At 56.4% G+C, this 57,364-nt stretch carries 52 protein-coding genes and 1 other RNA gene (1 of these 53 cut by a window edge); 43 read left to right on the plus strand and 10 right to left on the minus strand.

Annotation, left to right across the window (positions count from 1 at the left end; translation table 11 throughout):
• Positions 1-111: 111 nt before the first annotated feature.
• The 3 genes from ltrA to NH344_RS11860 all read left to right on the plus strand — a co-directional run bounded on the left by ltrA (position 112) and on the right by NH344_RS11860 (position 2,848).
• Positions 112-1,500 carry a group II intron reverse transcriptase/maturase gene (gene ltrA / locus NH344_RS11850; RefSeq protein ID WP_213262529.1) on the plus strand — a complete coding sequence of 463 codons (1,389 nt, stop codon included), beginning with the start codon at positions 112-114 and terminating at the stop codon, positions 1,498-1,500.
• Between the two features lie 162 nt (positions 1,501-1,662).
• Entirely contained in the window at positions 1,663-2,289 is a 627-nt protein-coding gene (sspA, locus tag NH344_RS11855) for a stringent starvation protein SspA (RefSeq protein ID WP_044629174.1), read from the plus strand.
• 61 nt (positions 2,290-2,350) lie between these two features.
• Positions 2,351-2,848 (plus strand): ClpXP protease specificity-enhancing factor, encoded by a 498-nt coding sequence (locus NH344_RS11860; protein WP_044629175.1) that lies wholly within the window; start codon positions 2,351-2,353, stop codon positions 2,846-2,848.
• Between the two features lie 82 nt (positions 2,849-2,930).
• Here NH344_RS11860 and NH344_RS11865 read toward each other — a convergent pair whose 3' ends face one another.
• Genes NH344_RS11865 through NH344_RS11880 form a run of 4 tightly spaced genes read right to left on the minus strand, consistent with a single transcriptional unit; the run spans position 2,931 to position 6,033 of the window.
• Positions 2,931-3,503, minus strand: coding sequence for a BON domain-containing protein (locus tag NH344_RS11865; protein WP_054641050.1), 573 nt, complete (start codon positions 3,501-3,503; stop codon positions 2,931-2,933).
• A gap of 44 nt (positions 3,504-3,547) precedes the next feature.
• Positions 3,548-4,141 carry a phosphoheptose isomerase gene (locus NH344_RS11870; RefSeq protein WP_054641051.1) on the minus strand — a complete coding sequence of 198 codons (594 nt, stop codon included), beginning with the start codon at positions 4,139-4,141 and terminating at the stop codon, positions 3,548-3,550.
• Positions 4,142-4,163: 22 nt separating this feature from the next.
• Positions 4,164-4,535 carry a YraN family protein gene (locus tag NH344_RS11875; RefSeq protein WP_044629178.1) on the minus strand — a complete coding sequence of 124 codons (372 nt, stop codon included), beginning with the start codon at positions 4,533-4,535 and terminating at the stop codon, positions 4,164-4,166.
• Positions 4,525-6,033, minus strand: a complete 1,509-nt coding sequence (locus NH344_RS11880) for a penicillin-binding protein activator (RefSeq protein ID WP_058577878.1) — start codon at positions 6,031-6,033, stop codon at positions 4,525-4,527. The genes NH344_RS11875 and NH344_RS11880 overlap by 11 nt, the downstream gene beginning before the upstream one ends.
• Positions 6,034-6,145: 112 nt before the next feature.
• Here NH344_RS11880 and rsmI point away from each other — a divergent pair, with 112 nt between their 5' ends.
• From rsmI to lpxC, 17 genes are all read left to right on the plus strand, one after another.
• Positions 6,146-7,003, plus strand: coding sequence for a 16S rRNA (cytidine(1402)-2'-O)-methyltransferase (rsmI, locus tag NH344_RS11885; protein WP_054641052.1), 858 nt, complete (start codon positions 6,146-6,148; stop codon positions 7,001-7,003).
• Between the two features lie 32 nt (positions 7,004-7,035).
• Positions 7,036-7,407, plus strand: an RNA gene (gene rnpB, locus NH344_RS11890) — RNase P RNA component class A.
• A 52-nt stretch (positions 7,408-7,459) separates the two neighbouring features.
• Positions 7,460-8,413: a 16S rRNA (cytosine(1402)-N(4))-methyltransferase RsmH gene (rsmH, locus tag NH344_RS11895; protein ID WP_054641060.1), complete on the plus strand. Its 954-nt coding sequence runs from the start codon at positions 7,460-7,462 to the stop codon at positions 8,411-8,413.
• Positions 8,414-8,415: 2 nt separating this feature from the next.
• Complete coding sequence (gene ftsL / locus NH344_RS11900; protein ID WP_213261911.1) at positions 8,416-8,751, plus strand: cell division protein FtsL; 336 nt, start codon at positions 8,416-8,418, stop codon at positions 8,749-8,751.
• Positions 8,748-10,454, plus strand: coding sequence for a penicillin-binding transpeptidase domain-containing protein (locus NH344_RS11905; protein ID WP_062373406.1), 1,707 nt, complete (start codon positions 8,748-8,750; stop codon positions 10,452-10,454). Before ftsL ends, NH344_RS11905 begins: the two co-directional genes overlap by 4 nt.
• 16 nt (positions 10,455-10,470) lie before the next feature.
• Positions 10,471-11,961 (plus strand): UDP-N-acetylmuramoyl-L-alanyl-D-glutamate--2,6-diaminopimelate ligase, encoded by a 1,491-nt coding sequence (locus tag NH344_RS11910; protein ID WP_228219228.1) that lies wholly within the window; start codon positions 10,471-10,473, stop codon positions 11,959-11,961.
• On the plus strand, positions 11,958-13,316 hold the full coding sequence (gene murF, locus NH344_RS11915; RefSeq protein ID WP_253027959.1) for a UDP-N-acetylmuramoyl-tripeptide--D-alanyl-D-alanine ligase: 1,359 nt from the start codon (positions 11,958-11,960) through the stop codon (positions 13,314-13,316). The genes NH344_RS11910 and murF overlap by 4 nt, the downstream gene beginning before the upstream one ends.
• A gap of 9 nt (positions 13,317-13,325) precedes the next feature.
• The gene (gene mraY, locus NH344_RS11920; protein ID WP_044629186.1) at positions 13,326-14,408 is read left to right on the plus strand and encodes a phospho-N-acetylmuramoyl-pentapeptide-transferase; all 1,083 of its coding nucleotides are present in this window, start codon (positions 13,326-13,328) and stop codon (positions 14,406-14,408) included.
• 57 nt (positions 14,409-14,465) lie between these two features.
• Complete coding sequence (gene murD / locus NH344_RS11925; protein WP_044629187.1) at positions 14,466-15,845, plus strand: UDP-N-acetylmuramoyl-L-alanine--D-glutamate ligase; 1,380 nt, start codon at positions 14,466-14,468, stop codon at positions 15,843-15,845.
• Positions 15,842-17,038, plus strand: coding sequence for a putative lipid II flippase FtsW (gene ftsW / locus NH344_RS11930; RefSeq protein ID WP_044629188.1), 1,197 nt, complete (start codon positions 15,842-15,844; stop codon positions 17,036-17,038). The genes murD and ftsW overlap by 4 nt, the downstream gene beginning before the upstream one ends.
• 18 nt (positions 17,039-17,056) lie before the next feature.
• The gene (murG, locus tag NH344_RS11935) at positions 17,057-18,154 is read left to right on the plus strand and encodes an undecaprenyldiphospho-muramoylpentapeptide beta-N-acetylglucosaminyltransferase (protein ID WP_089674974.1); all 1,098 of its coding nucleotides are present in this window, start codon (positions 17,057-17,059) and stop codon (positions 18,152-18,154) included.
• A gap of 17 nt (positions 18,155-18,171) precedes the next feature.
• Positions 18,172-19,620 carry a UDP-N-acetylmuramate--L-alanine ligase gene (murC, locus tag NH344_RS11940; RefSeq protein ID WP_213262078.1) on the plus strand — a complete coding sequence of 483 codons (1,449 nt, stop codon included), beginning with the start codon at positions 18,172-18,174 and terminating at the stop codon, positions 19,618-19,620.
• Positions 19,617-20,552, plus strand: a complete 936-nt coding sequence (locus NH344_RS11945; protein WP_074210470.1) for a D-alanine--D-alanine ligase — start codon at positions 19,617-19,619, stop codon at positions 20,550-20,552. The genes murC and NH344_RS11945 overlap by 4 nt, the downstream gene beginning before the upstream one ends.
• 25 nt (positions 20,553-20,577) lie before the next feature.
• Positions 20,578-21,306 (plus strand): cell division protein FtsQ/DivIB, encoded by a 729-nt coding sequence (locus NH344_RS11950; RefSeq protein ID WP_062360042.1) that lies wholly within the window; start codon positions 20,578-20,580, stop codon positions 21,304-21,306.
• 310 nt (positions 21,307-21,616) lie between these two features.
• Positions 21,617-22,906 (plus strand): cell division protein FtsA, encoded by a 1,290-nt coding sequence (gene ftsA, locus NH344_RS11955; RefSeq protein WP_062360043.1) that lies wholly within the window; start codon positions 21,617-21,619, stop codon positions 22,904-22,906.
• A 34-nt stretch (positions 22,907-22,940) separates the two neighbouring features.
• Positions 22,941-24,122, plus strand: a complete 1,182-nt coding sequence (ftsZ, locus tag NH344_RS11960; RefSeq protein WP_044629193.1) for a cell division protein FtsZ — start codon at positions 22,941-22,943, stop codon at positions 24,120-24,122.
• Between the two features lie 157 nt (positions 24,123-24,279).
• Positions 24,280-25,191, plus strand: coding sequence for a UDP-3-O-acyl-N-acetylglucosamine deacetylase (gene lpxC, locus NH344_RS11965; protein WP_054641053.1), 912 nt, complete (start codon positions 24,280-24,282; stop codon positions 25,189-25,191).
• 109 nt (positions 25,192-25,300) lie between these two features.
• Here lpxC and NH344_RS11970 read toward each other — a convergent pair whose 3' ends face one another.
• The gene (locus NH344_RS11970; protein ID WP_044629195.1) at positions 25,301-25,777 is read right to left on the minus strand and encodes a DciA family protein; all 477 of its coding nucleotides are present in this window, start codon (positions 25,775-25,777) and stop codon (positions 25,301-25,303) included.
• Between the two features lie 547 nt (positions 25,778-26,324).
• Here NH344_RS11970 and secA point away from each other — a divergent pair.
• The 3 genes from secA (at position 26,325) to NH344_RS11985 (ending at position 31,348) form a co-directional block, all read left to right on the plus strand.
• On the plus strand, positions 26,325-29,048 hold the full coding sequence (gene secA / locus NH344_RS11975; RefSeq protein WP_253027955.1) for a preprotein translocase subunit SecA: 2,724 nt from the start codon (positions 26,325-26,327) through the stop codon (positions 29,046-29,048).
• Between the two features lie 36 nt (positions 29,049-29,084).
• Positions 29,085-30,314 carry a bifunctional glutamate N-acetyltransferase/amino-acid acetyltransferase ArgJ gene (argJ, locus tag NH344_RS11980; protein ID WP_253027956.1) on the plus strand — a complete coding sequence of 410 codons (1,230 nt, stop codon included), beginning with the start codon at positions 29,085-29,087 and terminating at the stop codon, positions 30,312-30,314.
• A 77-nt stretch (positions 30,315-30,391) separates the two neighbouring features.
• Entirely contained in the window at positions 30,392-31,348 is a 957-nt protein-coding gene (locus NH344_RS11985; protein ID WP_253027957.1) for a Nudix family hydrolase, read from the plus strand.
• Positions 31,349-31,459: 111 nt separating this feature from the next.
• Here the strand turns inward: NH344_RS11985 and NH344_RS11990 are convergent, their stop codons facing one another.
• Together NH344_RS11990 and NH344_RS11995 are read right to left on the minus strand one after the other, a co-directional pair.
• Positions 31,460-32,362, minus strand: coding sequence for a carbon-nitrogen hydrolase (locus NH344_RS11990; RefSeq protein WP_044629199.1), 903 nt, complete (start codon positions 32,360-32,362; stop codon positions 31,460-31,462).
• Between the two features lie 10 nt (positions 32,363-32,372).
• Positions 32,373-33,437, minus strand: a complete 1,065-nt coding sequence (locus tag NH344_RS11995; RefSeq protein WP_172514586.1) for an agmatine deiminase family protein — start codon at positions 33,435-33,437, stop codon at positions 32,373-32,375.
• A 204-nt stretch (positions 33,438-33,641) separates the two neighbouring features.
• On the opposite strand from NH344_RS11995, the gene NH344_RS12000 reads away from it, so the two are divergent.
• Entirely contained in the window at positions 33,642-34,883 is a 1,242-nt protein-coding gene (locus NH344_RS12000) for a lipoprotein-releasing ABC transporter permease subunit (RefSeq protein WP_044629201.1), read from the plus strand.
• A 10-nt stretch (positions 34,884-34,893) separates the two neighbouring features.
• Positions 34,894-35,592 (plus strand): ATP-binding cassette domain-containing protein, encoded by a 699-nt coding sequence (locus NH344_RS12005; protein WP_232068246.1) that lies wholly within the window; start codon positions 34,894-34,896, stop codon positions 35,590-35,592.
• A 12-nt stretch (positions 35,593-35,604) separates the two neighbouring features.
• Here NH344_RS12005 and NH344_RS12010 read toward each other — a convergent pair whose 3' ends face one another.
• The gene (locus NH344_RS12010; RefSeq protein ID WP_058577888.1) at positions 35,605-36,156 is read right to left on the minus strand and encodes a DUF2062 domain-containing protein; all 552 of its coding nucleotides are present in this window, start codon (positions 36,154-36,156) and stop codon (positions 35,605-35,607) included.
• A gap of 97 nt (positions 36,157-36,253) precedes the next feature.
• Here NH344_RS12010 and NH344_RS12015 point away from each other — a divergent pair, with 97 nt between their 5' ends.
• From NH344_RS12015 to murB, 7 genes are read left to right on the plus strand one after another with little or no spacing between them, the layout of a single operon-like run.
• Positions 36,254-38,524, plus strand: a complete 2,271-nt coding sequence (locus NH344_RS12015) for a DNA internalization-related competence protein ComEC/Rec2 (RefSeq protein WP_062373433.1) — start codon at positions 36,254-36,256, stop codon at positions 38,522-38,524.
• A 56-nt stretch (positions 38,525-38,580) separates the two neighbouring features.
• Positions 38,581-40,317: a lipid A export permease/ATP-binding protein MsbA gene (msbA, locus tag NH344_RS12020; protein WP_172514584.1), complete on the plus strand. Its 1,737-nt coding sequence runs from the start codon at positions 38,581-38,583 to the stop codon at positions 40,315-40,317.
• Positions 40,314-41,330, plus strand: coding sequence for a tetraacyldisaccharide 4'-kinase (gene lpxK, locus NH344_RS12025; RefSeq protein WP_074210476.1), 1,017 nt, complete (start codon positions 40,314-40,316; stop codon positions 41,328-41,330). The genes msbA and lpxK overlap by 4 nt, the downstream gene beginning before the upstream one ends.
• Positions 41,323-41,532, plus strand: a complete 210-nt coding sequence (locus NH344_RS12030; RefSeq protein WP_054641055.1) for a Trm112 family protein — start codon at positions 41,323-41,325, stop codon at positions 41,530-41,532. Before lpxK ends, NH344_RS12030 begins: the two co-directional genes overlap by 8 nt.
• Complete coding sequence (gene kdsB / locus NH344_RS12035; protein WP_044629208.1) at positions 41,532-42,323, plus strand: 3-deoxy-manno-octulosonate cytidylyltransferase; 792 nt, start codon at positions 41,532-41,534, stop codon at positions 42,321-42,323. The genes NH344_RS12030 and kdsB overlap by 1 nt, the downstream gene beginning before the upstream one ends.
• On the plus strand, positions 42,320-42,787 hold the full coding sequence (locus NH344_RS12040) for a low molecular weight protein-tyrosine-phosphatase (RefSeq protein WP_044629209.1): 468 nt from the start codon (positions 42,320-42,322) through the stop codon (positions 42,785-42,787). Before kdsB ends, NH344_RS12040 begins: the two co-directional genes overlap by 4 nt.
• Positions 42,788-42,812: 25 nt before the next feature.
• On the plus strand, positions 42,813-43,796 hold the full coding sequence (gene murB, locus NH344_RS12045) for a UDP-N-acetylmuramate dehydrogenase (protein WP_228219230.1): 984 nt from the start codon (positions 42,813-42,815) through the stop codon (positions 43,794-43,796).
• Positions 43,797-43,859: 63 nt separating this feature from the next.
• On the opposite strand, the gene rne is transcribed toward murB, so the two are convergent.
• A complete protein-coding gene (gene rne, locus NH344_RS12050; protein ID WP_172514583.1) occupies positions 43,860-47,111 on the minus strand; it encodes a ribonuclease E in 3,252 nt (1,083 codons plus the stop codon).
• A 690-nt stretch (positions 47,112-47,801) separates the two neighbouring features.
• Here rne and NH344_RS12055 point away from each other — a divergent pair.
• The 3 genes from NH344_RS12055 to sppA are packed head-to-tail and all read left to right on the plus strand — an operon-like array spanning position 47,802 to position 50,557.
• A complete protein-coding gene (locus tag NH344_RS12055; protein ID WP_054645061.1) occupies positions 47,802-48,743 on the plus strand; it encodes an RluA family pseudouridine synthase in 942 nt (313 codons plus the stop codon).
• Positions 48,744-48,755: 12 nt separating this feature from the next.
• Positions 48,756-49,409 (plus strand): HAD-IA family hydrolase, encoded by a 654-nt coding sequence (locus NH344_RS12060; protein WP_044629212.1) that lies wholly within the window; start codon positions 48,756-48,758, stop codon positions 49,407-49,409.
• A 32-nt stretch (positions 49,410-49,441) separates the two neighbouring features.
• Positions 49,442-50,557 carry a signal peptide peptidase SppA gene (sppA, locus tag NH344_RS12065; protein ID WP_044629213.1) on the plus strand — a complete coding sequence of 372 codons (1,116 nt, stop codon included), beginning with the start codon at positions 49,442-49,444 and terminating at the stop codon, positions 50,555-50,557.
• Between the two features lie 2 nt (positions 50,558-50,559).
• Here the strand turns inward: sppA and NH344_RS12070 are convergent, their stop codons facing one another.
• Entirely contained in the window at positions 50,560-51,162 is a 603-nt protein-coding gene (locus tag NH344_RS12070) for a nucleoside triphosphate pyrophosphatase (RefSeq protein WP_074210477.1), read from the minus strand.
• A 159-nt stretch (positions 51,163-51,321) separates the two neighbouring features.
• On the opposite strand from NH344_RS12070, the gene NH344_RS12075 reads away from it, so the two are divergent.
• From NH344_RS12075 to pabC, 8 genes are all read left to right on the plus strand, one after another.
• Positions 51,322-51,870, plus strand: a complete 549-nt coding sequence (locus tag NH344_RS12075; RefSeq protein ID WP_044629215.1) for a YceD family protein — start codon at positions 51,322-51,324, stop codon at positions 51,868-51,870.
• 36 nt (positions 51,871-51,906) lie between these two features.
• Positions 51,907-52,077, plus strand: a complete 171-nt coding sequence (gene rpmF, locus NH344_RS12080) for a 50S ribosomal protein L32 (RefSeq protein ID WP_009099300.1) — start codon at positions 51,907-51,909, stop codon at positions 52,075-52,077.
• A gap of 40 nt (positions 52,078-52,117) precedes the next feature.
• Positions 52,118-53,131 carry a phosphate acyltransferase PlsX gene (plsX, locus tag NH344_RS12085; RefSeq protein WP_172515675.1) on the plus strand — a complete coding sequence of 338 codons (1,014 nt, stop codon included), beginning with the start codon at positions 52,118-52,120 and terminating at the stop codon, positions 53,129-53,131.
• Positions 53,132-53,287: 156 nt separating this feature from the next.
• Positions 53,288-54,247, plus strand: a complete 960-nt coding sequence (gene fabD, locus NH344_RS12090; protein WP_044629216.1) for an ACP S-malonyltransferase — start codon at positions 53,288-53,290, stop codon at positions 54,245-54,247.
• Between the two features lie 52 nt (positions 54,248-54,299).
• On the plus strand, positions 54,300-55,043 hold the full coding sequence (gene fabG, locus NH344_RS12095; protein ID WP_058577892.1) for a 3-oxoacyl-ACP reductase FabG: 744 nt from the start codon (positions 54,300-54,302) through the stop codon (positions 55,041-55,043).
• Between the two features lie 124 nt (positions 55,044-55,167).
• The gene (acpP, locus tag NH344_RS12100) at positions 55,168-55,401 is read left to right on the plus strand and encodes an acyl carrier protein (protein ID WP_008956801.1); all 234 of its coding nucleotides are present in this window, start codon (positions 55,168-55,170) and stop codon (positions 55,399-55,401) included.
• A gap of 194 nt (positions 55,402-55,595) precedes the next feature.
• A complete protein-coding gene (gene fabF, locus NH344_RS12105) occupies positions 55,596-56,834 on the plus strand; it encodes a beta-ketoacyl-ACP synthase II (RefSeq protein ID WP_044629218.1) in 1,239 nt (412 codons plus the stop codon).
• Positions 56,835-56,840: 6 nt separating this feature from the next.
• Positions 56,841-57,364, plus strand: partial view of an aminodeoxychorismate lyase gene (pabC, locus tag NH344_RS12110; protein ID WP_062360069.1) — the 5' portion only. 301 nt of this gene lie beyond the right edge of the window; 524 of the gene's 825 nt are visible here — the first part of the coding sequence; the start codon lies at positions 56,841-56,843; its stop codon lies off the right edge, out of view.

The raw sequence follows: 57,364 nt of genomic DNA on the forward strand, positions 1-57,364 counted from the left end.
GGGAGGGATCATCAGACGTCAGCCGAGGCCATAGTAAGTGCCGGTTCACCGCGGCACCAAGGGCCGAACATGAAGAACCGCGAGTAGGCGATAACGTCTCGAGGATCGATCATGAAGACAGACCATGGCGCTAACACCGTCACTCACCCAGAGGGGCAGGGGCAGTACCCCGCGTCCCAGCCGGTGAGCGTCGAGACGATCCCGGCGTCGCTATCGTGGACGAAAGCGGAGTCAGCCTCGCTCATGGAGCGGGTCATTGACCCGGAGAACATGCAGCGGGCTTACCGTAAGATGGTTGCCAACAAAGGCGCACCGGGTGTCGATAGCATGACGGTGCACCAGTTAGCGGGCCACCTAAAGCAGTACTGGCCAACGCTGCGCGAGCGGCTATTGGCCGATGCGTATCACCCTAGCCCGACCCGAGCCGCCGTCATCCCCAAACCCAAGGGTGGGACACGGCAGCTCGGCATTCCCACGGTTACCGACCGATTGATCCAGCAAGCGCTGTCACAAGTGCTCATGCCGATCTTCGACCCGAGCTTCTCCGAGTCAAGTTACGGCTACCGCCCCAGGCGCAGCGCTAAGCAGGCCGTCTCGGCCATGAAGGCCCACGTCACCGCCGGCCACCGCTGGGTAGTCGACCTTGACCTGGAAGCCTTCTTCGACCGAGTGAACCACGACCTACTGATGGCACGGGTCGCGCGGCGCGTTAACGACAAGCGCGTGCTGCGTCTGATCCGCCGCTACCTGGAGGCGGGCATGTTCCAGAACGGCTTGCCTACGCCGAGACGGCAGGGGACGCCCCAAGGCGGGCCCCTCAGCCCGCTGCTGGCGAACATCTTGCTGGACGACATGGACAAGGAGCTGGAACGTCGAGGCCACCGCTTCTGCCGCTACGCCGATGACGTGCAGGTGTATGTCAAAAGCTGGCGGGCAGGCGAGCGTGTTATGGACAGCTTGAGTGAGTATCTCGAGAAATCACTTCGGCTGACGGTCAACCGCCGCAAAAGTGCAGTGGATCGGCCATGGAAACGCGGCTATCTGGGCTACAGTCTCACTCGGCACAAGCAGCCGAAACTGACGCTAGCCAAGACCAGCCTGAAGCGTATGATGCAGCGTGTCCGTGAGATACTGAAGCGTGGTAAGGGGCGTAACATCCAACGGGTAATCGAAGGGTTGAGGCCAGTCCTACGAGGATGGGCCAACTACTTCAGCTTCGTTGATGTGAAGCGCCCGCTGGAAGCACTGGATCAATGGATACGTCGCCGCTTACGCGGCCTGCTCTGGCGGCAATGGAAGCGCCGAGCGACCCGGCGGCGGAAACTCCGAGGCCTAGGTCTGGACGCGTACCGTGCTTGGAAATCGGCGGGTAATGGGCGAGGGCCCTGGTGGAACGCCGGAGCCTCGCACATGAATCAGGCCCTACCTAGAAAGTGGTTTTATGATCAGGGCCTGATATCGATACTGGATACGGTAAGATGGCTCAAACGTTGTTCATGAACCGCCGTGGTACGGAACCGTATGCCCGGTGGTGTGAGAGGACAGGGGAGGCGACTCCCCTTCCTACTCGATTGCGGCGTGATTATGTATCGTTGGCTACCTTCCCATAAGAGGGTGCTGGCATGTTATTATCGAGAATTGTTTTGATGCGAGGATGCTTTCATGGGTGTTGTGGCCAAGCGGTCGTCAATGATCTTTTACTCGGGTAGTGATGATCATTTCAGTCATCGAGTGCGCATTGTTCTGGCTGAAAAAGGAGTAGCGGTCGACATCGTCGATGTCGCTGAGGAGCAGCCGCCTGAAGAGTTAGCAGACCTCAATCCGTACAACAGCGTTCCGACGCTGCTGGATCGTGACTTGGTGCTTTATGAATCCAAGGTAATGATGGAATATCTGGATGAGCGTTTTCCTCATCCGCCCTTGCTGCCGGTCTATCCTGTAGCGCGTGCTCAAAGCCGTCTGTGGATGCATCGCATTGAGCGCGAATGGTGCCCGATGTTAGAGCAGATTCGCACCGGTGGTAAGAAAGAGGCCGATAAGGCACGTAAAGAGCTGCGTGAAAGTCTCATTGGCATTTCGCCCATCTTTGAAGATATGCCTTACTTCATGAGTGAAGAGTTTACGCTGGTAGATTGCTGTTTGGCACCGATCCTGTGGCGTTTACCTGAGCTGAATATTGAGTTGCCCGAGAAGCAAGTGAAGCCGCTGTTAGGTTACATGTCGCGGGTATTTGAGCGCGAAGCGTTTAAAGAATCTTTGAATGAGCGTGAAAAAGAGATGCGCGCTTGAGTTCATTCGGCCTCTTAGCTCTGTGGGCAAGAGGCCATATTTGTTAGGAGGAGGGAGTCTTATGAAATCGAGCCGTCCCTATCTCGCCCGAGCCCTCTATGAGTGGCTGTTAGACAATGAATTAACGCCCTACCTCGTGGTTGACGCCACGCAGCCTGGGGTGGAAGTACCAAGGCAATTTGTTCAGAATGGGCAAATTGTGCTCAATGTAGCGCCGACGGCGGTGCGTGACCTGTTTATGGAAAATCAGGCGATTGGTTTTAATGCTCGATTTGGTGGCCAGCCTATGCAGGTGATGATCCCAACGCCTGCGCTTATCGCTATCTACGCCCGTGAGAATGGTGCGGGTATGGTGTTCGGTCACGAGCCTGAGCTTGATGCTGCTGGGTTTGAAGAGCAGGATGATGAAGCTGGAGAAGCAGGCACTGACACAGAATCGGCAAAGCCTGAGCTGACGCTCACTGAGCCAGCCTCTGAGCAAGCGTCCAGCCAGTCGTCTGATAAGGCGTCTGGCGATGACAAGCCCAAGAAAAAACCGACGCTGCGCGTTGTGAAGTAATCAGTCAGATAGCAGTCTCGGTAGCCAAATACAAAACAGCCTCGCCAACTATTTGGCGAGGCTGTTTTCTAGCATCTAGGTGTTAGTCAAGGTAGTCAAAAACCTTAACAATGCGTTGCACGCCACCTACGGAGGAGGCTGCATTCACAATGCGGTCTGCCTCTTCCCGAGTCACCATGCCCATTAAATAGACACTGGCGTTTTCCGTGGTGACCTTCAGTTTGGAAGAGTCAATGCGGTCATTCGTTGCCAGGTAGCTTATGACATTGGTGGTCAGCCACGTATCTGTTAGCCGCTGGGTGGCGGGCAGGTTGGCGGCGACGGTAAGCTCATTATGAACTTTGTCCACGCCGCGTAAGTTCGATGCAACGTTACCCGCCATGTTTTTCAGCTCTTCGCTTGGTACCTGTCCAACTAGCAGCAGCGTTCCGTTATAGCTGTGGGCGCGAATGCGTGCATCGCCTAGGCGGGCATCGGCACGAGCTAGCGCGCGCGCTACTTCGCGTTCAATCGTGGCGTCGACAGCTTCTACGTCATTGCTACGCTGGCCGTAGTTAGAGGGGTTTGAGGCGCTATTGTTGGCGCAACCGCTTAGTGCTATCACGCCGCAGAGCGTGGCAGCCAATAGTGTTTTGGATGAAAAGTGCAGGGCCATGAGGATGACTCCTTGATCAGTAATTATTCGCAAGGCGTGCGCTATTACTCAGCGCCACCAAACAGCTGTTCGTCAATTAAATCACAAAGGCAGTGAATAACGAGTAAATGAACTTCTTGGATGCGTGCGGTAGAGGTGGCGGGAACACGGATCTCGCAGTCGTCTTGCCCCAGTAAAGAGGCCATATTACCGCCGTCACGCCCGGTTAGTGCTACTACGGTCATGTCGCGGTCGTGAGCCGCTTGGATCGCTTGTACAACGTTAGCGGAGTTGCCGCTAGTTGAAATAGCCAGCAGTACGTCGCCTGGCTGGCCCAGTGCGCGAATTTGCTTGGAGAACACCTCATTATAGCTATAGTCATTAGCAATAGATGTCAGGGTCGAGGTGTCGGTAGTTAGTGCTAAAGCAGGCAGGCTAGGGCGCTCACGCTCAAAACGGTTCAGTAACTCAGAAGAAAAATGCTGACTGTCACCGGCGCTGCCGCCGTTACCACACGCAAGAATTTTCCCTTCATTAACCAGACACTGCACCATCATTTGGCTGGCGACTTCAATAAAAGGAGGCAGTACTTCGCTGGCATAGGTTTTGGTATCAATGCTGGCATTGAAATGGCTGAGTATACGGGATTGAAAGTCCATCAGGGCTTCCTAGTTAAGAGTATTAATAAGCGTCAAAAGCCGCTTGCTCCCAATGAAACTCGAGAGTGGGCGGTGTGCCTGTAATGGCTAGGATATCAAAGCGGCAGGGGCAAGAGAGGTTATGTCGCGCAATATAGAGCGATGCCGCACGAATTAAACGACGCCGCTTCTGCGCGTTCACCATTTCCAAGGGGTGCCCATGGCGCGTTGTGGCGCGATGTTTGACCTCGACAAAGACCAAAATATCCTGGTCATACATCACAAGATCAAGCTCTCCGCCTTTTACATGGTGATTGTTGGTGACCAGGCGAAGGCCGTGCTGCTGCAGCCATTGAGCGGCTAACCGCTCAATGGCTGCACCTCGATAACGGGCAGTTTGGGGATTATTGCTCATTACCCAGTAGGCCAGGAATTAAAATGGGTGACGGTGTGCCATTTTGAAACTTGGCCCAGGGCAGTTCGCGGTGGATGCGGCCATCATTTGATAGCGATAACGTCCCAGTGCTGCCGTTTAAACCGTTTAGGCTGGACAGGTCCGACATCCGTTTAGCAAGTTCATAAGCATCAACACCCATAGCCATCAAGCGGAACATCGAGGCATCTGCCTCATCGCGCAACTGCTGGTAGGTAGGGTAAAAAGGTAGTACCTCTTCTCCGCCTACTGCAGCATCTGGAATTTGCCAGGGAATGTCCATGAACATCACATCGTTCAGATCCTGATCCAAGCGCGTTTGCAGCCGGCCTTCATGTAGGTGCGAGGTGGCGTAGATGGGCAGGTCAGGAGCGTAGTAATAATCCAGCGTGGGCGGCACCTGGCGTGCGTAATCGGGAAGCGCTAGTAGGAAGAGGGCGTCAATGTTGCCAAGGCGGGCGCGCTCGCCGCTAACATTCAGCGCGGTTTGCACAGCGTTGGAAACTGGGCTGCTCGGATTGTAGCGCACTGCATTCGTCACCTCGCCACCCAGGCGCTGAAACTCGTTCCAGAAGGCTTCACCAACTCGGCGGCCCCAGTCATTATCCGGCACCATCACCGACATTTGGCGCTGGCCATCCTGATAAGCACGGCGCGCTGCCTGCCGGGCTTCACCTTCTGCAGATAAGCCGTACTGCAGTAGACGTTGTGCTTGGTTGTTGGCACCGCTGCCATAGTTCAGCGCTAGTGTAGGCAGGGGTACGCTGTCACGCTGCTCAAGCTGAGACACCTGATCCTTATCGAGCGGGCCAATCATTAGCTGGGCATTCATTTGCTGAGCGCGGCTATACAGTTCGTCGAGCGAGTACTGGGCAGCATCGATAAAACTTAACTGAACGCCGTCAGCACTAATCTCGTTATGGCGGCGTATGGCGGCGGCAAGTGTATTGGCAACGCTGCTTAGCGGGCCAGATTCCGGTAGTGCAACCACAATACGGCGAATTTCGGTGCCCTCAAGTTCAGGTAAGGTGACTTGAACTTGCCCCGGCTGCTGATCAAGCGTTTGCTGTGCCCACTGTTGGCGCTCAGCAAGGGTTTGCTGCTGATTTGCCTGCATAGGTAGCTCATCGTCCAAGACTTGTGTTGCGCGCAACACGGCGCGTGGGTCGTTTAACCCGCGAGCAAGCTCTGAAAATAGCATGGCCCAGCGCACGCGATCGGCGTCGTTAAGCAGCGTTTCATCAATGCTGCTGGCGGTATCAAAGGCGTTTTCACGCTGGCCCTGGCGGGCCAAAATATTGGCGGCTTCCAGACGTGTGCGAGCGGCCTGCTCTGGGGCTTGCTGTTCGGCTTGACTGAGCAAGCGGCCGGCATCCTGGTCGGGTACTCGGTCAACCACGCTCGGCGGTTGCATGGCGCACCCGGTGATGAGAAGTGCCATGAAGGCAGTGGCCAACAGGCCACGAAGTGACTGTTTCATGTATCCTTCCTTAGTTTCCATTTGCGCTGTCGCGGTCTATCAGCAGGTTAGCGTGGTTTTCCATAAGCATAGCGCACCGTCAGGGCAAGCCATTAACAAATCGGGAGTCACGATGACACACCAACATCCGGGTACATTGTACGTGGTTGCCACGCCAATTGGGAATTTGGACGACTTAACGCCGCGTGCTGCTCGGGTATTAGCCGATGTATCGCGTATTGCGGCGGAAGATACGCGACATAGCGCGCGGCTGCTTGCCCACTTAGGGGTGAATACGCCGATGATATCGCTACACGAGCACAACGAAGCCCAGCGGGTGGATACGCTGGATGGCTACTTAGCGGCTGGCGAGAGTATCGCGCTGATCAGTGACGCCGGTACGCCACTGATTTGTGACCCTGGGTTTGTGCTAGTGCGTGAGCTGCGCGCTAGAGGGCGGCCCATTGTTCCGCTGCCTGGGGCGTGTGCGCTGGTCACCGCGCTTTCTGGAGCGGGGCTGCCCACCGACCGCTTTACGTTTGGGGGCTTTCTGCCCGCTAAACCCAGCGCTCGCCGCCAAGCGTTGGAGAAGTGGCAGAGCCGTGAAGAAACGTTGGTATTTTACGAGTCGCCCCACCGCATTGTGCATACGCTTGAGGCGCTATGTGAGCAAATGCCTGAGCGCACGGTGGTGCTGGCACGAGAGTTGACCAAAACCTTTGAAACATTTCTTCAGGGATCGCCGGCAGTGCTTCGTGATCAGCTCGCTGAAGATCCTAACCAGAGCCGGGGTGAGTTTGTAGTAATTATTTCTGGTGCCCCTCCGGCGGTGCAGGGGGATGAACAGTCGATAAATGCCAATGAGCTGTTAGCCGCTCTGCTGGCAGAGGGCGTGGGTGTCAAGCAGGGGGCCTCGATTGCTGCCAAAATGCTAGGCGGGCGTAAGCAGGGGTGGTACGCCCGATTGCAGGCAATGAAAGGTCAGCATTGAGGCGAACGCAGGGCGCTGGTATGCTTGCCGCCGGAGTTGGCCAGACAGTCGCCGCTAGTGTGCTCGCAAAGGCCGCTAGGGGAGGAAAGTCCGGGCTCCATAGGGCAGAGTGCCAGGTAACGCCTGGGCGGCGTAAGCCGACGGAAAGTGCAGCAGAGAGTAGACCGCCTAAGTCCCTGAAATAAACCTCAGGGGCCGGTAAGGGTGAAAGGGTGCGGTAAGAGCGCACCGCGCGCCTGGCAACAGTGCGTGGCATGGTAAACCCCACTCGGAGCAAGACCAAATAGGGACCCAACGGCGTGGCCCGCGCTGGGTCCGGGTAGGTTGCTTGAGCGCTGCGGTGACGCAGCGCCTAGAGGAATGACTGTCCACGACAGAACCCGGCTTATCGGCCGACTCCCCATTTCCATGAAAGGCGTGCCAAGCACGCCTTCCCAAATTATGTGTGAGAGTAACATGCCTTCTGCTGACGCTGATCAGGTCACCCGTTTTCGTCATACCAGCGTTTTATTGGAAGGAGCGGTAGATGCACTGGTCCATGATTCTGAAGGTATCTACCTAGATGGTACCTTTGGCCGTGGCGGTCACTCCCGGTTAATTCTTTCGCGTTTAAGCGAGCAGGGTCGCTTATTGGCCATGGATCGCGACCCGCAGGCCATTGCCGCCGCTGCTGAGATAGAAGACTCCCGTTTCCACATTACTCAGCGTGAATTTGCTCACTTGGCTGAATTTGCCAAAGAGCAGGGGGTCTACGGCAAACTCTCTGGTGTTTTGCTGGATGTGGGCGTCTCATCCCCGCAGCTTGATGATCCTGAGCGCGGTTTTAGCTTTATGCGCAACGGCCCGTTAGATATGCGCATGGACCCCACGCAAGGGGAAAGTGCCGCCGAGTTTTTGGCGCGAGCCAGTGAAGCCGATATTGCCAACGTCTTTAAAACCTACGGTGAGGAGCGCTACGCCAAGCGCCTAGCTAACGCCGTGGTGAAACGACGCGTGGAGAAGCCTTTTACCCACACGGTGGATTTGGCGGAGGTGCTGAAAGCCGCCCACCCAGCATGGGAAAAAGGTCGGCACCCGGCGACCAAAGCGTTTCAGGGGCTGCGTATTTATCTTAATGGGGAACTTGACCAGCTAGATGCCGCCTTAGAGGCAGCGCTTGAAGCGCTAGCGCCGGGCGGTCATCTAGTGGTCATCAGCTTTCACTCCTTGGAAGATCGCCGTGTGAAGCGGTTTATCCGCCATCATGTGCGCGGTGACACCCACTTGCCACGGGGTGTGCCCATTCGTGATGATCAGTTGAATCGTCGCCTTGAAGCATTGGGCAAAGGCAGTCGCCCGAGCGACGAGGAAGTGGATGCTAACCCCCGCGCGCGTAGTGCCGTTATGCGGGCGGCCCGTAAGCGAGGCTAACAATGAGCATTGAACGGCTAGAGCATTGGGCTTCCACGCTGAGGGCGGAGTGGCCGTTTAAACTGCGCCTTCGCCTGTGGCCCATCACCATGATTGTGCTGTTTTTTGCCTGTTTATTGACCGGCTTAGCAGTAGTGATCACCACCCATATGACGCGGGTGCAGTTTGCTGAGCTTCAGCGGTTAGAGCAGGAAGAAAACCAGCTCCAGACCGAGTGGGGCCAACTGCTGTTGGAAGAAGCGGCTTGGGCAACGCCAGCCCGCATTGAACAAATTGCCACGGAACGGCTAGAGATGCGTATTCCTGACGTAAATGATGTCGAGGTGATTCGGCCATGAAGCGTGAAGGTCGGGGAGGGAAGTCCCGCCAATATCCTATCGCGCCGCCGCTTGCTGGTGGACGCTTTTTCTTTATTTTGTTAGCAGTTGGTCTCGCCTCTGCCATTTTGATTGGGCGAATTACACTGCTACAGGTGATTGATCGCCCATTTTTGCAGAGCCAGGGTGATGCCCGCACGCTGCGCCATGAAGCTATTCCTGCTCACCGCGGAATGATCACTGACCGTAACGGCGAGCCACTGGCAATATCCACGCCGGTCGTGACGCTTTGGGCGAACCCTCAAGAGTTGCCTACAGACGCCATCCAGCGTGTCATGCTGGCGCAGGCGCTGGGGATGTCACTGGATGACTTCGAATCCCGGGTGGCGCGCTACAGTAGCCGAGAATTCATGTATTTGCGCCGACAGATGACCCCAGACGCTGCGCAGCGCATCCTCGATCTGCGCACGCCGGGTGTCTATCCACAGCGTGAATACAAGCGCTACTACCCGGCTGGAGAGGTGGCGGCCCAAATACTCGGCGTCACCAACGTAGACGACGTCGGTCAGGAGGGCTTAGAGCTCGCTTATCAGCCCTATCTAGCGGGTCACCCGGGGCAGCGTCGTGTCATCAAAGACCGGCGCGGTCGGCTGGTGCGAGAGCTGGGCGTGATTCGTGAAGCGCAGCCAGGCGGAGAGCTGACCCTGGCGATTGATCAGCGTATCCAGTACATGGCATATCGCGAATTGCGCGCTGCAGTGGCTGAACATCAAGCAGATGGTGGTGTTTTGGTCATGATGGATGCCCGTACAGGTGAAGTCCTGGCAATGGCCAATCTGCCGTCTTACAACCCCAATAACCGAGCGGGCTTAGATCCTCGTGGTTTGCGTAATCAAGCGCTGGTGGATGTATTCGAGCCTGGTTCGGTCATGAAGCCGTTAGCCATGGCAGCGGTGCTTGAAAGCGGTATTGTTGGCCGCGATGCTGTGGTAGATACATCGCCTGGATGGATGAGGCTTGATCAATTTACGATCCGAGACTTCCGTAACTACGGTGAACTGGATCTCGCGGGTATTCTTGAAAAATCTTCTAACATTGGGATGTCTCGCTTGGCTCTGCAGCTAAGCGATACGGCTATTTGGGAGAAGTATAATCAGCTCGGTCTGGGGCAAAGCCCCGGAACAGGCTTTCCAGGCGAGTCTACGGGCAATCTACCGGCTCGGATTCGGTGGTCTAGAAGTGAGCGAGCAGCCCTCTCTTATGGGTATGGTTTATCGGTAACAGCCGTTCAGCTAGCCAGTGCTTATACTGCGTTGGCTAATAATGGTGAACGCTTACCCCCTTCGCTGTTAAGGTTGTCAGAGCCGCCCCAAGGTATCCCGGCCATTGAGCCGAGTGTTGCCAACGACTTACTAGAAATATTAGAAACCTCGGTTGGCGCCTATACAGGTGGGCGACGTGCCCGTGTAGAAGGGTATCGCGTTGGCGGAAAAACCGGCACCGTGCGTAAAACGGGCCAGCAAGGCTACGCCAATGATGCCTATCGCAGCGTCTTTGCGGGTATTGCGCCCATTTCGGACCCGCGTATCGTGACGGTGGTGATGATTGACCATCCCAAAGCAGGCGAATTTTATGGTGGAGCGGTAGCAGCGCCGGTGTTCTCTAGTGTCACCGGTAATGCGTTGCGGCTACTGGATGTGCCGCCTGACTACGAGGTCGAATAGTGTTTAAGGAGATGGCATGACCATATGCCCAGAACAGTTATGGAAAGCGTTGCACCACGTCTGGCCCAGCGCCAAGCTGCCAGCATTGCCTGACCTGCCTCAGCAGCTCAGTTTAAGAACGGATTCTCGCGCCCTGGCCGCTGGAGACGTGTTCGTGGCCGTGCCTGGTAGTCAGCGCGATGGACGCGAATATATCGAACAAGCGCTGGCCAAGGGTGCCTCGCTGGTGCTGGCTCACACCAAGGATAGCGACATAGGGCTAGAGGAACGGGTGTTATTTCTCCCCCATCTTTCGCTACGCCTAGGCGAATTAGGTCGAGCGCTATTTGATGTTCCTCGTGGTCTGGAGGTCATTGCTGTTACGGGAACGAACGGCAAAAGTTCGGTGACTCACTATGTGGCCGAGCTAAGTGAGCAGTTAGGCACCCAAGCGGGTGTGATTGGGACGCTGGGCGTGGGTCGGCCAGGTAAGCTGCTTGAGAGCGGTCTAACCACGCCAGGCCCGTTGGCACTGCAAGCAACACTAGGTGAGCTAGCGCGTCAGGGCGTTAAGCGCGTTGCGCTTGAAGCCTCTTCTCATGCGTTAGATCAGCAGCGTTTGGACGCAGTCGATGTCAACGTCGCGGTCTTCACCAATCTGACGCGAGATCATTTGGATTATCACGGCAGTATGGCGGCTTACGCGGCCGCTAAAGCCAAGCTGTTTAGACGCACCGAGCTATCTCTTGCGGTGGTCAATGGTGATGATCCTCTCGCTAAGTTGATGCTGGCGGGCTGCGATAGCGATGTACGCGTACTAGCGACAGGTACCGATGAGGCAGTGACGCTGCGCGTTTTAGATTGGCAGCCCCATGCCCTTGGGCAGCAGGCGCTGATAGCCACCCCAGAAGGCGAAAAAGTCCTGCGGCTAGGGCTCGTGGGGCGTTTCAACCTGGATAATGTACTACTTGCCATGGCCGTACTTTACGGATTAGGTGAGCCGCTGGATGCGATCTTTGAAGCAGCAGCAGTGCTTTCTCCTGTGCCGGGGCGCATGGCCTGCTACGGTGGTGATAACGCCCCTAGCGTGGTGGTAGATTATGCCCACACGCCAGATGCACTGCAGAGTGCGTTGGGTGCTTTGCGTGCCCATTTGGGCAGTCAAGGCAAGCTATGGTGCCTGTTTGGCTGCGGCGGTGAGCGGGATACAGGGAAGCGCGCTGAAATGGCGAAAGTAGCAGAGCAACTGGCTGATCACGTGGTCGTCACCGATGACAACCCACGCAGTGAGTCTGCCGAGCAGATTCGTCAGCAAATCCACGCAGGCTTTGCCGGTAGTGTGCCAGTAGATGATAGAGGTGACCGCCGACAAGCCATTCTTTACGCGGTTCATCAAGCCGCTCCTGACGATGTGATTCTCGTTGCAGGAAAAGGTCATGAAACCTATCAAGAGATAGACGGAGTTCGCCACCCTTATCAAGATGACGAGCAGGTGCTCCACGCCCTTGCCACACGGGGAACCCCCTGATGTGGGCGTTGGTAGAAGTAGCCGCCGCCCTTGGCTGCGATATCTCGGCTGAGAGCGCCAACTTGCCCATTTCAGCGGTAGTGACTGACACGCGTAAAATTGTGCCGGGCTGTCTATTTATCGCGCTAAAAGGGCCGCGCTTTGATGGCCATGAGTTTGTAGAGCATGCCAAAGAGCAAGGGGCCGCAGCAGCCCTGGTAGAGCGTGAGGTGGATAGCGCTCTACCTCAGTTGGTGTGCGCCGATACGCGGTTAGGACTTGGGCTGGTCGCGCGGGCTTGGCGTCAGCGCTTTATCCTGCCGCTGGTGGCGGTGACGGGTAATAGCGGTAAAACCACGGTAAAAGAGATGACTGCTGCGCTGTTAGCACCGCTAGGTTGCGTGCTGGCGACAGCAGGCAACTTGAATAACGATATTGGTGCGCCGTTAACCCTGCTGCGCTTATCGAGCGAACATCAAGCGGGCGTTATTGAGCTAGGCGCTAATCATTTAGGCGAGATCGCCTGGACTAGCCAGCTCACTGCACCGCAGGTCGCTATTATCACTAACGTGACTGGCGCTCATGTGGGCGAGTTTGGCGGCATGGGCCAAATTGCTCAGGCGAAGAGTGAAATTTTCTCGGGTCTTAGCGGTCATGGTACTGCCGTCATTAATAGGGATGACCGCTACTACGCTTTTTGGGCCGCCTGTGCTGCCCCTCGGCAAATTGTAAGCTATGGCTTACATGACGATGCGGACGTTCACGCGAGGGCACTTTCCTGCGACCCCCAGGGGCGGTATGCTTTCACGCTTGTTGCGCACGGCCAAATCATGGGTGAAGTGCAGTTGCCGCTTATCGGCAAACATAATGTCAGTAATGCCCTGGCCGCATCGGCAGCAGCGCTAGCGCTAGGAGTAACGCCAGAGCACGTCGTGACAGGATTAAGCTGTTTAACCTCGCTTTCGGGGCGGCTAAGCGTGGTGCCGGGGTTACGCAATGCAACGTTGTTGGATGACACTTACAATGCAAATCCAGGGGCGGTTAAAGCTGCCTTGGACGCGCTCGCGAGCTTCCCAGCGCCACGCTGGTGTGCACTCGGGGCAATAGGTGAGTTGGGTAGCGAGTCCCAAGCTTTACATGCAGAGATTGGCCGCTACGCCGCGTCGTTAGGCATCGATACGTTATTAACGTTTGGCGAGGCGGCGCGCGCGGCTTCAAGTGCCTTTGGTCGCGGGCAACACTTTGACGATCACGAGACGCTTGTGCGTCATGTTATTAATACTCTTCCGCCTAACACCACTCTGCTGGTGAAAGGGTCACGTAGTGCAGGCATGGAAACGGTCATTGCTGCGCTGCGTGCGGATGAAACAAGGTAAGCGCCGTTCATGTTACTTCACTTGGCGAATTTTTTAGCTCAATTCCAAACTGCGTTTCAGGTGTTCAATTATTTGACGCTGCGCGTCATTCTCGCCGCGCTCACCGCGCTGATGCTGTGCCTTTGGCTGGGGCCCTGGGTGATACGTCGCCTGGTCGAAGGGCAGATTGGCCAGGCCGTTCGCGACGACGGCCCACAGTCGCATCTTTCCAAAGCAGGTACGCCGACCATGGGCGGCGCCATGATCCTGCTGGCGATTGCGATCAGCACCTTGCTGTGGGGTGACCTGACCAACTATTACGTCTGGATCGTGCTGCTGGTGACGCTGGGCTTTGGCGCCATCGGGTGGGTCGACGATTATCGTAAAGTGGTTGAAAAGAACCCACGAGGCCTGCCTGCACGTTGGAAATATTTCTGGCAGTCGGTGGTCGGCCTGGGAGCCGCCATCATTCTGTACGCCACGGCCACCACGCCCGCCGAAACCAGTCTGCTCATTCCGCTGTTCAAGGACGTTGCGCTGTCGTTGGGCTTGTTCTACATCGTATTGAGCTACTTCGTCATCGTCGGCAGCTCCAACGCCGTCAACCTTACCGACGGTTTGGATGGCTTGGCGATTATGCCCACTGTGCTGGTGGCGATGGGGCTCTCTGTATTTGCTTATGCCAGCGGTAATGCGGTGTTTGCCAACTACCTGCATATCCCTTTTATCCACGGCACCGGCGAGTTAGCAGTATTTTGTGCCACCATCGCGGGTGCCGGTCTTGGCTTTTTATGGTTTAACACCTATCCCGCCCAGGTATTTATGGGCGACGTAGGTGCCCTTGCCCTAGGGGCTGCGTTAGGGGTAGTCGCGGTCATTGTCCGTCAAGAGATCGTGCTCTTTATCATGGGCGGTATTTTTGTACTGGAAACCGTCTCGGTGATCCTCCAGGTAGGCTCCTACAAACTAACTGGACGCCGCATCTTCCGCATGGCACCGCTACATCACCACTACGAGCTGAAAGGGTGGCCAGAGCCGCGGGTTATCGTGCGCTTCTGGATTATTACCGTGGTACTTGTGCTGCTAGGCTTGGCCACGCTCAAAGTTCGTTAATCAAAGAAACAGTAGGCGGCGCACAGGCCGCCTTTGGCGTATGGCAGAAGGAGCCACATGGTGCAGGTACCAAACGGATTTACGGTAGTCGTTGGGCTAGGGCTCTCTGGTCAGGCGATTTGCCGCCACCTTACCCAGCTGGGTAGGCCGTTTATGGTGGCTGACACCCGTGAAGCGCCGCCAGGGGTGGAGGCTTTTCGCCAAACGTACCCGGATGTTCAGGTGCATTGTGGCTCTCTGGCTGCTGTAGATTTTTGTCAGGCCTACGAGGTCGTGATTAGCCCAGGTGTAGATCCTCGCACGGCTGGTTTGGAGGGGCTGCTTGAGCGCCATAACCCTGCCACTGGCGAGCCCATGCTGGTAGGCGAAATCGCGCTGTTCAAACGTGCCGTGAAAGCACCCATTGCGGCCATTACGGGCTCCAATGCTAAGTCCACAGTGACGACGCTACTTGGCGAGATGGCTGCCGCATCTGGCATTAATGCCGCCGTGGGCGGCAATCTAGGTACACCCGCGCTTGATCTTCTGGCGCAACAGCCAGACGCCGACCTATACATCCTAGAGCTATCCAGCTTTCAGTTGGAAACCACGCCCTCTTTAGGCGCGGCCTCGGCGGCCTTCTTAAATCTCTGCGATGACCATCTAGATCGCCACGGCGATCTAGAGGGCTACCGACAGGCCAAGCAGCGTATTTTTATCGGCGCAGAGCACGCCGTGGTGAATGCTGACGATCCGCAAACATGGCCGGATCAGCCGCTAGAGCATATCGAGCACTTTGGGGTGCATACTCCCCGTGATGCTGCGTGGGGACTGGTCGAGCAACAGGGCCATTGGTGGCTAATGCAGGGCAAAACGCCATGGCTGTTAGCCGATGAGCTGCGTATAACTGGGCAGCATAATTACGCCAATGCGTTAGCGGCGCTGGCGATGGGGCGCGCATTAGGCTTTGATAAAGCCAGTATGTGCGGTGCCCTAAAAGCGTTTGTAGGCTTGCCGCACCGCAGTGAAACCATTGCCGAGCTAAACGGCGTTCGCTGGGTCAATGATTCCAAAGGAACCAATGTGGGCGCGACGCTGGCTGCCATCAACGGGATTGGCGCCACCCTGCAAGGAAAGCTGCTTCTTTTGGCAGGCGGCGTTGGCAAGGGGGCGGATTTTTCTCCGTTGGCTGCGCCGCTAGCGAATAGCGCTCGCACTGCTATTGTGTTTGGGGCCGATGCGCCGCGCCTTGCCGAAGCGCTTAATGAGGCGATTCCGGTTGAGCGTGTAGAACACTTAACGCAAGCCATGGAGGTTGCTTTCGCCATGGCCAAGCCCGGTGATTGCGTGCTGCTGTCACCTGCCTGTGCCAGTTTGGATCAATTCGCCAACTATCAGGCACGAGGTGACGCTTTTCGTCACTGGGTTGAGCACAAATGCAGCGAGTTGACGCCATGAGCGATGAATCTCTCAGTAGAGTACAGCGGCTGCGCGCTGCCTTAACGACCCAGCACCTGCCTTGTGATATCTGGCTGATTGTTGCGGTAGTGGCGTTGGCGGGGCTTGGCTGGGTTATGGTCAGCTCTGCGTCGGTGGGGCTGCTGGAAAACAGCTACCACTACTCCCGTCAGCACGGCATCTTTCTATTATTAGCCATTGTTGCCTGCCTCTTTATGTTATGCGTGCCTTTGGAGCTGTGGCGGCAGAACGCAGCGCTTATTCTACTCGTCAGCATTTTTATGCTGGTGGTGGTGCTAGTTATTGGCCAAGAGGTGAACGGCAGTAAGCGTTGGATTTCACTGCCTGGGCCGCTGCCGAGTTTGCAGGTGTCGGAACTGGCGAAAGTGGGCCTTATTTTTTACATGGCGGCATTTATGTCGCGCTTTACCTACGAGCTGCGGCAGCGGGCGTTTACCATGTGGCGGCCATTGGCCGTGCTTGCCGTGCCCGCGAGCCTGCTGTTCTTAGCTCCAGATTTCGGTGGCATGGTGGTTTACGCCGTGTGTGTCATTGGCATGTTAATGATGAGTGGCGCCTCGCTGACCTTACTGCTCGGCAGTGGAAGCGTGCTGGGGGTTGGGGCGGTGATGATGGTAGTAATGGAGCCTTACCGCTTGGCCCGCTGGACAAGCTTTCTTGACCCCTGGGCCGATCAATTTGCCACCGGCTATCAGTTAACCCAGGCGTTGATTGCGTTTGGTCGTGGGCATGTAACAGGTACCGGTCTTGGCAATAGCGTTCAAAAGCTTCACTACCTGCCGGAAGCCCACACCGACTTTATTTTTGCTGTAGTGGCCGAAGAGCTAGGGATGATTGGTGCCATTTTAGTGGTGCTACTGTTTACTCTATTTATTGTACGCGCCATGTGGGTCGGCCGCCGCGCGGAGCTGGCAGGGCATCTGTTTGGCGCCTACGTTAGCTACGGCATTGGGTTTATTGTGGCGGCTCAGGCGTTCATTAACATGGCCGTAAGCTCTGGGTTGCTGCCCACAAAAGGGCTTACTCTGCCGCTAATCAGCTATGGCGGCTCAAGTCTGTTGGTGACGGGCATGATGATTGGGCTACTGCTGCGTGTGGATGCTGAGACTCGGCACCGCCCCCGGCGTACGCCCACCCCCTACCGAGCACGCCGAGAACCGCGTTTATCGTAATTATTCAAGGAGTCGTTTGTGGCGACGAACTCGCGTCGACGGATATTGATTATGGCCGGGGGAACCGGTGGGCACGTTATTCCTGCGCTCTCTTTGGCGCATGCTTTACAGGCCAAGGGTGTCGACGTTGAATGGCTGGGAAGCCCGCGTGGTATCGAAAATCGGCTAGTGCCTAATGCTGGTATTATGCTACACACGATTGCCATTGAAGGGCTGAGGGGCAAAGGGCTGGCAGGCTGGTGCAAAGCGCCCATCAATCTTTCCCGAGCGGTGATGCAGGCGCGACGCATCATTAAACGCTTTAAACCTGATGTTGTGGTCGGCCTGGGGGGCTTTGCCAGTGGCCCGGGTGGGCTGGCGGCGCGGCTGTCGGGTGTGCCGCTGGTCATTCATGAACAGAATGCCGTCGCAGGCCTCACTAATAAAGTGCTTTCGCGCTTGGCGACGCGTACTTACGCCGCCTTTGAGGATGCGTTTGGCAGTCGTGCAGTAGTTATTGGTAACCCCGTGCGTGAAGAGATTGCGGCGCTAGGCGAGAGCCCTAAGCAGGTGGCTGAGATGTCTAATAGGCCGCTTAGGCTGCTGGTTGTGGGTGGCTCGCTCGGTGCTGTAGCACTAAATGAGCGCCTGCCGCCAGCGCTTGCCGCGCTACCACCAGAGCGGCGCCCGGATGTGCGCCATCAAGCCGGTAAAGAGCGCGACGTAGCCACCGCCCAGGCATATACAGAACTTGGCATTGTGGCCGATGTTAGCCCCTTTATCGATGATATGGCGGCCGCCTACTCATGGGCGGATCTTGTGGTTTGCCGCGCTGGTGCGTTAACGGTTGCCGAGTTGGCTGCAGCGGCAAAGCCTGCGCTGTTAGTGCCATTTCCATTTGCAGTAGATGACCATCAGCGAGTCAATGCTGATGTGCTGGTGAAGGCGGGAGCGGCTCAGTGTGTCATCCAATCAGCCCTCACGCCTGAGCGCTTAACTCAATTATTAGACGAATTACTTCATCCCGACAGGCTGGCGGAAATGGCGTCTAAAGCGCGCCAAGCCGCTTATTTAGATGCCACCGAGCGTCTTGCAGCAGGCTGTTTGGGATTAGTGAAGCAAGGAGAAACTGCGTGACCGATTCAGTGACTAACATGTCGCCGCAGGGGGCTCGCCCAACTGGCCCCGGTATGCGTCGTATTAAGCGGCTGCATTTTGTAGGTATCGGTGGTGCAGGCATGTGCGGTATTGCCGAAGTATTAGCCAACCAGGGCTACCAAGTTAGCGGTAGCGACATGAAAGCCTCCGCCGTGGTTGAACGGCTGCGCCATTGCGGAGTAAGCGTGGCCATTGGTCATGCTGAAGAGCATGTGCAGGGGGCCGATGTGGTTGTTGTCTCCAGCGCAATTGATGAAACCAACCCTGAAATACGCTGGGCACATGAGCACCGCGTGCCGGTAGTGCGCCGTGCCGAAATGCTGGCAGAACTGATGCGCTTCCGTCACGGTATTGCCGTCGCGGGGACTCACGGTAAAACAACCACCACTAGCTTGACAGCAACACTATTGGCCGAGGGTGGCCTGGACCCTACTTTTGTGATTGGCGGAAAACTGACGAGTGCAGGCGCCAATGCTCGTTTAGGTGAAGGTGATTACTTAGTCGCTGAAGCTGATGAATCCGATGCCTCGTTCCTTCACCTTCAGCCCATGGTATCGATTGTTACCAATATCGATGCTGACCACATGGCGACTTATGGCGGCGATTTTGAGCGCCTGAAAAGCACTTTCATCGAATTTTTGCACAATCTACCGTTTTATGGTCTTGCGGTGCTGTGTATTGACGATCCTCATGTGCGTGGGCTGTGTGACCAAGTTAAACGCCAGTTTGTCACTTACGGCTTTGATGAAGATGCCGACTACCGCATCGTTGATTTTTCTCAACAGGCGGGAGAAGTCTCGTTTACCGCTCTGCGCCCTGGTGATGCGGCACCGCTGGCCATTCGGCTCGCTATGCCGGGCCGTCATAACGCCCTCAATGCGATGGCGGCTATCGTTGTGGCCACTGACGCAGGCGTAAGTGATGATGCGATCCAGCGTGGGCTAACTGGGTTCGCCGGGGTAGGGCGACGCTTTCAAGTGCATGGACACTTTCCAGCACCTTCCGGCGGTGGCGATATCATGCTAGTGGATGACTACGGTCACCATCCTCGTGAAGTCGATATGGTAATCCAGGCGGTGCGAGCAGGTTGGCCTGATCGACGCCTTGTGATGCTTTACCAACCCCACCGTTACAGCCGTACGCGGGATCTTTTTGAGGATTTTGTGCGTGTGCTTTCTCAGGTGGATACCCTGGTGCTACTGGATGTATACAGCGCAGGTGAGGCCGTGCTGCCGGGAGCCGAAGGGAAAACGCTGGCGGGCTCTATTCGACAGCGTGGTGAAGTCGATCCGCTGTTTGTCGAGCACAAGCAGGAGCTGCCTGCCTTGTTGAATAATGTGCTACGGCCTGGAGATATTTTGATTACTCAAGGGGCCGGGGACGTTGGTGGTATTTCGATGCGCCTTGCTCAGGCAAAACTTGAGATGGATGAGGTGGCGCTATGAACAGCGGGCAAACCGGTTCTCTAGACCGCGTCGTAGTGGTTTACGGTGGCACATCGGCTGAGCGGGATGTTTCCCTGAAAAGCGGCGCCGCTATTCTTGCCGCTTTAAAACGTCAAGGTGTGGATGCGCTCGGCTACGACCCTAAAGAGGGTGGTCTAGCAGGGCTTGAGCGTCTGGCGCCTAGCGCCGTGTTTGTGGCGCTACATGGGCGTGGTGGAGAAGACGGCACGTTTCAGGGCGCGTTAGAGCTGCTCGGCGTGCCCTATACCGGCAGCGGCGTACTGGCATCTGCATTGGGCATGGATAAACAGCGCACTAAGCAAGTGTGGCAGGCCGTTGGCTTGCCTACCCCTGAAAGCATCATGCTAAGTGAAAACGCTGATTGGACGGCCGTAGTAAACCAGCTTGGGCTGCCTATGATGGTCAAGCCAGTCCATGAAGGCTCCACCTTGGGCATCAGTATTGTCAAAAGCCGGGATGAATTAAAAGCTGCCTACACGGCTGCCGCAAAGTTTGATGCGCGGGTAATGGCTGAGCGGTTTATTGTCGGGGATGAATACACGGTCGCGCTCCTGGGTGATGACGTGTTGCCCGCTATTCGCGTTGAAGTGCCGGGTGGATTCTATGACTACGAAGCCAAGTACATTGCTAACACCACGCAGTACCATCTGCCCTGTGGTTTGTCTGAGCAGGATGAGCAAGCGCTGGCAGCACTATGTAAAGAGGCCTTTTTAGCGGTAGGTGGCGAAGGGTGGGGGCGTATTGATGTAATGCGTGACGCAGCTGGTAAGTGTTGGCTGATAGAGGTTAACACCGTGCCCGGCATGACTGACCACAGCCTAGTGCCGCAGGCAGCCGCCTACGCCGGGATCGACTTTGATCAGTTGGTCATGCGTATTTTACAGACCGCCGTTCAGCCGAGCATGCCGTAATGAGTAGCTGGGCAATAGGAGCGTTATGAAAAAACGCAACGCATGGCTGGGCGTTGTGCTGCTGGCGCTGCTACTAGGTGCGGGCGGCCGTGCACTGTGGCTATGGCTTGATCGTCCCATTGAGCGCGTGTCGATTCGTGGCGAATGGGAGTACGTTAGTGCTGATTACCTGCGTACGCAGTTAGCGCCGCTTGTGCAGGATGCAACGTGGCTATCGGCAGATCTAGGCGAGCTACGCCAGCGTGCGCTACGTATTGGCTGGCTGAATGAAGTGCGAATTTCCCGCGAGTGGCCTAACGCTTTGGTGTTTGAGCTAGTGGAGCAGGTGCCTGTAGCGCGTTGGAACGATGATTTCCTGCTTAATCCTGAAGGAGAGCCGTTTGCATTTGCGCCGTTAGATGCACCTGAAGGGTTGCCCGACCTCTCAGGGCCAGCGGGCAACAGTGAAGAGGTGTTGGCGTATTATCAGCGGTTGACTCCCCATTTTGCCAGTTTGTCGCTATCGCTTTCTCAGCTACGCTTAGAGCCTCGCGGTGCTTGGCGCTTACAGCTGGGAGACGGGGCCTGGGTCATGCTAGGTAGACGTCAGCATGGAGAGCGTTTGGCAAGGTTATCTGCTTCTTGGCAGCGCGAGCTTGCAAGCTTTAGTGAGCATATCCGCTATATTGATTTACGCTATCCCAATGGTGTTGCGGTGGCTTGGCATGGTGAAACGGATTTTCAAGAGCGTGAACAGCAAGAGGTCAATGAGTAACCGCTCGTGGCAATGTGCAAAAAGTAGGTAAATGTGAGTGGTTGCCAACGCCGAAAAACCTATGAATGGGGTTTAAATTGCTATCCAGTCCAATTATCGTGGGTGTGCGCTAGTCGTATTACGACTATTGTTTCTATACTATGTCCCTAGCGGTGATGTGGATGAGTTTTATTATCCTGTCAGCGGTTAGCTTGGTTAGATAGTGTTCTAGTTAAAGTTATTAAACGCAAATTGGTTATTGCGTTGGCGTTTTAATGCCAATGGGCAATATCTACCCTATTAAAATGACGGCAAGGAGATTTACCGACTCATGGCAGGCTCACCCAACGCATCCAATATGGTTGTCGGGCTGGACATCGGAACGTCCAAGGTCGTCGCGATAGTCGGTCAACCCACCGATGATGGGGGGATTGAGATTGCCGGTATCGGTTCCCACCCCTCGCGCGGTATGAAGCGCGGCGTTGTGATTAATATTGAGTCAACGGTTCTGTCTATTCAGCGTGCGGTGGAAGAAGCCGAGCTGATGGCAGGATGCGACATCCACTCGGTTTATGTGGGCGTGGCGGGTAGCCATATTAGCTCCATGAATTCCGACGGTGTTGTCGCGATTAAGGAGCGTGAAGTAACACCTTCAGACATTGAACGGGTGATCGACTCGGCTCGCGCACGAGCGATTTCAGAAGGCCAGCGAGTGTTACATGTATTACCTCAAGAGTTTTCCATTGATACCCAAGGCGGCATCCGGGAGCCGCTGGGGATGTCAGGGGTAAGACTTGAAGCACAAGTGCACTTAGTAACGGCGGCCCAGAATGCTGTGCAAAACATTGAAAAGTGTGTACGGCGCTGCGGTTTAGATGTGGATGCCATTATTTTGGAACAGTTGGCCTCTAGTATGGCTGTGCTGACGGAGGATGAGCGTGAGCTCGGGGTATGTATGGTGGATATCGGTGGTGGTACCACCGATATGGCGATTTTCACAGAAGGTGCCATTCGCCATACAGCGGTGATCCCCATTGCAGGTGACCAAGTCACCAATGACATCGCGATGGCACTGCGAACGCCGACCCAGCACGCTGAAGAAATCAAGGTGAAATACGCTTGCGCATTAACCCAGCTTGCTGCAAGCGATGAGATGATTAAAGTGCCTAGCGTGGGTGATCGCCCAGCCAGAGATCTATCGCGTCAGGCGCTAGCGGAAGTGGTCGAACCTCGTTACGAGGAACTCTTTACGTTAGTAAGAGACGAATTACGTCGCAGCGGCTATGAAGATATGGTGGCTGCGGGTGTGGTGCTCACCGGCGGCACCTCGCGCATGGAAGGTGTAAGCGAACTGGCGGAAGAAATTTTCCATATGCCGGTTCGTATTGCCTGCCCGCAAAATGTCAGAGGCTTGGCAGATGTGGTTCGCAATCCTATCTATGCGACGGGCGTTGGTTTACTGCATTATGCACTGCAGGAAACTCGTCATGGGCAAGGCCTAGAAAGCCACGGGGGAGTCGTTGCGGCCCATAAAGGACGTAATGAGTTAGCCCGGCGTGATATCAAGGATGGCCATTCGGCGCTGGCAAGAATCAAAGGCTGGTTCAAAGGAAATTTCTGATAGGGCCGCAAGCGCGGTTCAGGAGACGGGGCTTATGTTCGAATTGGTAGATAACGCACCCTCGAGCAGTGCGGTCATCAAAGTAGTCGGTGTTGGCGGCGGCGGCGGTAATGCTGTCAACCACATGGTCGAGAGCAATATCGAAGGCGTTGAATTTATCTGCGCCAATACGGATGCTCAGGCACTTAAACGTGTATCCGCAAAAACGGTGCTGCAGCTAGGTGGCGAAATCACCAAGGGTCTTGGTGCTGGCGCTAACCCAGAGGTGGGTCGTCAAGCCGCGTTGGAAGATCGCGAGCGCATTGCTGAGCTGTTAAACGGCGCCGATATGGTCTTTATTACTGCCGGTATGGGTGGTGGTACAGGCACGGGCGGCGCCCCGGTGGTAGCTCAGGTGGCTAAGGAGTTGGGTATTCTGACTGTTGCGGTCGTTACGCGTCCGTTCCCGTTTGAAGGGCCCAAGCGTATGCGCGCTGCGGAAGAGGGCATGAAAGAGCTCTCTGAGCACGTTGATTCCTTGATCACTATTCCCAATGAAAAGCTGCTATCGGTGCTGGGCAAGAATGCTACGCTATTGACGGCTTTTAGCGCAGCTAACGATGTGCTTCTAGGTGCGGTACAGGGCATCGCAGAGCTGATCACCAGCCCAGGTATCATCAACGTCGACTTTGCTGACGTACGCACCGTGATGTCCGAAATGGGCATGGCGATGATGGGTACAGGCGGCGCGACGGGTGAGAACCGTGCCCGTGAGGCGGCAGAAAAAGCCATCCGCAGCCCGCTGCTGGAAGATATCGATCTACATGGCGCTCGCGGTATCCTGGTCAATATCACGGCTGGGCCGGATCTCTCCATTGGTGAATTCAACGATGTGGGGGCGACGGTACAAGAGTTCGCCTCTCAAGAAGCGACGATTGTGGTCGGTACTTCAATCGATATGGAAATGTCCGACGAGCTGCGTGTGACGGTAGTGGCAGCAGGGCTAGATGGCAGCAAGTCAAAAGCAGCGGCTCGCGAACCTGCGCGTCGCTCTGCGGCAGATACCTCCTCTTCCGACTACCGCAAGCTGCAGCAGCCGACGGTCATGCGTCAGCAGGCCGCTGCACGCGCAGAAGCGCCGGAAGCAGCGCCAAAGCCGCGTCCAGAAAAACGTCGTTCAGCGGATGCTGATGACTATCTCGATATCCCCGCATTTTTGCGCCGCCAGGCGGATTAAACCGCGCTATCAGGCTCATTGAGGCAGCAAACGAGAGTTTTATTGGTAAAACGCTCGTTTGCTGTTAAAGTGAACACTGTTTGATAACTTTCTTTCCCCCTGCGGACTGTGTAGCGTTAGGCTACGAGCCGCCGTCATCAGAGCTTGACCACTACCCATGATCAGACAACGCACATTACAAAACGTCATCCGCGCCACTGGAGTGGGTCTGCACTCTGGCAAAAAAGTCCACATGGCTTTGCGCCCGGCGCCGGCCAACACCGGCATTGTGTTTGTCAGAACCGATCTGGACCCAGTGGTACACGTGCCTGCCCGTGCCGAATTGGTGGAAGACACCATGCTATGCACAGCGCTCTGCCATGAAGGCGTTAAAGTCGCGACCGTTGAGCACTTGATGTCAGCCTTTGCCGGTTTGGGGATTGATAACGCCTACGTCGATATCAGTGCGCCCGAAGTGCCAATTATGGACGGCAGTGCCAGCCCCTTTGTGTTTCTGATTCAGTCAGCGGGCATTTTAGAGCAGGAGGCAGCGAAGAAATTTATCCGCATTAAGCGTCGGGTTAGCGTTACCGATGGTGATAAAGAGGCTACCTTTTTGCCTCACCAAGGCTTCAAGGTGTCATTTGCTATCGACTTCGACCACCCGGTCTTTGAACAGCAGAAGCAAACGGCGCTGATCGATTTCTCAACCACATCGTTCGTGAAAGAAGTCTCTCGTGCACGAACCTTCGGTTTTATGCGCGATTTAGAGTACCTTCGCTCGAACAATCTGGCGCTGGGCGGTAGCTTAGAAAACGCCATTGTGGTGGATGACTACCGTATTGTGAACGAAGGCGGCCTGCGCTACGAAGACGAATTCGTCAAACATAAAGTGCTAGACGCCATTGGTGACCTTTATCAGCTTGGTTACAGCCTGATTGGCGAGTTCCGAGGTGTTAAATCCGGCCATGCGCTGAATAACCAGCTTTGCCGGGAGCTGATGGCGCAGCCCGATTCGTATGAAATCGTTACGTTTGAAGAAGAGAAAGCAGTGGCGCCTATTTCCTATGCCGCTCCTGTCATGGCGTAATGAGGCATAAGGCAAAATGTTGGGGGAGTTGAGTTGACATAACGAAACGGCCCCCCACTTTATAAAGCATCGCTAAGGCGGTGCTTTATGCGTTTAAGGGGTCGCGTTGCTAAGGTTTTGGTTCTGTAGATGTAGAGCGCGCGTGAGAAGCAAGCCGCTCCAGGGCGTTTTTTAACGCGGGGTTGTCGGTGTCTTTGGCGCATTCGGCCAGGGTTTTGCCCGCATCATCTGACAGTGTGCGCGTGTAACGCTTAGGTGACTCGATCGGGCGCACTGGACGAACTTTGAGCGTAAACCCTGTCACGCCTTCAAAGCCCGGTAATTGGTGAAGCAGTGACAGTAGCTGCGACTGCTCGTAGCGTAGCCACGTTAACCAGCTGGCTTGTCCGCTGATCAGCGTAAGGCGTCCGTTGCTGAAGCCGCCGACGAAAATGTGCTCGCGCATCTCTTCAGGCAAATGGGCGCGAAGGTGGCGTTGCGCTTGATCAATTAAGCGTGATTGGCGCATTAGCTGTCCAACGCCGCCAGACTTGGTCAGCAGTTGGGCAATGGGCTGTGCGCGAGAACGCTTAACCTTTATACTCATCAACTTAATTCCTAGGGTGTTGCTAGTGACGTCGTACTGGCGAATACAAACAGCGCCTGTGATTGACCGCCAATGAAAAGAGCCTAACACGCTCGGGAGCCAGTCCACAGCATGTCATCAACGTCAGAGATAGTATCTGCTTCGCCAAGGCGTCAACGACGCTATGGCTTAGCGCGTTGGTGGCTGGCTGGCCTGTTGGTGAGCTGCTTATTGCCCGCTAGTTTACACCCTTCAGATGCATTGAGAAGCAGTGGCCGCAATGTCTGCATCTGCTTTTGGATGCCTGCGATGCTACGGGCTCAATCGCACTGGATTGCCAAGAAGCGCCGTGCGCTTCGTCGCTGGGCTAGTCGCCAAACGCGCCGATTGCCCAGCGTTTGCAGCCGTCCTCTATTACTACCGCTGATCACGCTTCGACTTGTTGCTGCCAGCGATGTAGTGACCCCTCGTGGCCCGCCCGCCGAACAACGCATTGGTTAACATTACGCCTATTTGCCTTATATAAGGGCGCACCTGGATGGGTCGCTCACGATGATCTGGAAATTTCATGATTAATAACTTGTTACGTAAAGTGGTCGGCTCTAAAAACGACCGTGAAGTAAAGCGCATGTATAAAAGCGTGCAGAGCGTTAATGCGTTAGAAGAGACCCTGGCGGGCCTAAGCGATGCGGAACTTCAAGCGAAAACCACTGAGCTGCGTCAGCGGTTAGACGATGGGGCGACGCTGGATAGCCTGCTTCCAGAAGCCTTTGCTGTCGTTCGTGAGTCCAGTAAGCGAGTAATGGGCATGCGCCACTTTGATGTGCAGATGATCGGTGGTATGACCCTGCACCGTGGCCGTATCGCGGAAATGAAAACCGGTGAAGGTAAAACCCTAGTCGCCACGCTGTCAGTCTACTTGAACGCATTGACCCGTAAAGGCGTTCACGTGGTAACGGTGAATGACTACCTCGCCCGCCGTGATGCGGAATGGATGCGCCCGCTTTATGAATTCTTAGGGCTAACGGTAGGCGTTATCTTTGCAGGGCAAACCGGCGAAGAGAAGCGCTATGCTTATCAGTGCGACATTACCTACGGCACCAACAACGAGTTTGGCTTTGACTATCTTCGCGACAACATGGCGTTTTCGCTGGAAGATAAAGTCCAACGCGGCCTGCACTACGCGATTGTGGACGAAGTCGACTCCATCCTAATTGATGAAGCACGTACGCCGTTGATTATCTCCGGTGCGGTAGACGAGAACACCGACCTCTACGGCATCGTGAACCGCCTCGCCCAACAGCTCGAGCAGGGTGAAGTCTCCGAAGATGACGAAGCACCGGTGAGCGGCGATTTCGTGCTCGACGAAAAGCAGAAGCAGGTGGAGCTGACCGAACAGGGTCACAATAAAGTCGAAGAGCTCATGCGGGCCGAAGGGCTGCTGGGTGAGGGCGAATCGCTCTACGCAGCGCAAAACCTCAACCTGCTACAGCATATGCACTCGGCGCTGCGCGCTCTCCATCTCTATCATCCGGACGTTGATTACATCGTTGCCGAAGGGCAGGTGGTGATTGTCGATGAGCACACCGGCCGTACCATGCCGGGGCGCCGTTGGTCTGAAGGTCTGCACCAGGCCGTGGAAGCTAAAGAGGGCGTTACGGTTCAGCGTGAAAGCCAAACGCTGGCGTCTACCACCTTCCAGAACTACTTCCGCCTGTATGAAAAGCTATCGGGCATGACGGGCACGGCGGATACCGAAGCCTTCGAATTCCGTCAGATTTACGGTCTTGATGTGATCGTCATTCCCACCAACCGCCCGCTGGCGCGTAAAGATCTCAACGACCTTGTGTACCTGAGCGCGGAAGAGAAGTACGAAGCCATCATCAAAGACGTGAAAACAGAGACCGAAGCGGGCCGCCCAGTGCTGGTGGGTACCGCCTCTATCGAAACGTCTGAGTATCTGGCGCGCCTAATGCGTGAGGCAGGGCTTAAATTCAACGTCCTAAACGCCAAGCAGCACCAAAGTGAGGCAGAAATTATTGCTCAAGCTGGCCGGCCCGGTGCGATTACCATCGCTACCAACATGGCGGGTCGCGGTACTGACATTATGTTGGGCGGTAACTGGGAAGCCGAAGCCGCGAAGCTGCAAAACCCTAGCCAAGCACAGCTTGATGCGCTAAAAGCCGAATGGCAAAAGCGCCACGACGCGGTGCTGGAAGCTGGTGGCTTGCACGTGGTGGGCTCTGAGCGCCACGAATCCCGCCGCATCGATAACCAGCTTCGTGGCCGTGCAGGCCGCCAGGGCGATCCGGGTTCCACACGCTTCTTCCTCTCTTTGGAAGATAGCCTGATGCGCCTATTCGGCTCCGATCGAGTGAAGCGCTTAATGCAGGCGCTGGGCCTTGAGCGTGGTGAAGCCATTGAACACAAAATGGTCTCTAATGCGGTAGAGCGCGCTCAAAAGAAAGTGGAAGGGCGTAACTTCGATATTCGCAAGCAGCTGCTTGAGTACGACGACGTAGCCAACGACCAGCGCCGCGTGATTTACGAGCAGCGTAACGAAATTCTAGCGTCTGACGATGTCTCCGCCGCGGTGGTGGGTATTCGTGAAGAGGTGATGGAAGACGCGATTAGCGAGTACGTGCCGCCCCAGAGCCTGGCTGAGCAGTGGGACCTGCCCGGCTTGGAAGCCCACTTGAAAACCGAGTTCAATCTCGTCGCGCCAGTGACGCAGTGGGCCGAGGAAGACGAGCGCTTTAGCGAAGAGAAGCTGCGTGAACGTCTGCAAACCATGCACCGCGAGGCCTATGAGGCTAAAATCGAGTCCGCAGGTGCGGCATTGATTCGCCGCTTCGAGAAGCAGGTGATGCTCCAAGTGCTGGATACCCGCTGGAAAGAGCACCTGCAGTCCATGGACCACTTGCGTCGCGGTATCCACCTGCGTGGTTATGCACAGAAGAACCCCAAGCAGGAGTACAAGCGCGAATCCTTCGAGCTGTTCCAACATCTGCTGACCAATATCAAAGCCGATGTCACGCGTATTCTCAGCCACGTTCAGGTGCGTCAGCCAGAAGAAGTGGATGCCCTAGAGCAGAAACGCCGTGAAGAGCTTGCTCGTGAAAAAGCGACAGCCGCCAGCCTCCACGATGCGCCTGATGCCGGTACTAGCGAGACAGCGCCCGGGGTTGATGGCCGTCCGCTGCGCCGGGAAAACCCGAAAGTTGGCCGCAACGACCCCTGTGTGTGTGGCTCGGGTAAAAAATATAAGCAGTGCTGCGGCAAATTAAGCTAATCACGTATGGCGTAAGCGAACGTAGAGGAGAGAAACATGGCGGTGGGAAACCTTCCCTTTCCGGAATTGCCACCCCTCAGTGGGGTGCGCCTGGGCACTGCAATGGCGGGCATTAAGAAGCCGGATCGCCGTGATATGGTGGTGATTGAGCTACCTGAGACTGCCACTGTGGCGGGTGTTTTCACCCGCAATGCGTTCTGTGCTGCTCCGGTAGTGGTTGCCAAGCAGCATCTTGAGCAGTGCGCCAGTAGCGGCCTTGCGCCTCGTTATTGGTTAATTAATACCGGTAATGCCAATGCGGGGACGGGTGAGGCTGGCTTGCAAGATGCTTATGCCAGCTGTGCTGCTGTCGCTGAGCAGGCAGGTGTTGAGCAGGCTCAGGCGCTGCCGTTCTCAACGGGGGTGATAGGTGAGCCGCTGCCCATGGAACGCCTGCTGGCAGGCTTGCCGGGTGCGTTTGATACGCTGGCCGACTCAAGCCAAGCATGGCAGCAGGCAGGTGAAGGTATTCTAACCACCGACACCCGCGCAAAGGGAGCCACGGTGACCGTTGATATTGGCGACCATCAGGTCACCATCAACGGGATTACCAAAGGCTCGGGCATGATTAAACCCAACATGGCCACCATGTTGGGGTTTGTGGTCACCGATGCGGCGATTGAGCAGCCCTTGCTCGCCACGCTACTGCGAGAAACGGTGGATCGCTCGTTCAACTGCATCACTGTGGATAGCGATACCTCTACTAACGATGCCTGCATGTTAGCGGCGACCGGCACGGGCGCGCGTATTGAAAGCGACGAGCACATTACCGTTTTCCGTAACGCTCTGCAGCGGGTGATGACCGAACTCGCCCAGGCGATTATTCGCGATGGCGAAGGGGCGACCAAATTCGTCACACTACAGGTGAATGAGGCCAGCACTCGCCAAGAGGCGTTGGATGTGGCGTTTACCGTAGCTCACTCGCCTCTAGTAAAAACCGCGCTCTACGCCTCGGATGCCAACTGGGGGCGTATTTTGGCGGCGGTGGGTCGAGCGCCGGTTGAGGCGTTTGATGTTAGCCGGGTCGTGATTGACTTAGGCGATGTGCGCCTAGTGGAGAACGGTGGCCGCGCCGGTAGCTATACCGAAGCGGCTGGCAGTGCCGTCATGGCCGAGGAAGAGATCACAATTCGCATTAATTTGGGGCGTGGTGACGAGTCCGCTACCGTGTGGACCTCGGATCTCTCCCATGACTATGTGTCCATCAACGCGGATTACCGCAGCTAAGGCTGCGGCAACGTGCTAACGCAGCGAGATAGCGCCGTGCAATATAAAGGCGGCGCGCACAAAGTGGATAAGACGTAATGAGTGTAATGGTAAAACGACGGGTTCATGTCGCGGCAGCTGCGATGATCAGCGCCGATCAAAAGCACGTGCTGATCGCGCGCCGGCCTTCCAACGTCGATCACGGCGGTCTTTGGGAGTTTCCCGGTGGCAAGCTAGCCCCTTATGAAACTGGGCTGGAAGGCCTTAAACGTGAGTTGCATGAAGAGTTAGGCGTTGAGATTGTTCGTGCCCAACCGCTCATTCGCGTTCACCATGAGTATCCTGATAAGCACATTCTGCTCGATGTGTGGCAGGTGCATGAGTTTGCTGGCGAACCGTTTGGTCGTGAAGGCCAGGCGGTGCGCTGGGTGCCGATGAATGAGTTGGTGAACTACCCGTTCCCAGCGGCGAACCTGCCCATTCTGCGTGCGGTGATGCTACCCACCGAGTACTTGATTACCGGTGAAGAGCCTGACGATGAGCGCTTCGCGTCGCTGCTGGAGCGCGCTCTGCGCGAAGACAGTATTCGCCTTGTGCAACTGCGTGCCAAAAGCTTAGATGACGCGGCCTATGTTGCCCGTGCTGAGCGAGCGCTCAAGCTTTGCCGTGAGTACGGCGCTAAGCTGCTGCTCAACGGTGAGCCAACGCTGCTGGACCAGGTCGATGCGGATGGTATTCATCTGACCAGTGCGCGTTTAATGCAGCTGGACCGACGCCCGATTGCGGAAAACAAGTGGCTGTCCGCCTCCACGCATGATCAAAAGCAGCTCTCCCAAGCGGCAGTGCTGGGCTGTGATTTTGTCACGCTTTCTCCGCTGCGCACCACGCCATCACACCCGGAAGTGGCTCCGATGGGCTGGCACGACTTCCAACAGCTGGTGGAACGTGCCGGTATGCCGGTATTCGCGCTGGGCGGTATGACCCGCTTTGACGCCAACCACGCTCGCGCGGTGGGTGCTCAGGGTATTGCGTCGATTCGCGACTTCTGGAAATAAATTTCTGGATATAAGCGATGTCGGCTTGGTACTTATAGAAAAGCGCTGATAGCAAAACGCCTGCTCTGGTAACAGAGCAGGCGTTTTTGATTTTCAGATGCTCGAATAAGCTTAATCGCGGTAGCGGCGGGTTAGGTCGCCATAAGCGTCGACACGGCGATCGCGCAGGTAGGGCCAAATACGGCGGGTGTTTTCGCTACGCGCCATATCCAGGCTCACGACCAACTGCTCAGTCTCTTCACCGGCATGGGCTAGTAGCTCACCTTGTGGGCCGCAAATAAAGCTACCGCCCCAAAACGCGATACCATCACCCACGCCGGAGTGGTCGGCCTCAAAGCCTACGCGGTTTGCCACCAAGACGGGCAGGCCATTCGCGACGCCGTGGGCGCGCTGAATCAGCGTCCAGGCATCTTTCTGGCGGGTTTTTTCCGCGTCGTCGTCATTAGGATCCCAGCCAATAGCGGTGGGGTAGAGCAGTAGCTCAGCACCCGCCAGCGCCATTAAGCGGGCGGCTTCCGGGTACCACTGGTCCCAGCACACCAGAATGCCTAACCGACCCACTGAGGTGTCAATCGGCGTAAAGCCCTCTTTGCGTGCGTCGTCGGCGTCGCCAGGGGTGAAGTAAAACTTCTCATAGAACCCTGGGTCATCTGGAATATGCATCTTGCGGTACTGGCCAACCCGCCCTTTGGCGCGGTCGTACACCACGGCGGTGTTGTGGTAGAGCCCCGCCGCGCGCTTTTCAAACAGCGAGCCCACCAGCACGATATCCAGCTCTTTTGCCAGTGCCGCCAATCGCTGTCCCGTCGGGCCATCCAGCGGTTCGGCGAGATCAAACAGTGCCGGGTCTTCATATTGACAGAAGTAGTGGGTGGCGTGCAGCTCTTGTAATAGTACGAGCTGTGCCCCTTGGCTGGCTGCTCTGCGAATGCCCGCCTCGCTTTCGGCCAGGCTGAGCGCTTTATCGGGCCATGCGGCTTGTTGAATCACCGCCACGTTAAGTGTCTGGGACATGCTGCCCTCCTTAAGAGTGAGTGGTCGCAGGCACAAGCGTACCTTTGGGTAGCTGCATGGTTAAACAGTGCAGGCTGCCGTGCTGACGAATCACGCTGATGCACTCAATGGGGATCAGCGTATGTTCTGGAAAAGCGACGGCCAGCGCCTGCAGTGCGGTAACATCCGCTGGGTCGCCATAGGTAGGCACCAGCACCGCATCGTTGATAATCAAAAAGTTCGCATAGGTGGCTGGTAGGCGATGCCCATCTTCCGGGTCAAAACAGGCCTGGGGCCAGGGTAGCGGAATAAGCTGGTAGGGCTCTCCGTTACGCTGACGGAAGGCTTTTAACTCCTGCTCCATTGCCTGCAGGGCCGTGTAGTGCGGGTCAGTGGGGTCGTCACAACGCACATAGGCAATGGTCGAGGGGTTACAAAAGCGTGCCAACGTATCCACATGGCTGTCCGTGTCGTCGCCTTCTAAATGTCCATTGGCTAGCCACAGCACGCGGTCTACGCCAAAGTCATCTGCCAAAAGCGCTTCAACGTCTTCTCGAGAGAGCGACGGATTGCGGTTTGGGTTGAGCAGGCACGCTTCCGTGGTGAGCAGCGTGCCTTCGCCGTCAGTCTCGATAGCCCCACCTTCTAACACCATCTCCCGAGAAGAGACTGGGCAGGCCCATAAGCCCGCATCGGCTAGCCACTGGGTTAGCTGATTGTCCCGCTCAGCAGGGAATTTACCGCCCCAGCCGGTAAAGGTGTAATCCAGCAGCAGCGGCTGGTTATCTTCGTCCAATACCGTGATCGGCCCATGATCTCGCGCCCAGGTATCGTCGGTGGGTGCAACAATCAGCAGCAGCTGATGTTTGGGGATGCCGTAGGCATCGAACGTGGCGGTCAGGCGCTGATGGGTCGCCTCGTCTGGCACGCTGATGATCACGCGCTGATAGCGCGCCGTGGCAAGCACAATGCGCTCAAGCGTTGCTTCGATACGCGACAGCATATAAGCCCAGTCTCCGTCTGGACGGGGCCAGGTGAGCTGTAGGCCATCTTGAGGGTGCCATTCGGGCAATAAGCGGTGAGTCTTGGTAGCCAACGTAAAAGGTGCTCTCACTAGTCAGAATAAGCTTGCCCGGCGGGCAAGAGGGTCGGGCGCAATTTAGGGGGTTGCTCCTCAACTTGCAAGCGATACCGTTATAAAGGGAACGGCCTTGGAGAGGGCGACTCTAAGGCTGCGTTTGCACATGCAGCCATGTTAAAAAAACCGTACCATGGACGCCCATTATTAAGGAATGTAGCCATGCTTGATCGTTTGCCTTTTCTGGTGGGGCTGCGCTATGTGCGCGCTAAACGCCGGAACCACTTTATTTCGTTTATCTCCTTAACGTCGATGCTGGGGCTGATGCTAGGGGTGGCGGTACTGATTCTTGTACTGTCGGTTATGAACGGATTTGATCACGAGCTGCGCACGCGCATTTTAGGCATGGTGCCCCACACCAAAATTGAGTCCCAGGAAGGACTGGTAGAGTGGGAGGCGTTGGCAGAGCAATTAGTACAGCGCGATCGAGTGATTGGTGTGGCCCCTTACGTTGAGCAGCAGGGTATGTTCTCCGCTGGCGGCCGCAACCAAGGCGCGATGGTCAACGGCATTCATCCGGATTGGGAAGACCAGGTCTCTATTATTGGCGAGCACATGCGCCAGGGTGAGTTGGCCGACCTTGTGCCCGGTGAGTGGAATGTTGTGCTGGGTTCGATGCTCGCCCGCAGGCTAGGCGTTGGCGTGGGTGACCGCGTGACGCTGCTGGTGCCCGAGGCATCGATTACTCCGGCAGGCGTTTTCCCCCGACTGAAGCGGTTTACCGTCAGCGGTATTTTCAGCGTAGGTGCCGATCTAGACGCCAATTTGGCCTACGCCAATATTGAAGATATGCAAACGCTGGCACGTATGGGCGATGCGGTTGGTGGTTTGCGCCTAGAGCTAGACGACCTGTTTATCGCCGGTAGCGAAACTCAGGCCATTGTGAACGAGTTGGGCCCAGGCTACAGCGGCTCCGACTGGACGTTCTCCCATGGCAATCTCTTCCAAGCTATTCAGATGGAAAAACGCATGATCGCGCTGCTGTTGACCGTGATTATTGCGGTTGCCGCGTTCAATATTGTGTCGACGCTAGTGATGGTGGTGACGGATAAGCGTGCGGACATTGCCATTTTACGCACCATTGGTGCCACACCGGGCTCCATCATGGGTATTTTCATTGTGCAGGGGCTAGCGATTGGCCTGATCGGCATTGCGGTAGGCGTTACCGTGGGCATTCTGCTGGCGCTCACCATTTCCGATTTGATTGGCTGGTTTGAAACGGCGTTTGGTATTCAATTCCTGGATGCGGGGGTTTACTTCATTAGCGACCTGCCGTCGCGTCTGGAGTGGAGCGATGTGCGTGACATCGTGCTGGCCGCGTTTGGCCTGACGTTCCTCTCGACGCTTTATCCCGCATGGCGAGCTGCTCGCGTTCAGCCTGCTGATGTACTGCGCTATGAATAAGGATGCCCCGATGACGCCAACCACCTCTAACGCCGTTATGCTGGAGTGCCGTGGACTCACCCGCATTTACAGCGAAGGCCCTCAGGATCTCACCGTACTGGATCAGCTTGAACTGACCGTCCGTGCCGGTGAACGCGTTGCGATTGTAGGAAGTTCGGGTTCAGGCAAGACCACGCTGTTAAACCTGTTGGGCGGCCTAGACCGCCCGAGCGATGGCAGCGTCGTGATTGGCGGTGAGGCACTTTCGGGCCTGAATGAAGCCGCGCTGGGCCGCTTCCGCAATCAATATATTGGTTTTGTTTATCAGTTCCACCATTTGCTGGCGGAATTTACGGCGGTGGAGAATGCTGCGCTGCCGCTGATTATTCGCGGCCAGTCTAAAAAAGTGGCTGAACAGCGCGCTATGCAGATCCTAGAGCGGGTGGGGATGAAAGCGCGTGCCGACCATAAGCCGGGTGAGCTATCGGGCGGTGAGCGCCAGCGAGTGGCGATTGCCCGGGCGCTAGTGACCGACCCCAGCCTCGTATTAATGGATGAGCCGACCGGAAACCTGGATCAAACTACCGCAGCGTCTATTCTGGCGCTGATGGATGAGCTGGCCAAAGAGAGCGCCTGTGCATTTGTGATTGTGACTCACGATGTGGGCTTGGCTGCCCATCAAGACCGTGTCATGAAGCTGGATGGGGGGCGCTTGGTCGCTCAGGCATAGCGATGCGCTAGTTTAGTCGTCAAACTCTGATTCGATGCGAGCCCTGCGCCGCCGTCTTTTAAGGCGGCGGCGCTTCCAGTTATGGGAGACGTGCCAGCGCCAGATAAGGCGAATGCCAATGTTAGCGACGACCGCAAGCACAATCGCAGTAATCAGAGAGCCCAGTAGCAGCGGTGGCAAGATGTCGTGCATCTGCTCAGCTATCCAGCGGGTTGAGATGCGGGAAGGGGCCTCCCGCGCGGGCGCCCCAAGCAAAAAAGTGCCTATTCGATAATTCACATAAAAAATCAGCGGCATGGTAAGTGGGTTGGTGACCCACACAAGCCCTACCGAAAGTGCCAAATTGCAACGACTTAGCCGCGCACCCAGAGCCGCCACCACCATCTGAAAGGGGATGGGTAGCATCGCGCAAAACAGCCCGACGCTAAACGCGTTCGCAACGCTGCGTCGAGTTAGTAGCCATAAGCCCGGATCCGCAATCAGCGGTGCCATAAAGCGCAACGAACGCTGGCGCCTTAGCGTATCGGGTTTTGGCATGTAGCGCTGCAGGAAACGGCGCGGCATGTCAGGTACTCTTACTTTAGATCGTTTCTATTATCCATATAGCGTAGGGCTTCGGCTACGGCGTGCGCAGTAATGGTTGAGCACCAGGGAGGGGCGGATGGGGCAGGGCATTGCAATGCCCGCGGCATTAGCAGCGCTTGGCGGTAGCCTGTTGGCTTGGTGGGCCGGTGGGCAGGGCGGTACATGGCTGCTGCCACTGGTCCTCATGATGGCGGGGCTAAGCGTTGGCGTATGGCGGCCACGGGCCCTAGTATGGTTGCTCTTAGGCGGGTCCGTTGCCTTTAGTATTCAGCAGGAGTGGGTGCGTCGGCTGCCCGTTGGGCTGAGCGGGCAGGATATAGCGGTGCATGCCAAAGTGACCGCTGTACAGCAGCAGTCAGGGGTTCAGCGGTTGCGATTGAGTATCGAGCGCTGCACAGCCCCTGCCCATCTTCCCCGTTGTGATCAATTAAACAGCGTTCGGGTGAGCGCTTACGACCATGAGCATGAGTATGTGGTTGGCGAGCGCTGGCAAATGACGCTGCGCTTACGGCCGCCCTATGGCTTTATCAACCCCAATACTTTTGATTATGAGCAGTGGTTATGGCGTGAAGGCATCCACGCTACTGGATATATTCGCCCCGATCCTGCGCCGCAGCGGCTTACGCACGCTTCTCCTCGGCTGCGCCAATTGGCATCCGACTTTCTAGCACAGCTGCCTTTAGAGGCACGTACCCAACGCTGGCTGGCCGCATTGACGCTTGGCGATAGCGAAAAGCTTAACCAAGATGACTGGGCGCTGTTAAACGCTACGGGTACCACGCACCTCGTGGTGATCTCGGGCCTGCATGTGGGGCTGGTGGCGTCATTCGTGCTGCTGCTAGGGCGTTATGCTGCGCGTGTCGTTTCGCCTACCAACTGGCGGCTGCGCACTTGGCCCTGGTGGCTTGCTGGCGCGGCCGCCGTTGGCTACGCCGTGTTGGCCGGGTTGGCGCCACCGGCAATGCGCGCGATGATTATGACGTTGCTGGGGTTGTGGGTTCTAAGTGGCCGCCATGCACCGGGGCCCTGGCAAGCTTGGTGGCTTGCACTGGCACTGGTGCTGATAGTTGACCCGCTAGCACTTTGGCGGCCTGGGTTGTGGCTCTCGTTTATGGCGGTAGGGTGGCTGATTATTATCTGGCAGGGTCGGTCCAGGCCGCGCGGTGTAAAAGGCTGGTGCTGGGCACTGCTGCGTTCTCAACTGTTATTGGCCCCTTTAATGGCCGCAGCGGTGTTGTTTGCCTTTGGGCGTGTAGCCCCTACGGCCCCTTTGATCAACTTAGTGGCGGTGCCATGGGTCAGCTCGGTCATGGTGCCTACCGCGCTACTCGGCTGGCTGCTGTCACCCCTTCCGTTTGTTGGTCTAGTGCCCTGGTGGGTGTTTGAGCAAGCCTTAGCGGTATTTCATCAGCTGTTGGTTGTCGCTGTGGAAGCCGCACCGCTCTGGCAGCCTCCCGCGCATTTGGCCTATCCATTGGCGGGGAGCTTGGTGCTGCTGTCGCTGTGCTGGGGCTTGCCCGCCGTGCCGCGTTGGTTACGCGTGGGTGCGGCGGTACTCTTGGTGACAATTCCCTGGTGGCCGAGAGAGCAGGCGATTCCGCCGGGGCAGCTTCACGTGACGGTTTACGATGTGGGCCAAGGGCAGTTAATAGAGCTGCGCAGTGCCAATTTTCGGCTGCTCTATGATACGGGGCCACGTTTTCGCAGTGGCTTTATGCCCCTGCAAAGCCTATGGCCCCCAGGTCAAGATTTTGACCAAGTAATGGTCAGTCACGCGGATACTGACCACGCCGGAGGCGTAGATGCGCTACTAGCGGATCACCAAGTAGCGCAGTGGTGGGCGCCAGCAGGGGAGTCGCTATCTATCCCAAGCCAGCGCTGCGAGCAGGGGCAACGCTGGCAGCGTGACGGTATTACGTATCGAATACTCTGGCCACCGAGCGGTGAGAACACTCTATCCTCTAATGATCGCTCTTGTGTGTTAGCAGTGTATGCGGGTGAACATAGCCTGCTGATCACCGGTGACGTAGGGAACCAAGTGGAGCGACAGCTTCTACCGCAGCTGAATGGCAACGTGAGTGTATTGGTGGCGGGCCACCACGGCAGCGGCACCAGCTCGGGTGTTCAGTTTGTGCGCGAGACGCAGCCACATCACGTGGTTTTCAGCGCTGGGCGAGACAATGCGTTCCGCCACCCTGCCGACGACGTTGTGCGGCGCTTTCGGCAGCAGCATAGCTGCCTATGGAACACCGCCCAGGACGGCGCGCTTAAATTTACGCTGATACCGCAGCAGCCAGTCACCTTTCAGCCACTGCGGGCCTTGGCAGGTGGCCATAAGCGGTGTTGAAGCGCGCCACCATCAGGTAGAATCGCCCACACTGCACACTACTGCCGGGAGCGCGTGTGACTGACTCAGGTTGGATATTATATAAACGGTTATTGGGTTACGTTAAGCCACACTGGCGTGCGTTTGCGCTGGCGGTGGTGGGTTTTGTGATTTACGCAGCTTCAAGTACCGCGCTGGCGGAAATGATGAAGCGGCTGATTGATGGGATTCAAAACCCAGACGCCGATTTTCGGTTTTTCCTGCCGCTGTTTGTAGTACTCATGTTTGCCTCTCGCGGGCTGGGCACTTTTCTGAGCACCTACTTTATGGCCTACGTGGGGCGCTATGTGATTCATACGCTGCGCTGCGATGTGTTTGCCCACTTGCTTCACCTGCCAGGTCGTTTTTTCGATCACCACTCCAGCGGCCACTTGGTATCAAGGGTCACTTACCACGTTGAGCAGGTAGCCGGTGCAGCGACCAATGCGGTGACAATCATCCTGCGTGAGGGGTTGTTTGTCGTGGGGCTGGTAGGCTATCTATTCTGGACCAACTGGATGCTAACGCTGCTGTTTTTGGGTGTTACTCCGATTATTGCCGGTGTGGTGAGCTATGTGAGCAAGCGCTTTCGGCGTATCTCCAAGCGTATTCAACACTCCATGGGCGATGTGACTCATGTGGCTTCTGAGGCGCTTTCGGGCTATCGCGTGGTACGTACCCACGGCGCAGAAGCGTACGAGAAACAGCGTTTTGAGCGCGTGAGTGAAGAGAACCGTCGCCAGAGTATGAAAGAGGCCATGACCCGAGCGGTTAGTTCGCCTGTCGTGCTCATGCTGGTGGCGATCTCTATGGCGCTGCTAGTGTGGCTGGCCATGGCGCCCTCGCTGATGGAAAACATGACGCCGGGGGAGTTTGTCGCCTTTATCACCGCCGCTGCCCTGATGATTAAGCCGGTGCGCCAGCTCACCGAGATTAACAGCGAGATTCAGAAGGGCATCGCAGCGGCCTCTGAGCTGTTTGGCCTGTTAGACCTCACCCCTGAACAGGATGAAGGCTCTCTCATTCCCAGCAAGCTAACGGGCAATGTGGTGATTGAGAACGTCAGCTTCCGCTATGGTGACGACCAGCCCAGCGTACTGCACAACGTGAATCTTAACGTTGCTCCCGGCGAGCTGGTGGCTATTGTGGGCCGCTCGGGCAGCGGTAAATCAACGCTCGTCAGCCTGCTGCCGCGTTTCTATCGCCCCAGTGAAGGGCAGATTTTGATTGATGGCGTGAATGCCGATGAGTACGCCTTAGGGCCGCTGCGCCAGAATATTGCCCTGGTGTCCCAGCAGGTCACCCTGTTTAACGCCTCCATTGCTGACAATATTGCTTACGGCGTGGCTGACCCAGACCCGGCCGCCATTAAGGCGGCTGCCGAGGCAGCCTACGCCAGCGAGTTTATTGAAAAGCTGCCAGAAAGTTACGCCACGGTCGTCGGCGAGAATGGGGTGATGCTCTCGGGTGGGCAGCGCCAGCGGCTCGCCATCGCCCGGGCCATTTTTAAAGATGCGCCCATTCTGATTCTGGATGAAGCGACCTCCGCACTGGATACCGAGTCAGAGCGCTATATCCAAAAAGCGTTGGAGCACGTGTGTGAAGGGCGCACCACCCTGGTCATAGCTCACCGACTCTCCACCATTGAGCGTGCCGACCGCATTCTAGTGATGGATCAAGGGCGGATTATTGAGCAGGGTACCCATCAGGCGCTGCTTGAAAAAGGTGGGGCCTACGCCGCGCTGCACCAGCTTCAGTTTCAGGAGAGTGAATGAGTCTTGCTCAGCGCTGGATAAAGGCTGCCTATGGCGGCAGTAACTGGCTAGTACCGCTCTATCCGTTGGGTAATTTATACCGTTATCTTATGGGGCGGCGAGCACAGTGTTACCGCGAGGGAAATAAACCAGTTTGGCAAGCACCGGTGCCGGTGATCGTGGTGGGCAATATTACGTTAGGCGGTACGGGTAAGTCACCGCTTGTGGCCTGGCTTAGCCGTTGGCTGGTACAGCAGGGATTTTCACCCGGTATCGTCACCCGCGGCTATGGCGGTAAAGCGCCGCACTATCCTCTGTTAGTAACGCCTTCTACAGACCCAGCGCATAGCGGTGATGAACCACTGATGCTGGCACAGCAAACCGGAGTACCGGTGGTGGCGGACCCGCAGCGAGCGCGGGGTGCTGAAAGGTTGGTGCAACAGGGCTGCGATGTACTGATTAGCGATGACGGCTTGCAGCACTTGGCCTTAGGGCGCGATATTGAACTGGTGGTTATCGATGGTGCTCGTGGGCTAGGCAATCAGCGCTGCCTGCCCGCTGGGCCTTTAAGAGAGGCGCCCGGGCGACTTGCAAGTGTGGACGCTGTGATTGTCAACGGAGCGCTACAACGCCCGCTGGAAATATCTAGTGTGGCTATGCAGCTGGTACCTCAGCGCTGGCGCCAGCTGCCTACTGGGCAGCACTATCCGTTGCAGCCGCTGCCATTTGCGCTGCCGGTGCATGGGCTGGCAGGTATTGGCAACCCTCAGCGTTTTTTCAATACGCTACGGGAGTTAGGCGTGGAAGGGGAGATGCATCCCCTGGCAGACCACCAGCCATTTGATGAACACACGTTTCAATTTATGCCGCCACGACCAATCATTATGACGGCGAAAGACGCCGTAAAGTGTCAGGCGTTTGCACCGTCTGATAGCTGGGTATTAGAGGTGGAGGCGCAGCTTCCACAAGCATTTGAGGACTGGCTGGCAAACAGGCTGTCCGTACTGACACAAAGGGGATGCACCGATGGATAAGGAACTATTGGCAATGCTGGTTTGCCCGCTCTGCAACGGCAAACTGAAGTATGATCGTGACGCCCAAGAGCTTTGCTGCCACTACGACGGTTTAGCCTATCCCATACAGGATGGCATTCCTGTCATGCTGCCTGAAGAGGCACGGCAAATGGGTGCTGATGAAAAGTTACCTACCTCGCCTGGCCGCACCGGAGAGGCGTGATGTCTGATGTTACGCCGCAATTTATTGCCGTTGTCCCCGCTCGTTTTGGCTCCTCTCGCTTGCCGGGCAAACCGCTATTAGAGATCGCCGGTGAGCCCATGGTGGCCCATGTGTGGCGGCGAGCCTGTCAAAGCCAGGCCAACCGCGTAGTGGTGGCGACAGACGATACGCGGATTCGCGATGCCATGCTGCCCTATGGAGCTGACGTAGTGATGACTCGCGATGACCACCCCTCGGGCACTGACCGGCTCGCCGAGGTCTCCGACCATCTAGGCCTAAGTGATGACACGCTGGTCGTGAATGTGCAGGGGGATGAGCCGCTGATTCCTCCGGCACTTATTGATCAGGTCGCACTGCGCCTGGCGGATGACCCCGAGGCGGCGATTGCCACCCTAGCCGAGCCGATTGCGGATGTTGATACGCTGTTTAATCCTAACGTGGTGAAAGTCGTGCGGTCGCTACAGGGGCGGGCGCTCTACTTCTCGCGAGCGCCGATTCCCTGGGATCGCGAGCACTTTAAAGCACAGCCAAGCCTACTAGAAACCGATGCTTGGCTGCGCCATATTGGGATCTACGCCTACCGAGCGAGTTTCTTAGCCGCCTATCGGGATCTAGCGCCCTCCAGCCTGGAGCAGTTGGAGCAGTTGGAGCAGCTTCGGGCACTACAGCATGGCTACGCTATTCAAGTGGCGCTGGCGAGCGCGATAAACCCCGCCGGAGTCGATACGGAAGAGGATTTGGCGCGGGTAAGGTCGCTGTTGTCTGCCGAGCGTGAAGGAGGCATTTCATGACGCGTGTTCTCTTTGTTTGCCTGGGCAATATTTGCCGTTCACCAACCGCGGAGGGCGTTTTTCAGCAGGCGCTCGACCGTGCAGGGTTAAGCAAACGCGTGGAAATCGACTCCTGCGGTGTTGGCAGTTGGCATGTTGGCAAAGCGCCCGACCCCCGTGCCCAGGCAGCCGCGCTGCGCCGTGGTATCGATATTAGCCATCTGCGCGCCCGTCAGTTAAAAGCGAGTGACTTCCTGGAATTCGACTACGTGCTGGGCATGGACAGCGATAACCTGGCGGCGATGCAGGCGCTAAAACCGGCCGACAGCCAGGCTAAGGTAGGGCTGTTGTTGGAGTATGCAGGACTCGCGAATACCGATGTTCCTGATCCTTATTACGGCGGAGAAGCGGGCTTTGAGCAGGTATTGGATATGATTGAGCAAGCCAGTACCGGACTGATTGCAGAGCTGACCTGTGGGCGCTGATAGCTTGGATGGGGCATCCGTCTGGGTGGACCTCACTACAGCCAATACGCTTCGCCTACCTTGCCAAGCGGCGCGCTACATTGCACCGACAACGCTCTCTAGCCTGCAGGCTGCCTTGTATAGCGCGCGTATTCATCAGTGGCCAATTACCCTGCTAGGCGGTGGCAGTAATGTGCTGCTGCCACCAACGCTTCACGGTATGGCGCTTCGCCCGGCACTTCGCCATTGGTGGCTGGAGCGCAGTGGTGATGACGTCACCGCCTATGTGGGTGCCGGTGTGAGCTGGCATGCCTTGGTAATGGCATTGGCGACGCATGGCTTGTGGGGGGTTGAAAATTTAGCGTTGATCCCTGGCGATTGCGGCGCTGCACCGGTACAAAATATTGGTGCTTATGGTGTCGAGCTCAGCGATGTGTTGAAAGCAGTCCAGGTTGCCGAGTTGGCCACTGGCGAGATGTACTGGTTGAACGCTGATGCGTGCCAGTTTGGCTATCGCGACAGTATTTTCAAGCGAGCACTAGCGGGTAAGGTAGTGATCACCCAACTTGCGCTGCGGCTGTCCGCCACGCCGAGGCCCGTGCTGGGTTATGGCGATTTGGCGGCTCGCGTGTCGGAGTCACCGACCCCTTTGTCCGTGGCTCAAGCGGTCTGTGCGATTCGCCAGGAAAAATTGCCTGACCCAGCTGTGCTAGCGAATGCGGGCAGTTTCTTCAAGAATCCGCTAGTGAGCAATGAGCATACGCATCGGCTGTTGAAGGAGTATCCAGACATGCCGTATTTTCCTCAGCCCAATAACCAAACTAAGCTGGCAGCAGGCTGGCTGATTGACCAGTGCGGCTTAAAGGGGCAGCGCCTGGGAGCATTTGGCGTCCATGAGCGCCAAGCGTTAGTGCTGGTGCACTTTGGGGGAGGAGATCGCCCAGGACTGCTGAGTTTTGCAGACACTATTGCTCAGACCGTGTTTGATCGGTTTGGTGTATTGCTAGAGCTAGAACCGCGGGTGATCTAACGTCTGCTTATCTTTACCACCCATAAAAAACCCCGCCGAAGCGGGGTTGTTTGTTGCGAGCACTTACTCTTGCGAGTTTTGCTGTGCCTGCTGCTTGCGTAGTTCGCGCGGGTCGTTATGGGCACGACGGCGACGACGCGGTTTTGGCGCCTCCTCATCAGCTGTCGGGGCCTCGCTAACGGGATTTGCCGCTGGCGCATTGTCGGCGGGTTGCGCTGACACGTTCTCTTGCTCTTCTGGAGCAGGGGCCGCTTCCATCTTGGTAGCCGTCTCGTCGTGAGCTTCAGCAGCTGGCTGCTCGCTCGCTTCTGTTGAAGGCTCTTGATCCGCCGCCGGTGAAGGCGCTTTCGCCGTTGAGGGCTCTTCACTGACTGTTGGTGCTGAAGCTTCTTCATCCGTAGAAGCCGCTGCTTCGGCGTTGGCAACCAGAGTGTCTTTAACGCTGTCCTGCTCAGCAGTCTCAGCAGTCTCATTCGCTACTGTCTGAGTCTGAGGCTCTTCCGTGGGCACTGTGCTTTCAGCAGCAGCTTCTGCCGTACTTGCTTCTGCAGCTGCGTCATTCGCTTTTGGCTCGCGCTCTGCGACGTGCTCGGCAGCGGTTTGCGGCGCTTCTGTGGCGTCTTGGGCTGCTGTTTCTTGAGCCACCGGCGGCTGTTCCGCTTTGAGGTCGTCAGTTTGAGCATCGGCGGCCTTGGTCTCGTCAGCGTTTGGCGCGCTCAAGGCTGCTGCATCGCTGCTGTCAGCCGCTGGTGTGCTGGTGGCTTCGTGCTGCACTGACTCAGGCTGAGCCTGACGGCGCTGGCGCGTCGACTTGCGCGCTTTGGCGGCGCTGTTGGCCGGGCGCTCAGCAGTTGTGCTGTCATCCGCTGCCGCTTGAGCCTGCTCAGCGCTATCGTCTTTTTCGCTGCTTACTTGCTCAGTTGCTGGCTTGTCAGCCGGTGTTGGCGATGCTTCCGTGTTGTTGTCAGGCGCGCTAGCGGCTTCAGATGTCGCTGTGGCTGCCGGGGCTTCTTGGGGCTGAGGTGCCTGCTCCGCTTCTGCCTGCAGCTTCAGCTGTTCTGCTTCCGCTTGAGGGTTTAGCGCCTGCTTGCGCGAACGATGACGCGGGTTGTTACGCGTACGCTTCGGCTTGCCGTCGTCTTGCTTGCTGTCGTCAGCCTGGGCCGTAGGCGTACGTTCATCGCTTTTGGGCTTGGCATCACGTGGCTTGTCACGACGGTTATCCGGCTGGACGGCAGGCTTGGCTGCCTCCTCTTTAGGAGCGTCCTTGTTTACGGGCTCTTTCTGATGCGTGTTTTTCGCGTTCTCTTGGGCCTTGGCATCGTCCTGCTGCGGATGACGACGACGGTTGCGGGTGCGGCTGGGGCCGCTGCGCTTATCGCTTGCATCGTCATTGCGAGGAGTGGCATTACCGGATGGCGTGCTGCTGCGCTGCTCGTTTTTGGCCCTGGTGTCGCTGCGCTCCTGAACAGGTTTGGAGCGGCGTTCACTGCGTTGCGGGCGGCTACTCTTCGGCTGTTCAGTCTGCTTACTTGGTGCCTGGGCTTCCTGAGCTGGCTGCTGGCTGCCGTCATCGCCGCCCAGCAGTTTAGCAAAGCCGCGGATAAAGCGGCCAAGCACGCTGGGCTGTTCAGCAGTAGCGGCGGGTGCAGGGGTGGCTGCAGCCGCTTTAGCAGGCGTTTCTTCTGTTTGCAGCGATGCCGGTGCTGGGGCGTTGTGTACTACGCTCTTAACGGCCGCTTCGGCCCGCTGTGCAGGCGGTGCAAAGCTAGGGTCAGGTTCTTTGCCAACATCGGTGTCGGTAGACAGCTCGAAGCTGGAGAGCGTATGGCTCTCGTCTTCGTCCAAATGGTCATCCCGCAGGCGCTGAACATCGTAGTGCGGAGTATCCATTTCTGGGCTGGGTAGCAGCACCACGCGAACGCCTTGGCGAGACTCGATATCTGCCAGTACGCTGCGCTTTTCATTTAGCAGGTAAGTGGCCACCGGTACCGGCAAGATGGCGCGAATCTGCGCGCTGCGCTCTTTCATTGCCTCTTCTTCAATCAGGCGCATGATCGAGAGCGATAGTGAACGCACGTCGCGGATGGTGCCTTGGCCGTTACAGCGTGGGCACACTACGCCGCTTGTTTCGCCCAGGGAGGGGCGTAGGCGCTGGCGCGACATTTCCATTAAGCCAAAGCGTGAAATGCGCCCAATTTGTACCCGAGCACGATCTAGCTTCAGAGCATCGCGCATGCGGTTTTCGACTTCACGCTGGTTGCGCGCAGGGCCCATGTCGATGAAGTCGATCACGACCAAGCCGCCAATATCTCGCAAGCGAAGCTGACGGGCAATTTCGTCGGCCGCTTCGGAATTGGTTTGCAGCGCTGTTTCTTCGATATCACTGCCCCGCGTAGCACGCGCGGAGTTGATGTCGATGGACACCAGAGCTTCAGTGTGGTCGATTACAATCGAGCCACCAGAGGGCAGTTTTACTTCCCGCTGGTAAGCGGTTTCAATTTGCGACTCAATCTGGAAGCGAGAGAAGAGGGGGACCTCATCTGCGTACAGCTTAATTTTCTGCTGGTAAGAGGGCATCACCTGGCGGATAAATGCCAGCGCCTCGGCGTGAATCTCGGGGCTGTCGATCAGCACCTCGCCGATATCCTGACGAAGGTAGTCGCGCATGGCGCGAATGATGACGTTGGATTCACGGTAGATTAAGAACGGTGCAGAACGCTTACCGGCTTCTGTGGTGATGGACTCCCATACCTGAACGAGATAATCCAAGTCCCACTGAAGCTCTTCTGGGCTACGGCCAATGCCTGCGGTGCGAACAATGAGGCCCATTTTGTCGGGCACAGTAAGTTGGCCCATGGCGTCTTTTAACTGGCTGCGATCATCCCCTTCAATACGGCGCGAAATACCGCCCGCACGAGGATTGTTGGGCATCAAGACGAGGAAGCGACCTGCCAAGCTAATAAAGGTGGTCAGCGCTGCCCCTTTGTTGCCGCGCTCCTCTTTATCGACCTGAACAATGACTTCTTGGCCTTCTTTGAGCACTTCTTTAATGCTCGGACGGCCAGAGACATCTTTGACAAAATATTCGCGGGAGATTTCTTTCAGCGGAAGGAAGCCGTGGCGCTCAGCGCCAAAGTCAACAAAAGCAGCTTCGAGCGAGGGTTCTACACGGGTGATTTTACCCCGATAAATATTGGCTTTTTTCTGTTCCCGAGCGCCAGATTCAATATCTAAATCATACAGGCGCTGTCCATCTACCAGTGCGACCCGCAGCTCTTCCGGCTGGGTCGCGTTAATTAGCATCCGTTTCATGTTGTCTCACGTAGCATGGCGTGCCGAAGCGCTTTTAAAGGCTAGCGTCGGCGAATCGCTGGGTGCTGCGTGCTTGTGCTCGGCGCATGGTTATGCTGACGCATTAAGCCGGGAAGGCAGTTCTGCCGACCCGGCCGAAAGGGCGTTGAGTACGTGGCGGCGGCAGAACATGTTTCGGTGGCTGTCACGTCCATCCGGCTCTGCTGACACCGCCCACACCTGGCATTCATCGATTCACCAACGCCGGTATCGGCACAGCGTTGATCTTTGCGCCCCAGAATTGGCAGTGCCTTGTGACGAAAAGGGGCTGCCACTCTGAAGCGTAACGTTTATTTAGTGACGGGCCTGCCGTTGCTGGCATGACCTGACGCTCTCTGTCGTTACCCATTTACTTAACGGCAGAGTTACTACATTTCAATACGTGATAAGCAGGTAGTGCGTACACTGATCCATGCTTTTTCGCTCTGACCTGCGTGTTTGTCGGGCAGGTGCGAAGGCAAAACGTGGGCAATCATTCGCCATACAAGGATTATATAAGCGGGCCACGTTCGGCCCGGCCACGTTGGCCGATGAGCGCTTTGGAATATAACAGTAAAGACAACCACCAGCAATTGACGCAATGCCGGTGGGTCTACGTTAGAATGCCGTTTTTAGCCTGACGTTAAAGAATGTCACCAGGAGTGCGCGGCAATGTCCGAAGGGCGTGAAGTACAGTGGGTGGATATTGCCCCGGAACAAGCGGGTCAGCGAATCGATAATTTTTTAATGACCCGGCTAAAAGGTGCACCTCGTGCATTGATCTACCGCATCGTGCGTAAGGGTGAGGTTCGGGTCAATAAGAAACGGGTAAAAGTGGATTATCGCCTGCAAGCGGGCGATTTAGTACGTGTTCCGCCACTGCGCCTAGCGCCTAAAGAGGCGGTGAAAGAGGTGAGCGATAATCTGCGCGACCTGCTTGTCGGCAGCGTCATTATGGAAGGGCCCGACTGGATGGTGCTGAATAAGCCGTCAGGCTTAGCAGTCCATGGTGGCAGTGGCGTTAAGATTGGTCTCATCGAGGCGTTGCGCCAAGTGCGGGACGACCTAACGTTCCTGGAGTTAGTGCACCGCCTGGATCGTGATACCTCAGGTTGTTTGCTGCTCGCCAAGTCTCGCGATGCGCTGGTAACCCTTAATGAGGCGTTGAAAAAGCACGGCATGGATAAGCGCTACTTGGCGCTGGTGGCCGGGCGCTGGCCGGCCCGTAAAACTTATGAAAGTGCTCGGTTGGACCGTTTTGATGCAGGTAACGGCGAACGGCGCGTGCGGGTAGATCCCAACGGTAAAGTGTCGCGCACCCACTTCTCTGTAGTGGAAACCTTTGAAAAGGTCACGTTAATTGAGGCTGAGCCCGTTACGGGGCGCACACACCAGATTCGTGTGCACGCAGCCCATGCTGGCCATGCGCTGCTGGGGGATGATAAGTACGCTACTCGTGAGAGCGGCTTGTTAACCAAGCAGCTGGGGTTGGGGCGACTTTTCCTCCATGCACGCTCGTTAACATTCCCCGAGCCTGGCAATGGCAGGCCGGTGACGGTAAAAGCGCCGCTTCCGGAGGCGCTTGAAGAGACGCTCAAGCGCGCACGTCAATAAAAGAGAACTGTTATGCGCTATGAGCTAATTATTTTCGATTGGGACGGCACACTCATGGATTCTGTGCCGAAGATTGTTTCCTGTATGCAAGCAGCAGCGGCAGACGCTGAATGGGGTGAGCTTGAAGTCAGCGCCATTGAAGACATTATTGGGCTGGGTCTTCCTGAGGCGATTGCCAAACTCTGCCCAGGCATTGAGCCAGAGCAGGCGGAGCGCTTGCGCCAGCGCTATTCCCATCACTTTGTTCATGGTGACACTACGCCTATGCCCTTTTTTGATGGGGTTGAAGCGCAGTTGGCAAAGCTGAGAGAGCGGCCCCAGCAGCGGCTTGCGGTGGCGACGGGTAAAAGCCGTCGTGGGCTTGATCGGGTTTTTAATGAAACAGGTAGCGGGGGGCTGTTCCACACTAGCCGGACTGCTGACGAAACGCGCTCTAAGCCCCACCCGCAAATGCTGCTAGAGATTTTGGCTGAGCTTCAGGTTCCAGCAGAGCGAGCGGTAATGGTGGGCGATACTGAGTATGATCTTGAAATGGCGCGTGCTATCGGTATGGATCGGGTGGGCGTAACTTACGGAGTGCATACTCCCGCTCGGCTAGCCGCTAGCCAGCCGGTGTGGGTCGCTGAAGACGTGCCGTCGCTATTTGACTGGCTGCGTCATGCATAAGGGCGTCCTTAAACGAAGAGTAGGAGCTGACGATGAGTGATGAGCAGCAGCGCGGTGGTGACAGTGAAGAGGCTTCTCAAGGTGAAGATCAGCGTGGTGTTCATGATCGCTGGACCCAGGGGCCGGATGTCTCCACCAAGGCACAAGAGTCACCGTTGCCAGGTGGGCAGGATGACGATGCGGAAATACTCAGAGAGCGTCAGCGCCTAGCGCAGCTTGAAATGATGGATCGCTGGATTGGTGGCGTCTTGACCGAGCAGCGTAGAACACGCCGTTGGAAGCTGTTTTTTCGGCTGATGCTGCTGGCGCTAGTGCTGGTATCACTCACGGTTACGTTATATCGCGTGTTTTTAGCCGAGCCGTCAGCCGCGGTGCCTGCGCAGCAACATCTTGCATTGGTGGAAGTGCATGGCGTGATCGCCAACGATTCGCCCGCTAATGCTGAGCGTATTATTCAAGGGTTAAACCGGGCTTGGGAGAGTCAAAGCGCGTCGGCAGTGGTGCTGCATATTGATAGCCCTGGTGGAAGCCCAGTGCAGTCGCAGCGTATTTACTCGGAGGTTATGCGGCTGCGTGAGCAGGGAGATAAGCCGATTATTGCCGTGATCGAGGATATCGGTGCCAGCGGGGCGTACTATATTGCCGCCGCGGCGGATGAGATAGTGGCATCTCCCGCCAGCTTGGTGGGCTCTATTGGGGTGATCTATGCCGGTTTTGGCTTTCAAGAAGCTATTGATGAGCTGGGCGTCGAGCGGCGGGTGATGACTGCAGGCGAGAACAAGGCGTTTTTAGATCCGTTCCAGCCCTTGGATGAGGAGGTGGCTCGTTTCTGGCAGAGCGTGCTCGCTCAAACTCATGAGCAGTTCATCAATGATGTACAGGCTGGGCGTGGTGATCGTTTGAGTGATAGCCCGGAGATCTTTTCCGGGCTGATCTGGAGCGGTGAGCAGGCGCTTGGCTTGGGGCTGGTCGATGAGTTGGCAAGCCTTGAACAGGTGGCGCGTGCTCAGGTGGGTGAGGCATCATGGGAGAACTATACGCCCCGCCTGGATCCCTTTGAGCGCCTAACGCGGCGTTTTACCCAGGCCGCAGCGGAAGTGCTTGGCTTGCACAGTAGTCATGCGCCTATAAAGTTTCAGGCGCAGTAGCATTAGGCATCGCCAAGCGGGTTCATGCCTGCTTGGCGAAGCATGTCGCACAAGGCAATCAGCGGCAGACCGATCAGCGCATTGGGGTCACGCCCCTCTAAGCGCTCAAACAGAGCAATGCCTAAGCCTTCCATGCGAAAACTGCCGGCGCTATCCAGTGGCTGCTCTATTGCTACGTAGCGCTCAATCTCCCGCTCGCTCAGCGTGCGGAACACCACGTCAAACGGTTCGATATGGACCTGATGGCGCTGGTGGCGCGTGTCTAATAAGGCCAGGCCAGTTAAAAAAGTGACTCGTTGGCCTGAGAAGCGGGCTAAGTGAGCGCAGGCCCGCTCCGTAGTATGGGGTTTGCCGAGAATATCCCCTTCAAACAGAGCAATCTGATCAGAACCAATAATGCAGTGATTGGGGAAACGTTCCGCGACGGCATTAGCCTTGCTCAATGCTAGGCGGTGAACGAGTGCCTTTGGTGACTCGTCTGGAAGTGGCGTTTCGTCAATATCGGGCGAGTAGCATTGGTAGGGCAGGTGTAGCCTGTCCAGCAGCGCTTGGCGGAAGCGCGAGCTGGAGGCGAGCACAAGAGGGGCGTTTTGCGTTTGCGGCACTATCGTCTCCTTGTGGCCTGAATGGCGCAATATGTACTGGCAATGAGTGTAGCGAAAGCCCAGCGGCATGCCTATTGACGCTGTTTTCATCGATAAACCGATAAGAATTATGCCATGAGCTTTGACACCAGGAGGGCGAGTGCCTATCATTGCGCGCCTATGTTGACCTCACAACTCCCCAGCCGGGTTGAGCCTTATAAGCTTGCAGCCCGCCGCGAACGACTTGAAGGCTTAGTGGCGCTGAATAAGCTGCCCCGCCTCGCTGAAGAAGCGGGTGACCAAACCGGCGACTGTCACGTCGTGCTTGGGTTTGGTGTAGATGCCCAAGGCCGTCGCGAAATTCGTGGCCATTTGCAAGCGACCCTGGCGCTGCCTTGTCGCCGCTGTATGGTGCCGCTTAGCCAAGACGTTTCCAGTGACTTCCTGCTTGGAATGATTACCGACGAAGCCTTGGCGGCCGAGCTGCCTGCCAGTCATGAGCCGGTGCTGGTGGAAAATGAACAGCTGGACTTGCTGACGGTAGTTGAGGATGAATTAATCCTCAGCCTGCCGCAGGTGGTCTATCACGATGAGACCGAATGCCATGTCTCGGCGGAGCAGCTGGTCAGCAAGACCGAAGGCGCGGCGGATGAATCCGCTTCAGCCAAGAATCCTTTCGCGGTGCTCAATGCTTTGAAAAGCAGTGGCGCTTTGAAAGGCAAAAAGTAAGCATCACTTACCCTATATACCTTGGAGTAAACACCCATGGCAGTTCAACAGAACCGTAAAACTCGTTCCAAGCGCGGCATGCGTCGTAGCCACGATGCGTTGAGCGCACCGACTCTGTCCCAGGACAAAGAAACCGGTACCACTCACCTGCGTCACCACGTTTCTCCGGATGGTTTCTACCGTGGTCGTAAGGTAGTTGAGGTTTAATCCTTAACTCTCTAACGAGTGGCGAAACAGAGTGGGTGCATTGCGCCTAGCGATTGATGTCATGGGGGGTGACCAAGGCCCTCGTGTCATCATAGAGGGCTCTGCAAGGGCAGTGATTGAACGTCCTGACCTAGAGCTCGCTCTGTTTGGCCCGCGTCAGCGTGTTGTCGCTGAGCTTTCGCGCTTGCCGCAGCCCTTGGCTGCGGCAGCGTCACGTTTAGTCGTCTGCGATGCGCCTGATACTGTGTCACAAGATGCTTCTGCTGCCTGGGCGTTACGCTCTGGGGATAAGACCAGCATGGTGCATATGTTGCGTTATGTGGCACAAGGTTATGCTGCAGCGGGTGTTAGTGCAGGAAACACCGGTGCACTAGTCGCGCTTGCAAGGCGTGAGCTTGGTATGCTGCCAGGCTTTTCCAGACCTGCTATCAGTACGGCGATTCCTGCACGGGGTGGTCGTCGCTGTTATTTGCTGGATTTAGGCGCAAATGTGGACTCGCCCGCATCACGGCTAGTGGATTTTGCCATGATGGGTGCGGCAATGGCGCAATGTATGGATGGTATTAATTGCCCTCGAGTCGCGCTATTGAATGTTGGCGCGGAAGCGACCAAGGGCAGTGCGACGGTGCGAGAGGCTGACCGGCTGCTGCGTGAGCGCGCTACCACATTAAGTTTTGCTTATCAGGGGTATGCCGAAGGTGGTGACATCTTCCAGGGCGATATTGATGTCATGGTCTGCGATGGCTTTGTTGGTAACGTGGTGCTCAAGGCGAGCGAAGGTTTGACCCGTATGCTGGTGGAGCGTGTGCAGATGGCGTTTGAGTCACGCCTATGCGGGCGCTTAGCAAGTTTACTGGCCAAACCTGTGCTGAAGCGGCTAAAGCAGGAGCTTGACCCCGTTCGTTATAATGGCGCAAGCCTACTTGGGTTAAAACGTATTGTGGTGAAAAGCCATGGTGGCGCCCGTGCAGATGGGTTCTACTATGCTATTCAGCGAGCGCTGCAGGAAGTAGAACATGACTTGCCTACTCAGCTTGCCAAACACTGGGCTTAGCTCAGTGGGCAGATGAGTGGGTTACAGCAATGCGTTGCACGACTTTTGCGGGTTATCGGCGGCAGTAGGATGTGCCAACAGCCGTTTTATAACGGGGCCGATAGCCACGCCTATCGCTCAACTGAGCAAATGCCTACAAGAGCAAAGGTGAACGACATGTCTCAACCCCTTGCCCTCATTTTTCCCGGGCAAGGCTCTCAGCAGCTTGGAATGCTGCGAGAGCTAGCCGAGCGTTACAGTGTGGTGGGAACGACATTTGAGGAAGCGTCTGACGCGCTGGGCTACGATTTATGGAAAGTAGTCCAAGAAGGGCCGGAAGAAGCGTTGAATTCCACGGCTTGCACGCAGCCTGCGCTGCTGACATCAAGCGTTGCCATCTGGCGCGTCTGGCAGGAGCTGGAAGGCCCTCGCCCCAGCGTGATGGCGGGCCATAGCCTGGGTGAGTATAGCGCTATGGTCTGTGCGGGCGTGATGGGCTTTGCAGAGGGTGTCCAACTGGTGCGCCTGCGCGGAGAGGCAATGCAAGAAGCTGTACCTGCTGGTGAAGGCGGAATGGCCGCCATTCTTGGGCTTGATGACAGCGCGGTGGAAGCCGCTTGCACAAGCGCTGCCCAGGGCGATGTCGTTTCTGCAGTTAACTATAACTCCCCGGGTCAGGTCGTCATTGCTGGTAGCAAAGCAGCCGTTGAGCGTGCCATTGCTGCTTGCCAAGAAGCGGGCGCTAAGCGCGCACTTGCCCTCCCTGTGTCTGTTCCTTCTCACTGCGCGCTGATGCGACCTGCTGCTGAGCGTCTTGCCGAAGCGATGCAGGCGATTGAGCTACGTGCCCCTCGCTATACTGTTATTCAGAACGTCGATGCCCAGGCACATGCAGATGTTGATACGCTGCGCACTCGTTTAATTGAGCAGCTCTACCAGCCAGTACGTTGGTCCTCCTGCGTTGAAGCAATGTCTGAGCAAGGTGCTAATGTCTTCATTGAGTGTGGCCCAGGCAAAGTGCTGACAGGTCTTAATAAACGTATTGTGCGCGGTGCCAAGGGGCTAGCGGTGAATGACCCCGATAGCTTGGATGCAGCGCTTGAGCTTGCGCGAGAAACATTAGCAGGTAGTGCGTGATAAACGGCTATTTTCAGCTACCCTTGCTTAGTTCAGTGGAAGGAAACGTGTTATGACGCAAGAAAAACGAGTTGCCTTGGTGACCGGTGCGAGCCGCGGCATTGGTCGCGCTATCGCCCATGAACTGGGCCGCCAAGGGCGTATTGTCATCGGCACAGCGACCAGCAAATCTGGCGCAGAAAAAATCGATGCCGACCTGAAAGCTAACGGGGTTGAAGGCGCTGGTATGTGCCTGAACGTGACGGACCAAGCGAGCATTGATGAGGTCCTGAAAACCATTGGCGAGCGTTTTGGCGCCCCGACTATTTTGGTTAACAATGCGGGTATCACTCGTGATAACCTCCTGATGCGGATGAAAGAGGAGGAGTGGGATTCCGTCATGGATACCAACCTCAAATCTGTATATCGCGTCAGCAAAGCGTGTCTTCGTGGCATGACCAAGGCGCGTTTCGGGCGGATTGTATCGATCAGCTCTGTAGTGGCAACCATGGGCAACCTGGGCCAAACTAACTACGCTGCTGCTAAGGCAGGTATGGAAGGCTTTAGCCGGGCGTTGGCGCGAGAGGTTGCTTCCCGTGCCATTACCGTAAACGCCGTTGCGCCTGGTTTTATCGCCACCGACATGACCGAAGCGCTGCCTGAAGCCCAGCATGAAATGCTGCTAAAGCAGATTCCGCTGGCACGCTTAGGTGGGCCGGAAGAGATCGCCGCAGCGGTTGGCTTTTTAACCAGCGATGCCGCAGGCTATATCACTGGTGAAACGCTGCACGTGAACGGCGGTATGAATATGCGTTGATGGCCTTAGGCTTGGCGGTTGCGTCAACTTAAGGGCGTCTATAAACTACCCCGCAGCTTTTGGCTTGCGGTTTCCAAATAGCTGGTTATCTCTAACAGCTAATGTGAACGACTGGAGTACGTTGATGAGTACTATTGAAGAGCGCGTTAAGAAAGTTGTGGCAGAGCGCCTGAACGTTAAAGAAGAAGACATCCAGAATAGCTCTTCTTTCACTGAAGACTTGGGTGCCGACTCTCTGGACACCGTTGAACTGGTGATGGCTTTGGAAGAGGAGTTCGATACTGAAATTCCTGACGAAGAAGCTGAAAAAATCACCACGGTTCAAGAAGCCATCGACTACGTAAACGCCCACCAGTAAGGGCGCGGTCGACGCTGTGAACCAGGGTGGGGTGCTCACCCATCCGTCTTAAAAAAGCCGTCCTGATATGGGGCGGCTTTTTTGCTTTACGCTCACAATGAATATAACGTTCAATCTCCGTTATACTAGTCACCAAATTTCTGCAGCAAATGACCCAGATGGGTCGTGTCACCATGGATGCCTGGAGGAAACTGATGGCGCGAAGAAGGGTAGTGGTAACTGGGTTAGGCCTGGTGACCCCAGTGGGCAATAGTGTCAATGAGTCGTGGGCGAACATTGTCGCCGGTAAAAGCGGCATAGCGCCTATTGAGCACTTTGATACCAGTGGCTTCAATACGCGGTTTGGCGGTTCGGTAAAGAATTTTGATATCAGCCCTTATCTGAACCCCAAAGACGCTCGCAAAATGGATCTGTTCATTCAGTATGGTATGGCTGCCGGTGCTCAGGCGGTACAGGATTCAGGGATAGAGTGCACAGAGGAGAATGCTGAGCGCATCGGCGTGGCGATTGGCTCTGGAATTGGTGGGCTGCCAATGATTGAGCATAACCATAATGCGCTCAATAAAGGCGGTGCACGTCGGGTATCACCGTTTTTTGTGCCTGGTTCTATTATCAATATGATTTCCGGCAACATGGCGATCCAGCACGGCTTTAAAGGGCCGAATATTGCGATTACCACGGCTTGCACCACCGGTACCCATAATATTGGCTACAGCGCGCGCACCATCGCCTACGGCGATGCGGATGTCATGATTTGTGGCGGCGCAGAAATGGCCACCACACCATTAGGTTTGGGTGGCTTCTCTGCCGCGCGCGCGCTCTCAACGCGCAACGATGACCCGCAAGCAGCGAGCCGTCCTTGGGATGCCGACCGCGATGGCTTTGTGCTGTCTGATGGTGCAGGGGTGCTGGTGCTAGAAGAGTACGAGCATGCGAAAGCCCGTGGCGCCACTATCTACGCGGAGCTGGCTGGCTTTGGTATGAGTGATGACGCCTACCATATGACCGCTCCGCCCGAGGATGGTCGCGGTGCCGCACTCTCCATGCGCAATGCGATTAAAGATGCCGCTATTGATCCGGCAGACGTGCAGTATATCAACGCCCATGGCACATCAACTGCTGCCGGCGATTTGGCTGAAAGTCGCGCTATTGAAAAAGTGTTGGGCAGTGCGGCCCAGCAGGTGGCCGTTAGCTCAACCAAGTCGATGATTGGCCACCTATTGGGTGCCGCCGGTGCGGTAGAGGCGGTATTCAGCATTCTAGCAATCCGTGACCAGGTCGCCCCGCCCACCATCAACCTGGATAACCCCCAGGAGGGCTGCAACCTCGACTACGTACCCCATACCGCGCGGGATATGCGTATTGATATCGCGCTCTCCAACTCGTTCGGGTTTGGTGGCACTAACGGCTCCCTGCTGTTCAAAAAGGTATAACTCTTTATGCCCATGCCCCAGGTGCCATTTGATGACCGCGGGCTAGCGTATGGCGACGGTGTATTTGAAACAGTGCTGCTGCGCGATGGGGTACCCGTACTTTGGGATTATCACCTCGCGCGCTTGGAACAGGGCTGTCGGCGCTTGAATATCCCGTTGCCTACCTCTCAACAGCTGGCGCAGGTGTGGCAGTCGCCCCCTGCGGCAGCGCTGGAAGTACTTAAATTAATATTGACACGCGGAAGCGGTGGCCGAGGCTACGCGCTGCCTGATCCTCCTGAGCCCAGGCTGATCTTTCGGCGAACGCCTTTTGTTACCAACGGGCAGCGGTGGCAACACGGTGTCTGCGTACGTTTGTGCCATCTTCGTTTAGGGCATCAACCGCTGCTTGCGGGCATCAAACACCTTAACCGTTTGGAGAATGTGCTAGCTCGCCAGGAGTGGCAAGAGAGCCATATTGCCGAAGGCCTGTTAGCGGACCAATCAGGCGAAATGGTGGAAGCAACCAGTATGAACCTCTTCTGGTCAAC

It is taken from the genome of Halomonas sp. Ps84H-12 (genome assembly GCF_024124725.1).
GTDB classification, from domain to species: domain Bacteria; phylum Pseudomonadota; class Gammaproteobacteria; order Pseudomonadales; family Halomonadaceae; genus Vreelandella; species Vreelandella aquamarina.

Coding starts and splice junctions, on each gene's coding strand:
- NH344_RS11875 (WP_044629178.1), bottom strand. CDS start 4,535: ATGAGCAATAATCCCCAAACTGCCCGTTATCGAGGTGCAGCCATTGAG.
- NH344_RS11910 (WP_228219228.1), top strand. CDS start 10,471: ATGACCATATGCCCAGAACAGTTATGGAAAGCGTTGCACCACGTCTGG.
- ftsZ (WP_044629193.1), top strand. CDS start 22,941: ATGTTCGAATTGGTAGATAACGCACCCTCGAGCAGTGCGGTCATCAAA.
- NH344_RS11860 (WP_044629175.1), top strand. CDS start 2,351: ATGAAATCGAGCCGTCCCTATCTCGCCCGAGCCCTCTATGAGTGGCTG.
- NH344_RS12015 (WP_062373433.1), top strand. CDS start 36,254: ATGGGGCAGGGCATTGCAATGCCCGCGGCATTAGCAGCGCTTGGCGGT.
- sspA (WP_044629174.1), top strand. CDS start 1,663: ATGGGTGTTGTGGCCAAGCGGTCGTCAATGATCTTTTACTCGGGTAGT.
- ltrA (WP_213262529.1), top strand. CDS start 112: ATGAAGACAGACCATGGCGCTAACACCGTCACTCACCCAGAGGGGCAG.
- murC (WP_213262078.1), top strand. CDS start 18,172: ATGTCGCCGCAGGGGGCTCGCCCAACTGGCCCCGGTATGCGTCGTATT.
- rpmF (WP_009099300.1), top strand. CDS start 51,907: ATGGCAGTTCAACAGAACCGTAAAACTCGTTCCAAGCGCGGCATGCGT.
- NH344_RS12060 (WP_044629212.1), top strand. CDS start 48,756: ATGCGCTATGAGCTAATTATTTTCGATTGGGACGGCACACTCATGGAT.
- sppA (WP_044629213.1), top strand. CDS start 49,442: ATGAGTGATGAGCAGCAGCGCGGTGGTGACAGTGAAGAGGCTTCTCAA.
- murD (WP_044629187.1), top strand. CDS start 14,466: ATGGTGCAGGTACCAAACGGATTTACGGTAGTCGTTGGGCTAGGGCTC.
- NH344_RS12005 (WP_232068246.1), top strand. CDS start 34,894: ATGACGCCAACCACCTCTAACGCCGTTATGCTGGAGTGCCGTGGACTC.
- kdsB (WP_044629208.1), top strand. CDS start 41,532: ATGTCTGATGTTACGCCGCAATTTATTGCCGTTGTCCCCGCTCGTTTT.
- rsmH (WP_054641060.1), top strand. CDS start 7,460: ATGCCTTCTGCTGACGCTGATCAGGTCACCCGTTTTCGTCATACCAGC.
- NH344_RS11870 (WP_054641051.1), bottom strand. CDS start 4,141: ATGGACTTTCAATCCCGTATACTCAGCCATTTCAATGCCAGCATTGAT.
- NH344_RS11905 (WP_062373406.1), top strand. CDS start 8,748: ATGAAGCGTGAAGGTCGGGGAGGGAAGTCCCGCCAATATCCTATCGCG.
- rsmI (WP_054641052.1), top strand. CDS start 6,146: ATGACACACCAACATCCGGGTACATTGTACGTGGTTGCCACGCCAATT.
- ftsW (WP_044629188.1), top strand. CDS start 15,842: ATGAGCGATGAATCTCTCAGTAGAGTACAGCGGCTGCGCGCTGCCTTA.
- rne (WP_172514583.1), bottom strand. CDS start 47,111: ATGAAACGGATGCTAATTAACGCGACCCAGCCGGAAGAGCTGCGGGTC.
- mraY (WP_044629186.1), top strand. CDS start 13,326: ATGTTACTTCACTTGGCGAATTTTTTAGCTCAATTCCAAACTGCGTTT.
- NH344_RS12055 (WP_054645061.1), top strand. CDS start 47,802: ATGTCCGAAGGGCGTGAAGTACAGTGGGTGGATATTGCCCCGGAACAA.
- NH344_RS12000 (WP_044629201.1), top strand. CDS start 33,642: ATGCTTGATCGTTTGCCTTTTCTGGTGGGGCTGCGCTATGTGCGCGCT.
- ftsL (WP_213261911.1), top strand. CDS start 8,416: ATGAGCATTGAACGGCTAGAGCATTGGGCTTCCACGCTGAGGGCGGAG.
- ftsA (WP_062360043.1), top strand. CDS start 21,617: ATGGCAGGCTCACCCAACGCATCCAATATGGTTGTCGGGCTGGACATC.
- NH344_RS11865 (WP_054641050.1), bottom strand. CDS start 3,503: ATGGCCCTGCACTTTTCATCCAAAACACTATTGGCTGCCACGCTCTGC.
- fabF (WP_044629218.1), top strand. CDS start 55,596: ATGGCGCGAAGAAGGGTAGTGGTAACTGGGTTAGGCCTGGTGACCCCA.
- fabG (WP_058577892.1), top strand. CDS start 54,300: ATGACGCAAGAAAAACGAGTTGCCTTGGTGACCGGTGCGAGCCGCGGC.
- lpxK (WP_074210476.1), top strand. CDS start 40,314: ATGAGTCTTGCTCAGCGCTGGATAAAGGCTGCCTATGGCGGCAGTAAC.
- lpxC (WP_054641053.1), top strand. CDS start 24,280: ATGATCAGACAACGCACATTACAAAACGTCATCCGCGCCACTGGAGTG.
- NH344_RS11950 (WP_062360042.1), top strand. CDS start 20,578: ATGAAAAAACGCAACGCATGGCTGGGCGTTGTGCTGCTGGCGCTGCTA.
- NH344_RS11945 (WP_074210470.1), top strand. CDS start 19,617: ATGAACAGCGGGCAAACCGGTTCTCTAGACCGCGTCGTAGTGGTTTAC.
- NH344_RS11880 (WP_058577878.1), bottom strand. CDS start 6,033: ATGAAACAGTCACTTCGTGGCCTGTTGGCCACTGCCTTCATGGCACTT.
- NH344_RS12040 (WP_044629209.1), top strand. CDS start 42,320: ATGACGCGTGTTCTCTTTGTTTGCCTGGGCAATATTTGCCGTTCACCA.
- NH344_RS11990 (WP_044629199.1), bottom strand. CDS start 32,362: ATGTCCCAGACACTTAACGTGGCGGTGATTCAACAAGCCGCATGGCCC.
- argJ (WP_253027956.1), top strand. CDS start 29,085: ATGGCGGTGGGAAACCTTCCCTTTCCGGAATTGCCACCCCTCAGTGGG.
- NH344_RS11985 (WP_253027957.1), top strand. CDS start 30,392: ATGAGTGTAATGGTAAAACGACGGGTTCATGTCGCGGCAGCTGCGATG.
- NH344_RS12075 (WP_044629215.1), top strand. CDS start 51,322: ATGTTGACCTCACAACTCCCCAGCCGGGTTGAGCCTTATAAGCTTGCA.
- NH344_RS11970 (WP_044629195.1), bottom strand. CDS start 25,777: ATGAGTATAAAGGTTAAGCGTTCTCGCGCACAGCCCATTGCCCAACTG.
- NH344_RS12030 (WP_054641055.1), top strand. CDS start 41,323: ATGGATAAGGAACTATTGGCAATGCTGGTTTGCCCGCTCTGCAACGGC.
- secA (WP_253027955.1), top strand. CDS start 26,325: ATGATTAATAACTTGTTACGTAAAGTGGTCGGCTCTAAAAACGACCGT.
- acpP (WP_008956801.1), top strand. CDS start 55,168: ATGAGTACTATTGAAGAGCGCGTTAAGAAAGTTGTGGCAGAGCGCCTG.
- NH344_RS12010 (WP_058577888.1), bottom strand. CDS start 36,156: ATGCCGCGCCGTTTCCTGCAGCGCTACATGCCAAAACCCGATACGCTA.
- fabD (WP_044629216.1), top strand. CDS start 53,288: ATGTCTCAACCCCTTGCCCTCATTTTTCCCGGGCAAGGCTCTCAGCAG.